Consider the following 40,641-nt stretch of genomic DNA (forward strand, 5'->3'; position numbering starts at 1 on the left):
TAATAAAAACTAATAATTTTTTAAATGCTATAAAGCTAAATATAAAAATTATGAGCGTCTGACATTCGCAGAATGGTAGGAGATAATGCTGATATCTCCACAAGTTTTTTAATTAGTAAATAAATTGTAAGAAATATTTTAAATGATCAGTTAACAAATAAAGTTATCAGTTTTATTAAACGAGTTTATAAATAAAATAGTTTTTTATTATAATAATTATTTAAATCTAAGTATGAAATGCACACCCTTACCATAAATAAACAAAAACAGTTATAAATTATATATAATTTAGCAGAAAGTTAGCTTTTTTAGTTATCTAGTAAAGACATAAACATTATTTATTTTTTATAATATTTAAAAAAAATATATTTTTAATATTGACTTAATTAATATATAAGTATATTATTATATTATAATATACTTATATAAGAGAGACTGAATTATGAAAAAAGATAATATAAAACCTGAAGATGAAGTTTTTAATAAAGAAATTAATTATGATGATGACTGCGAAATAAATACAAAAGATTCAAATATATCATCATTAATACCTAAACTTCCGAATGATGAAGAATTTTCGCTTTTAGCGGATTTCTTTTCAGTATTTTCTGATTCTACAAGATTGAAAATAATATCAGCATTAAGCGAAAAAGAGTTATGCGTACATGAATTATCATCTTTGCTTGATATGAAGCAGCCTTCAGTTTCTCAGCATTTAAAGATGCTTTGGCAGGCTAGGGCAGTAAAAAAGCGGAAGGTGGGGCTTCATGTTTTTTACAGATTAGATGATGAACATATAGAAAAAATTTATACTTGGGGGTATGAACATGTTAAAGAGTAAGGAAAAACTTTTATTTTTATCAGAGATTTTTTTAGGGCTTGCAGCATTAGTATTACTGCATACTTTACATAAAACTATACACGGCATTTTTGAATATATTATTTTCTTTATACCATATCTTATTTTAGGAAGGGAGGTATTTAAAAATGCTGCTTTAGACTTTATTAAGGGAAAGTTTATGCGTGAAAGTTTTCTTATGAGTATTGCTACAATAGGAGCTATTATACTTCATAATCTTCCTGAGGCTTTGGCGGTGCTTATATTTTATAGAGTAGGGGATTATTTTGAAGATATGGCTGTTGATAAATCAAAAAGAACAATAGCGGCTTTAATGGCTATAAGACCTGATTATGCAAATATTATAAGAGAGAATGGAAATGTTGAAAAGGCTGATATATCTGAAGTGCATATCAATGATAATATAATAATAAATCCTTTTGAAAAAGTTCCTCTCGATTCTATAATATACGAAGGGGAAAGCTGTATTGATACTAAGGCTTTAACAGGAGAAAGTATGCCTAAAAATGTTAAAGTTAATGATGAGATTCTTGCAGGTACTATAAACGGAGATAATACAATAAAAGCAAAAGTTATAAGAAATTACGGAGAATCATCAGTATCTAAAATATTAAAATTAGTTCAGGATTCGCAAAACAGAAAAGCAAATATTGAGCAGTTTATAAGCAGATTTGCAGGTATATATACTCCTATAGTGGTATTAGCTGCTATTTTACTTACAGTCATACCTACTATAATGTATGGCAAAGAAGTTTTTAGTAATTGGTTTGAAAGATCTTTAACTTTGCTAGTGGTTTCATGTCCTTGTGCTTTTATGGTTGGTATTCCATTAACATATTTTGCTTCTATAGGAAGAGCTTCAAAATTAGGCATTATGGTAAAGGGAGGGGTATTTTTAGATTTGCTTGCTAAAGCTGATAAAGTTATTTTTGATAAAACAGGCACTCTTACAAAGGGAGAGTTTTCTATAAGAGAGATATATAATATAGGTTTATATGATGATGAAACTTTACTAAAATATGCTGCTTATGCTGAAAAAGGTTCTTCTCATCCGATTGCCGTATCAATAGTCAAATATTATAAAGGTATTATAAATGACAGCTTGATTTCTAGTCATAAGGATATAAGCGGAAAAGGTGCTTCTGCTGTGATAGAAAATAAAAATATACTTATAGGAGGAATTAATTTATTAAAAGATAATAATATTAATATACCAAATTATAAAGAAAATATTAATGTTCATATAGCTGTAGACTCTCAATATGCCGGAGGTTTTCTGATTGATGATACTTTGAAAGATGATGCAAAAGAGGCTGTTTCTTTATTAAATTCTATGAATATAAAAACTGCATTGATAAGCGGAGATAATACTAATAGAGTAGAGGCATTTGCAAAAGAAATGAATATACAATCATTTAAAGGGGGCTGTCTGCCTGAAGACAAAGTAAGCGTATTAGAAGAGATGATGAAAGATTCTAAGGCTTCTATATTTGTTGGAGACGGTATAAATGATGCTCCTTCTTTGGCTCATTCCGATATAGGTATAGCTATGGGCGGACTTGGTTCTGATGCTGCTATAGAAAATGCCGATGTTGTTATAATGGATGATAAGCCTTCAAAAGCTGCTCTTGTCATAAAGCTTGCTAAAAAGAATCATATTGTAGTTTTACAAAATATTCTTTTAGCATTAATAATAAAATTTGCGGCGATTATTTTAGGTGCTTTGGGATTTGCTTCTATGGGGCTTGCTATATTTGCTGATACAGGTGTAACTGTTATAGTAGTATTAAATGCTTTAAGGCTTATTTATCCTTTGGGAGAGAAAGATGATATCATTGATATAGATACTGAAAACTGCAGTATAAAAGTTACTGACTGCGGATGCGGACATTGATTAATTTATTTATAATTATATTTTGAATATTAGAAATTATATAGATGCATTATTATTATGCATCTATATTTCTTTATTTTTCATAATTTTTCATAATTTTTCATAGTCTTTCTTATCATTAATTTATGCATAATAAACATTAGTAATAAAATTAACATTAAATAAAACGGCAGAATTGCTATAGATATATGATTTGCAATATAGCCGAATAATGGAGGCATTATAGATGTTCCTATATAAGCACTAGCCATTTGTACTCCTATTATAGCTTGTGAGTTTTCTGCTCCGAAATTATACGGTGTGGAATGTATTATAGAAGGATATATAGGGGCACATCCCAAACCTATAATTATAAATCCTATTAAAGATACAATATTTACTGCAGGAATAATCATTAATATTATGCCTATAAAAATTAGAGTTTCTCCTAAAATTATCATTTGATTATCATTTAATTTCATAGTAATAAAACCTGATATTGCTCTTCCTATAGTTATGCCCACATAGAATAAACTTCCAAATGAAGCGGCTGTTTTTATGTCTATACCTTTATATAAATTTAAATAACTGCTAGCCCATAATCCTGCAGCAGCTTCAAGTGCACAGTAGCAAAAAAAACATATCATAATTTCTTTTATACCTCTTATTTTTATTATTTCTATCACACTTAAAGTTTTTGTACTTATTTTTTCTTTATTTTCTTCATCATTTTTATTCCATAAAGAAAGACTGAAAAATAAAATAGCCGTAAGTACTATTTGTATTATTGATATATATCTGTATCCTATATTCCAATTATTATTAGTAATAGCATATCCCATTATATATGGTCCTGCTGCAGCACCTACTCCCCACATACAATGAAGCCAGCTCATATGCTTGCTTTGATAATGAAGTGCAACATAATTATTTAAAGAAGCGTCTACACTTCCTGCACCTAATCCATAAGGTATAGCCCAAATACAAAGAAGCCAATATGAATGCGTAATAGAAAATCCAATAAGTGCTATAGCTGTTATTGCTGTGCTAAAAGCTGTAATTTTTCCAGCTCCGAATTTTTTAGTTAATCTGTCGCTTTGCAAACTAGAAATTATAGTTCCTATAGATATAATCATAGAAATGATGCCTGCATAAGAAATCGGCACATTAAATTCTTTATACATACTGGGCCAAGCTGAGCCAAGAAGTGCATCTGGAAGTCCTAAACTGATAAAAGATAAATATATAATAGCAAGAAGCAGATTAGCCATATTGGATATCCTTAAATTAATTATTATATTATAAAATAAATAATTTTTTTTGAATGGAATTGATAAAGTCTGATAAAATAACTTCGCTTCCTTTATCAGTAAAGAGGTATCTGACAAAATAATCATTTAGAGTATTAAAATATTTTTTATTATTAGCTTTCATACATAATATTATACTAAATATATACTAATTTGTCAAAATATTTGAATTATGAACTTATGAACTCTTATTTTTATTGCTTATTATTGTATTGCTAATAAAAAATTACTTGATTATAACTTTTCTACTTCTTCAAATATAGCATTTTTCTTTGATAAAAATATACATATCTTCCCGCTTAAAAAAATTACCAAAGAAATGAATTCTTTATGTATATTATCCAAACTTTCTATTTTTATAAATATTTTTTTAATTGAATTTAGAAAACTGCATTAAGAAATTAAATTTCCTCTCCATTTTCTATTTTTGTAATAAGATCGATTCTTTTAGTATGTCTTCCTCCTTCAAACTCAGTATCAAGCCATTCTTTAACTATCATTTTAGCAAGTTCAGTCCCTACAACTCTGGAGCCGAAAGCTATTATATTAGAATTATTATGCAGTTTAGAAACTTTAGCAGAGTAAGGCTCACTGCAAACTGCTGCTCTTATTCCTTTTACTTTATTTGCTGCCAATGATATTCCAATACCTGTACCGCATATTAAAACGCCTCTTTCATATCTTCCAGATGCAATTTCATCAGCAACTTTTTTTCCGTATATAGGATAATCGACACTTTCTGAAGTATATGTTCCGAAATCTTTTACCTCATGTCCTAATTCTTCTAAATATTTTACTATCTCTTTTTTTAATTCTACAGCAGAATGATCTCCTCCTATAGCTATTTTCATAATTTATACCTCACATAATTTTTGTATATTATAATACATATATATTAAAATACAATGCATTTGAATATTTGATTTAAAAATATAAAAATCTTTGTATGCAGTATTTTTTATAAAGTTAAAAACTTAGTTAATAATATAATAATTAATATATTATCAGCTATTTTTTTAATTTATTTTGTCTTTTTTAATGTTACTAATATATCTTCATTTTCTATATGTTTAAAACTTCCTTCATATCCGTATTTTAAGCATCCTCTGATTACACTTTCGCAGCTTGAATGTCCGCTTACCAAAACTTCTATAATAGTATTTAGCTCTTTGTTATTAATAGCGGCATATTTGGCTTGAAAAGATGCCTGAGAACATGACATTCCTCTAGTATCTACTTTTACAATTTCTTTCATAAAATATTTTCCAAAAACTATATTTTTTTATATATTTATTTTCTGCATATTAATTTTTTATAATACCAGTAAAATTAAATCTTTTAAATTTTATTGAAAACTTTAATTATATTAATAATGGACATTGTATTTTATTATAATCTATGCCTTGTATTATCATAACTTTATTAGTTTTAATAATACAAAGCAATAGGTGTTGCCTATAAAAAATTATGATTGATATTTATTTTTATATAATAATTCAAGTCAGCATAAAAAATATATTATTCGGCAGTATTTTCTTTCATTGTAAAACCAATGATTATACAAAATATCAATCCTAATATAACAGCTCCCATTCCATATATAGTAGGACCTGCAGCTGAACTTGCCAAATTAAAATTATGAGCAAATCCTGCACCCACAAGCATACCTATAACAAAAATAAAACTGTCCATATTGCCTTCTGCCGATTGTATCATTTGTCTTCCCGGACATCCTGCCCCTAATGTAAAGGCTAATCCTGTAAGAATCATCGATACAGTATTCCATAAAATATTTGTATGTGCTATCGGCTGATTTTCCATAGAAAGATTAAATCTTTTATATACTATATTTACTATAAAAGCAGCAATCATAAAAGCTATAACGCCTTTAGTCATATGAAAATCTTTCATAAATATTCCGTCTCTAAGTCCGCCTACAGTACAGAATCTTGATTTCTGAGCTATAAATCCTATAATTATTGATGCTGTTAATCCTACTATTATAGGGGCTTTCATACTTCCAGGACCTGATTGAGAAAAGAATATTGCCCCTCCTTCTGAAAATTTAGTCTGCTTTAATAATAAAATTAAAAGTATTATTGATACAATAAAAGGCAGAAAACCTACAAGTTTATTTTTATAAGCCTTAGGCTGTCCCAAAGAGAAATTTTGCTTCCAAAAGAAAACGCCTATTCCTCCGCCTATAATAATGCCTATTAATCCAAATATTCCGTTTATATCCCCTCCTGAAACTCTAAGCAAAGTTCTCCAAGGACAGCCCAAGAAAACTAAAGCTCCTATCATAGCAAAGAAGCCTAAACAGAATCTTATAATAGGCGAGCTTCCTCCCTTAGGAATGAACTCTTTAGAAAGTACAGCAGAAATTGAAGCCCCTATAATAAGCCCTATTAATTCAGGTCTTATATACTGTACGGCAGCTGCTCTATGCAGTCCTAAAGCTCCTGCTAAATCTCTAGTGAAACATGCGATACATATTCCCATATTAGCTGGATTTCCCATTACAGAAAGCCAAGCAGCTATAGCACCTATAATAATACCTGATATTATTATTCCTATAGAGCTTGTGAAAATGTTTTTCTTCATTTTCAACTCCTTAGTAATATATTTTTGGATAATTTTATAATAAAAGATACTAATTATCAATATTTTATATTTTTTTTTTGACAATTATTGTTATTTGTTTTAGAATATATACTAATTTAAAATAAAGTTATGGATTTTTATTATGTTTTATTTACAAAAAGAAAGTGAATTTTTAGAAGAGTATAAAGATATTATTTTTATAATAGGATCTCCTGATTTTTTCGGAGCTGGAATCCAAGATGATAATAAACTTAATGTTCTTATTATGTGTATTGCTTATAAGGATATTGAAACGGGCTATATAGAAAAAGATAAAAAAATAGTAGTTAGAATGAAAATAAAAAGAAATGAATTAGACTACTATAAGAATATAATTAAAAGAGAATCTATTGTAAAATTAAAAGTAAGATGTGAAAAAGAGCAGGGGGATAAACTTGCTGAGTTTTTGCTTGCTGATATTATAGATAATAATTATAAAAAAGATGAAGATTTAAACTCTATGCTTGAAGAATATTTAAAGCCTGTTTATTATAATGATGCAATTCTTGGAGATTTTTTATATAATAGAACAGTTGCTTCTTTTGATAAAGAGCTTGAATGGGTTAATAATAAAAAAATTCTTGTTGCTTTCGATGATTCCACTGAAAGCGATAAAAATAGGGCAGTTTCATTTTTGCGGGATATATTTTTAAATAAAGAAAAATTTGATAAAAAGGTGAAGGAATATTGTGCAATGAGGATTATAAAAGAGGGTAATAATGTTTCTGCAAAAAACAGCAGAAATACTATTGATGATGAGATTTTTATTAAAGAGTTTATGAGTAAAATTGATTTTTTAGAGATTATAGTTCATGAAATGGATGATTATGTTAATTACAGATTGGGCAATAAACAATTCTCTAAAATGGATATAATTGTCGGGGGTGATTTAAACGGAAATTTACTTGATCCTTATATAACTCCTTTTTAATTTCAGTTATATATAAGTATAATATGTATTATAAGAATATTATTACTAATAGTATATAATAACTATTATTAATAAATATGTATAATTATAATATTGATATTTTCTAACATATAAGTATAATATTTATTAAAAAATAACTTTTTATGGATTTAGTATTATGATGAGAAGTATCATAAAATCTAAAATACATAGACTTACAGTAACGAGAACAGATTTAAATTTTAAAGATTCAATAACAATAGATGAAGCTTTATTAAATAAATCGGATATAATGGATGGCGAAATAGTATCTGTTATTAATTTAAGTAATGATAATCGTTTTGAAACTGTAGTAGTTAAAGGTATGAGAAATACAGGAGTTATAGGCATAAACGGAAATAATGTTTATAAAGCAAAGAAAGATGATACTATAATAGTTCTTTCTTATGGTTATATACCAGAAGAAAGTATAAAGAATCATAAATCTAAAGTTATATTTGTTAATATGAATAATATGATAATAGAGTAGTGTAAAGCTGTATAAATAAAAATATAGGAGGCAATTTATGAAAAAAATTTTTAAAGCCGGCATCGATATTGGTTCAACTACTGCCAAAATGGTTGTTTATGATTATAATGATAATATGATATTTAAAACCTATGTTAGACATAATGCTGATATAAAAGATACATTATTGTCTATACTTGATAATTTGAAGGCTATGCATGGAGATTTAACTCTTTCTTTAGCTATGACAGGTACTGCAGGTATGGGTATTTGCGAGAAAACAGGCATTAGCTTTGTTCAGGAGGTTATAGCTTCTTCTACTGCCATTAGGAAAATATACCCTTATGGAAGAACATTGATTGATATAGGCGGAGAAGATGCTAAAATCATAGTTTTTGATGATAATTTCAAAGCTGATATAAGAATGAATGGAAACTGTGCAGGAGGAACAGGAGCTTTTATAGATCAGATGGCTACTCTTCTTAATGTGCATCCTTCAGAACTTTCTTTACTAGCTGAAAAGTCTTTATCTGTTTACCCAATAGCAAGCAGATGCGGAGTATTTGCTAAAACTGATGTACAGACGCTTATAAGCAGAGATATACCTAAAACTGATATTGCCAAAAGCATATTCCAAGCCGTTGCAGTGCAGACTGTTAATACATTAGCTAAAGGTTTTGAGATAAAGCCTAAAATATTATTTACAGGAGGACCTTTAACATTTCTTCCTGAACTTAGAAGAACATTTTTAACTCTTTTAAATGCTTCTGAAGAGGATATGTATACGGTTGATCACCCTGAATTAACTGCGGCAATAGGAGCTGCTTTTTGTGAGAAAGAGGAGCAGACTTTAATAAAGGTTTCTGATTTTTACAGATTAGCTGAAAATATTTCTGCTGATGTAAAAATAACTAGTTCAAAAACAAGAGAGGCATTATTTTCAAGTCAGAAAGAATATGAAGATTGGCTTGAAGAACATAGCAAAGATAAAGTAAAATCTGCTGATGTATCATCTGTTAATGATAAAAATACATTTTTGGGTATAGATTCAGGTTCTACTACAACAAAGATAGTTATTATTGATGAAGACGGACAGGTTGTTTTAAGACATTATAGGAATAATAATGGAAATCCTGTAGGTGCTGTTACTGAAGGACTTACAGAGATAAAAAAAGAGTTAGATGAAAAAAATATAAATATTAATATAGCAAGAACTGCCGTTACAGGCTACGGCGAAGACTTAATAAAAGCAGCATTCAATATGGACGAAGGCATTGTCGAAACTATGGCGCATTACAGAGGTGCTAAGGCTTTCGATAAGGATGTAAGTTTTATACTTGATATAGGCGGACAGGATATGAAAGCCATATTTATAAAAGACGGTATAATAGAAAATATTGAAATAAATGAGGCTTGTTCTTCAGGCTGCGGTTCATTCATAGAAACATTTGCCAGAGGAATGGGTTATAAAGTTGCTGATTTTGCTAATATTGCATGCGAATCTGCAAGCCCCTGCGATTTAGGAAGCAGATGTACAGTATTTATGAATAGTAAGGTTAAGCAGTCGCTTAGAGAAGGTTCTTCAGTTTCAGATATTTCTGCAGGACTTGCTAAAAGTGTTACTTTAAACTGCTTTACTAAAGTATTAAAGATTACGGATACTTCTATTTTGGGAGAACATATAGTTGTTCAGGGCGGTACTTTCAAAAACTCTGCCGTTCTTCGTTCTGTAGAAAAGTTTTTGAATAAAAAAGTTATTCGTCCTGATATATCCGAACTTATGGGAGCTTACGGCTGTGCATTGCTTGCTTTAGATACATATAATACCAAAGAAGAGGATACAGCATTTATAGGCTTGAATAATTTGCAGGAAGCTAATGATTATGAAAGAAAACAGCTTACCTGCAAAGGCTGCGAAAATCTTTGTACTGTTACAAGATTAAAATTTAAAGATTCAAAATCATTCTATACAGGAAATAAATGCGAAAGAATATTTTCTAATAAAGGTACAGGAAAGCAGAAATATGGTATGGATATCACTCAGAAAAAACTTTCATTACTATTTGACAGACCTTTGGCGCCTGCTTCAGATGAAATAAAAGGAGTTATAGGAATACCTAGAGTACTTAATATGTATCAGAATTTCCCATTTTGGGCTACAATATTTGTGGAATGCGGATACAGAGTGCAGGTTTCATCTCCTTCAAGTATGGCAATAGCAGAAAAAGGTTCTGGTACGGTTATGAGCGATAATATATGCTTCCCTGCTAAAATTGCTAACGGACATATATATGATTTAATAGAGTCTAAAGTAGATAGGATATTTTATCCTTCGGTAGTGCTTGAAAAAAGCGAAGAAGATGGAAGCGTTAATAGTTATAATTGTCCTGTGGTAACAGGATATCCCGATGTAATAGACAGTTCTATAAGTCCATTAACTAAATACGGCATACCTTTTGATGCTCCTGTAATAAGTTTTTTAAATGAAGATTTATTATACAAAGGCTGCAAATCATATTTCGTTAAAGTTTTAGGAATAGATAAAAAAGATTTTAACAGAGCTTTTAAAATGGCTTTGCAGGAACAGGAAAGAATAATAAAGGAATTAAAAGCAGAAGGTAAAAAGATTATAAAATATGCTGAAGAAACTCAGACTCCTACAATACTTATAGTAAGCAGACCTTATCATATAGATCCTTTAATAAATCATAAAATACCTGAAACTATAGCTTCATTCGGTATTAATGTTCTTACAGAAGATGGTATCGATGCAGATAAATCTCTTGATGATGTGCAGGTTTTAACACAATGGTCTTATCCTAATAAAATGTTTAAGGCTGTTTTATGGGCTGCTGTTCAAAAAGATATTAAACTTGAAACTGTACAGATAAATAGTTTCGGATGCGGTCCTGATGCTACTACTTCAGATGAAATAAAATCTATACTTAATTCTTATGGAAAGAGTCCTACTTTGGTAAAAGTTGATGAAATATCAAGTCCCGGAAGTATAAGACTTAGAATACGATCTATGATAGAAAGTATGAAGATGAAAGGCAGCTTTACTCCTAATGATGAGGCAAAACGGGTTATAACAAAGAAATATGAGAAAAATGACAGAAGAGCAATACTAGTGCCTAAATTCGGTTATTTTTATGATCCTATGATTTTAACTTTACTTGAAAGAAGCGGATATGAAACTATTTCTTTGCCTGAACCTGATATTGAATCTGTAGAATTAGGCTTGAGATATGCCAATCAGGATATATGTTATCCTGCTACTATCATAGTAGGCGATATTATAAGAGCCGTACAAAGCGGAAAATATGATACTGAAAAAATAGCTGCAGGAATAACTCAGACAGGAGGACAATGCAGGGCTAGTAATTATGCTTCTCTTATAAAGAGGGGACTTATTAATGCAGGTTATTCAGATGTTCCTGTTATTACTGTGGGATTAACAGTTAATAATGATCAGCCCGGATTCAAAATTTCTAAAATGGATCTTATGAAAGAAGGCGTAGTTGCTATGCCTTATGCTGATGCTGTATCAAGAATGTATTATTATACTGCTGTGAGGGAAGTTAAAAAAGGCGAGGCTTTGGCTCTTGCTAATAAATATATAGCTTTGCATCCTAAAGATTTTTCTCTTAAAGATACTGATAAATTATTAAAACAGGCTGTTGCTGAGTTTAATGCTGTAGAGATTAATGATGCTGAATTGCCTAAAGCAGGATTTGTTGGGGAAATATATGTAAAATATAATAATTTTGCTAATGGAGATGTTTGCGATTGGCTTATGTCTAAAGGAATTGAGGTAATAGTGCCTCCTATATTTGACTTCTTTGTGCAGAAAGTTATAAGCGAACAGGTAAATAAAGAAACTAATGCCAGAGATGTTTCATTTTTGGGATATTACGGATCTAAATTATCAGAAAAAGTTTTAGATGCCAGAGTTAATTCTATAAATCAGATAATGTCTAAATTCAGAGGCTTCAGACCTATACATCATATAAGGCAGATAGCTGAAAATGCTGCTAAAGTTACTGCTATGACTAATCAATTCGGAGAGGCTTGGCTTTTACCCGGAGAGATAGCTACTTTTGCAGAAGAAAATGTAAATAATGTGCTTTGTCTTCAGCCTTTCGGATGTATTGCTAATCATATCATAGCAAGAGGAATAGAGACAAGACTTAAAACCAGATATCCTGATTTGAATCTTCTTTATTTGGATATGGATGCAGGTGCAAGCGAAGTTAATACTATAAATCGTTTAGAGTTCTTCGTCCGTTCTGCTAAAGACAGTATGAACTCTCATTCTGTTAAGGATTATATTAATGAATCTGTAGGAGCTTATGCTAAATAATAATTATTAATAAAATAATAATATATAATAAAAGGTTTGCAATTAGTTTTTTGCAAGCCTTTTATTTTATTCATTTGATTATTCTTATAGATTAACTTATATATTGATATAACAGAGGGAAGTATATTGAAGATGATGAAGATAATTATATATATCAGAATTTGTATAATAAGAATAATGATTTCGACTTTTATTTAAATATCAATAAATTTAAAGATGTATTAAATCAGTTTGAGAAAAATTAAAGATAATACCGTTTGTCTGTAATATTAGTATAAAATGTTTTATATGTTTTTATTTTATATATAATTTTTATTTTAATGTATAAAAATATATTATAATGGCTTGTATTAAATTCAAAACAAATATATAGTATCCTTATACTGTATAAAAATATACTGTATAAGGAGAATATTATGAAATCATTTCAAACTAATATTTATTACAAAAAGCTAATCAAAAATATACTAGATAATATAAAGGAGGATGATTATTTTTACAACAAAAAATATAATTGGGAGGAATGGGTTATAATGAGAGTTGATATTAATAATGCAGTAAGCAAATTAGATGATATCGATATAGAAGATTATGAACCTGAAATTCTTGACAGAATATTATATATTTTAAAGGAGTATTAATATAATGTGCAGTTTATGTCCTAAATATGATACTTGTAAAAAACTTTGTAATGATGTTTTGAAAGAGATTAATAAAAGTTTGGGTACTAGAAAAGCTAATTCTGATAGAACAGACAGCAGAGAGAGCATATTAACTAATGATGATTTGGATAATATACTTTATACTAATGCTTTAACAGAAAGTGAGTATATCAGAGTTTCAAATTTAATTATAGCTATACTTACACCGAAACAAAAAAGAATAATGAAGCTCTTTTCTGAGGGAAGAAGTCAGGAAGAACTAGCCGAAATGCTTAATGTAACACAATCAGCCGTATCGCAGTATTTGAGTGCCATAAAACGGGAGATATCCAAGCAGTTTAATATCGTTATTAATAATTAGTAATTTTTCATTTGATTAAAAAGCAGCAAAAAATAAAAGGGGCATTCAAAAGAATGTCCCTTAATTATGGTTAATATTACAACATTATTAATTATTGTAATAATCTAAGAGCTCCTTGCGGTAACTGATTAGCCTGAGCAAGCATAGACAAGTTAGCTTGATTAAGAATCTGGTCTTTAGCAAGTTTAACTGATGCTTCAGCCATATCTGTATCACGGATTCTGCTTTCAGAAGCCTGCATATTCTCAAATCCAACCATTAAGCCTTGAGCTGTCATTTCTAATCTGTTCTGATAAGCACCTAAATCAGATCTTTGCTTCAATACTTTAAGTAAAGCCTCATCTACCATACCTATAACACCATTAGCTTTAGCAGGGCTTGAAACACTGATGAATGTAGCTGTAGTAGCTGGTCCAACTGGGTTTTTAAGTCCGAGAGCTTGGCTGTTCATAGTACCGATATAAACGCGTTTTCTTTCGTCCATATTAGCACCGATATGAAGCCACATAGAAGCTGTAGGAGTGTTTTCGCCTGTAGATCTAGCAAATCTTCCAGTAAGCATATTTAATTTGTTGAATTGAGCTTGAGAAGCAACTCTGTCGATTTCATCTACTAATTGAGAAACTTCAATTTGTACATAAAGTCTGTCTTCATCAGTATAGATGCCGTTAGCAGCTTGTATAGCTAATTCACGAATTCTTTGAAGAATATTAGTAGTTTCATCTAAGTATCCTTCTGTAGTTTGAATGAAAGATATACCATCTTGAGTATTTCTTTCAGCCATACGCAAACCTCTAATCTGAGTTCTCATTTTCTCAGATACTGCTAATCCAGAAGCATCATCTCCTGCCTGATTGATTCTCATACCGCTGGAAATTTGAGCAGCGTCTTTTTTAAGATCTACTTGGCGGAATTTTAAAGTGCGTTGTGCATTTATAGCACTTATATTATTGTTGATAACCATATGGTTCCTCCATGAATTATTTGTATGTATTCTTCCTTGAACACATAATTATTATCGGTTATCAATTTTGAATTATTAATTTTTTTTTAGAAAAATAAATTTTTTTCTTCAGTTTTATTAAAAAATATACACTAATATTATGTTAATACTATTATGTTAATATTAAATAGCTTATATTTAGTTTAAGCATAATTAAATACATTTTATTTTTTATTTTGTTTATTTATATATAATAAAAATTAGAATTCTAAATTAATATATATTTATAGCTTTACTTTGGATGCATATTTAAGATTTTGAACCTAAATAAAATAGGGCGGGTGGGTGGGTATGCTTTTTCTAAGTTAATATACCAAAAAATAATATGATTATAAAATCAGAAATAAGTTTTAAATTTTATAGGGCGGGGTATGTAAATTAAGTTTTAAATCTTTTATAATTCTTCGTCTATTATAATTTAATTGTATAAAAAATAATATATAATAAAAATTTTAATGGTATAATAATAAAAATATTATCAATATTAAAAAACATAAAATTTCATTTGAAAATGCATATATGTTTTTTTAGATAAAAATGTTATTATTATGAAAGATGAAGAGCATTATGATTACTGAGTACAGATGTATTATTATATAGATGTATTATTATATAATGGTAAATATTAAATCAAAGTTTATTGCTGCTGCTATTTATGCGGAGAGAACAAAAAAAATTAAAATAAAGAAATTATAAGAATTATATATAAAAATATTATAAAATATTTAATTTGTATATTATTTACAAATTAAAAACTTGATTTTTTATACAGTTTATAATATATTGGTTATATATACTTATAATTTTTCTTATTATTGTAGGATATATTTTCGATAATAAATGAAAGTAGTTATTTATGAAAAATAGAGGCAGAGTAAATATAGATACTGCTGATTATTTATATGATAATACACAAATATTTATTAATTGTATTAATAAATGTAATAATGATGATGTCAATCATATTATTATAGGCAGGTGGTATTATGGGGTATTTCTATTAGCTAAGGACTATTTAATTTCTAATGGTTATAGTCAACATTGTAATAAAAATTTTAGAGGAAAACCTTGTAAAATAAAAAATTGTAATCTTGAATGTTTAACACATAAAGGAAAGAATAATTCTATATGGCTAACATTGGTAAATTATGCTAATAAAAATAAATCGTTAGCAACTAATGGCAAGCAGCTAGCTCAATTAAGAGAAAATTATGAATATTCTGGAAGAATATGTGATAAAAATGCTTTAAATAAAGCTAAAAATTATTTTAATAAAATATTGAAAGATTTATAAATTTATAATCAAAAGGAACTAAAAAATGAATAATTTTAATAGAGATAATTTATTATTATCTATACTAAAAAAATATTTTAATAATTTTTTAAAATTAAACAATAATATAAAACTAATAGAGCAAAATGATTATTATATAATTTATTTTATGGATGAATCTTCTTTTAATAAAAATAAAGATAATATAGAAAGTCTGTTTAAATATTTAGATAATAAATATAAAAATATATTATCGTTTTTGGATATATTTATTGGATGTGATTATATTTATAATTTTTATGTAAATGAAAAAGATTTAATTGAACAAGAAGAAGACGGATTATGCAATGATTTAACATTGAAATTATTACATAATTATAATAGTACAATTATGATACCAGAATATTCAAAAATTTTATCAGTATTATTAGATTTATGTATAGAAACTTTTAAAGAATTTCATCATAGTATTATTTATGATAAAAAAAATATAAATACATCTATTAGTGATTGTAATATAAAAGTAGAAAATAAAAAAGAATACAATAATGTAAATAATTATGAGGAAGATGATGAATACTTTGAAGCAGCATGAAAATTCTACTTTTTCTATAACAGAAATTAAACTTGTTAAAGCTAATTTTTGTCAAAAAAATAATATTATTAATAAAGATGAGATTGCTATAAATTTAAATATGGGATCTTTTTATTCTAATAGAAATGATATAGAAAATTCTATACAGTTAAATTTATCTGTTGATATAGAACTATCTCAAGAAAATGAAAATAAAGATAATATTTCTATTGCTACAGTAGAAACAATAGTAGTTGGTATATTTGAATATAAAAATAATATTTCAGAAAAATTGCTTCCAAATTTAGTTTCTATTTTATACTCTTATATTAGACCAATTGTAGCACAATTTTCTGTTATGGCAAAATTACCCCCTATAGATTTACCTATATTAAATTTAAGTAAGATAGATGTGAAACATATAGAAGAAAATTAGATTGTTCTTTAAAAATACCATATTTATGTGCATTAACTATAAATAATCTTGAGTCCATTTTAAAAATTTACTAAAAGTTTAAAGAGTGTGCATAATATACAAAGTCTGTTTTATAATCATCTGTTTAATAAGAAATAAAAAATATTATATAATTAATAAAAAATTATATAATAAGAAAATCCTTATAAATAGGTTTTTTATATGTCTAAATATGATTTTAATATTCTAATAGAGCAAGATGAAGACGGAATGTATATAGCAGCAGTTCCTTCATTAAAAAGCTGTTATACTCAGGCAAAATCAATAGATGAACTTTATATAAGAACAAAAGAAGTTATATAACTTTGTCTTGAAGTTGAAGAAGAACATAACTATTTGAAAGATAATTATAAATATAATAAACTCATAAAAGCTGGCAAGGTAGAAGTTAGTATATGAGTAAATTATCTATATGCTATTCAAAAACTATGATTAAAATTCTTAAATATTGCTAGGATTCAAAGAATTAAGACAAAAAGGAAGTCATAAATTTTTTATTAATGATAAAAGACTTACTGTTATCATATCAGCATACCAGTTCATAATGAAGATTTAACAAGAGGTTTAATCAGAAAAATTTTAAAAGACATAAATATCACTATAGATGAATATGAGAAGCTAAAAAAAGAAATTTGATAATAAAGCATTTGCTAAAAAAAATTAATATAAACCTTTTAGATTTTTTCTATCAAATTATTATATTCAAATTATTATATTCTTTATACATGCAAATATATTTACTCTACATTATCATTTACAAACTCTAAAATAGTATTCTTTTGATTATAGTTAATATTTTTATAATCATTTTAATTAAATTGATGAATCATCTTAATAAATGAAATATATTTTTTATAATAATATAAGGAATAATACATATTTTTAATTAGTAATAATTATTAATTTTTTTAAAAAAATATTTGATTTTTTATTTTATTATAGTATATTAATAAATAGTTCTTAATTTTTTAATGGGTTTATTTTATGAAAAAATATATTTCTATCTTTATGATATTTCTTGTTTTATTTAATTTTTATTCTTGTGCTAAAAATGCTTTAAGTCTTATACAGTACGAATAAATTTTCAAGGTGTTTTTAAGGTGTTTTTCATGAATAAAATTTATATATTTATAACTTTTATTATCATATTTTTTATTTTTTCCTGTAAAAATGTAAAAATTTTAAACCCTAATGAAAACGATGTAGAGGTTTTCTATGCGGATTCAATTGCAGAAGATTTAACAATGATAGTAGAATATAAAAGTAAAACAAATAATGGAAAAATAGATTTGGTAGGCTGTACACAATTTAAGATAAAATGTTATGAAAATGATTTTAAGAATATTTATTCTATGAGGCATATTCATAATAATTATTTAGCATATGAACAAATATTAATAGACAATAAAGATACATTATTTGCTCTTGAATTTGTTGTTCCTTTTGATATTAGTGAACCTTATATTGATTATATATGTGTTTTTGGCAATGGACAGCATGCACAATCTTGGAGTAATTCTATAAAAGTAGCAATAGAAACTAATGGAAAATTAATTTTTGACTGGGATCGCCCTCCTTTTTATGGATTGCCTACTAATGTTGCAACTCCTTTTTATTTTAGAGAAGATGAATTTAGAGATTATGATTATTTAACAGATGAAGAAAATATTATTTTGAATTTCATCATTTATACAGTTAAATTGTATGAAAGTTTATGTACTAATGGTTATTTAAAAAATAATAATGGATATAAATAATGAGTAAATTTATATATAAAATATTGATTATAGTTTTAAGTATTAGTATAAATTTATTTGCTAATTTTGAAATAAATTTTTATATGCCTTTAGGATTTAATTTTAGTTTTAGTTCTATTACATTAGAGAGACCCAACAGACTATATGAATCTATTAAAGGAGATTTAGGTTTTGATTTTTCGCTTATGCTTCAGCTTGGATATAATTTGAAATTAAATAATAATAATTCTAAAATAAGAAGTATAGGTTTTCTTTTAGATGCTGGTTTTTATATGCAGGATATTAATATTAATTACAAATATCCTAAATTTGCTAATTATAATGATTACTATAAAGTAGATGATGAGTTTTTATTTTACGGCATTCATTTAGGTGTCATTCCTAAAATAAATTTTGAAAATTTTTCTATAGGTTTGGGTCTTGGAGTTAGAATTCCAATTGAAGCTGAAATATCTCATCAAAAACTAGAAGATGATAACGGTATTTATTATAAAGGTTCTTTAATGTATAAGGATAAATCAGAGTGGAATTTTAATGATATTAAAAAAGTATTTAAATATCCTGTGTTTCCGTATATAAAATTAAGTTTTGACGGTTTTTGGTATCCTTTTGATAAAACAGCTTTTATGTATGGAGCATATTTGCTTTATGATTTTTCTAGTCCTTATAATGTTAACAATATAGAGACTTTACAAAAAGGGTTAATAAAAAAAATATAATTTATCTTCTTTATCTATTTGTTTTTATGTTGGTGTTTCTTTTGGAAGGAAATAGATAATATAATAAGGTTTATGGCAGGATAAAAAGTTTCTTAATTAAAAAGAAAATTATTCTTTGATTTTTATAAGTAAACAAAGATTTTTCTGCCTGTATGAAATAATTTTATTTATATTATGAAATTTATCTGTAAAAATTTAAAAAAAATTACTTAAAAAAATATAATTTTTTATTTGTGAATTTTTTATTATATAGTATAATATATTTAGGACAAAGCTATATTTAAAAAGGAGTTTACAAATATGGTTACAACTATAACAGCAACAGAAACAACTAATGTCTATGTTACATCAATAGGCGGGGTAAATATCACCGTCAGAAATAATTTTTCTGATAAAACAGCTACTGTCGAGGTAGAGCCGAAAATCACAGGCGGTGCTTTAAATGTGCAAGGGTGATTTTTCCCCATATCGCATTTTATTATCGGTTCTTTAATTGAATACTTTAGTAAAGTAGTCTTTTGTTCACTTATTAAAAGTAATGGGGTTGTTCGTGGGAAGCAGCCCCATTTTTATTATTTAAATCAGCTTAAAATTCAATAATAAATAATGTTTAACAAAAAATAATAAGGCTGAAACTTATTTTAGTATAAAACATTAATAAAATATACAATATTGACATATTATTATAAAATGTTTATACTATTTTATAATAAGCAGGTATTAATATATTTGAAATATTAAAGCTATTTTTATTTACTGAAGATTTTATTTAACAGATTATTTTTTCTTTTCTATAATTTTAATATTGGATAATATTTTATATTAATTGTTATAATAGAGCATATTTTTGTTTTAATTGTTTAAGGAATAAAGAATGGAACTGAATAGCAAAACTTTAATAGAAAACAGCAGCATAAATTTATTTTCAAAGTTTGCAATACCAAGTATATTAGGAATGATAATGGGAAGTGCTGCTGTATTTGTAGACGGATTTTTTGTAGCACATTTTATATCATCAGAGGCTTTTACTGCCATTAATATAGTCTGGCCCATAACTGCATTATCTTTCGGTATTTATGTAATGCTTACTATAGGTGCTGCTGCTCTTGCTGGAAAATGCATAGGTGAAAACAATATAAGAAGGGCAAATTTAATATTTACTCAAACTTTAATTGTAGTTTTTATTATAGCAAGCATTCCGCTTATTATAGCATATATATTCAGAGAGAATTTACTGCCTATTTTTGGTGCACATGGCAGGATTTATAAATTATCATTGGATTATATAGAAGGTGTTTTAGCAGCAACATTTTTTTGGGGTATGGCTTATGTACTTAGTCAATTCGTAAGGCTTAACGGTTCTCCTAAATTTGCTTCTTCAATGTTTATAATAGCATCTATAGTTAATATGATATTGGATCCCATTTTTATTATAGTTTTTCATTTTGGAATCGCTGGAGCTGCTTGGGCTACTGCAATATCTCAGATAATAGCTTTTATTATGGGGGCTTTATATTTTTTTAAGCCTAACTGCAGATTAAAAGTTATTAGAATATACGGAGGCTGGGTATATATACTTAAAGCTGCATTTAATGGATTTTCTGAATTTTTGAGTAATATTTCTTCAGGTCTTATACCTTGGCTTTTTAATATAACTGCTTATAATATTTCTGGAAACAACGGCATACTTGTTTACTCTGCTGCAAATTATGCGATTATGTTTTTTATAATGCTTGCATATTCTGTAGGGGAGGCATTAGAACCTTTGGTTAGTGTTTCTTACGGAGCTAAAAATACAAATGGAATGAAAGATTTTTTGAAAATATCTATATTTTTAATTTCTTTTGTATCAGTATTAGCTTCTATTATACTTTTGATTGATCCTAGTGTTCTTGTTAATATGCTTTTGAAAGATGTTGACAATCAAACCTTTGATGATGCTTTATTTTTTGTAAGGGCTTCAATTCCTACATTTATAGGGGCTGGAATCAATATTATAATGAGTGCATATTATACTTCTATTCAAAAATCAGGGGCTTCTGCAATTATTGCTGCTTTGAGGAGTATGATTCTTCCTGTTTTATTGGTAATGACGCTTCCTAATATATTTGGTTTTATTGGTTTAGTATTGGTTCTGCCTATAAGTGAAATTGCTACATTAATAGTTTCCTTTGCATTATATAAAAATAGAAGTGCTGAAGTTTTGATTAATGATTACAACTATTAATTTATATAATATTTCTTAAGCTAAAAATTGTATAATCTTAAGCTATAATTATTAATAAATACTTGGACTAATATTTTATTTTCTTATTAAAACTGTAAAATAAATAATTATTAGATTTTAAAATTAATTAATGAATTTAATAGGCAGCTTTGTTAAAAAGTTTTAAAATTTATTTTAATTCTAAGTCTATTATTCTCTCATTATTCTTTTATAACTTTAATTTTTCTTTTTTTATTTGTTTAAACTGTATTATAACATTCACCTTAGTTTTTACTAGATTTAAAATACTTATTTCGCACGGTGAACATATTTTTAAACATAATAAAAATTGTATTATTAATTGATTTATATATTTAGTTTAATTTAGTGTGCGTTGTATAAATTATAAATTTAAAAAAATCTTGGGCGGGCAGTTATAATTACACTATAAATAAAAAAGAAAAATAATATAGAAATGAGAGAAAAAAATTTAAAGCATAGAGGGCGGGCAAATGTAATTAGATTTTAAAACTTTTATTACAATACTGCCAATTATTATTTTATAATTTTAACTTTTCTTTTTTATTTGTTTAAATTATAGTACCTGCCTAAGTTTTATTTAAATTTAGAATTTATTTTACGAACGATAGATAAAAAAATAGTTAATAATTGAGCTTTAAATTATTAACTATTTTTTTATTTTTTATCTGTTTATCGTATGTTAAATAAAAAATTAGTCAGGAAAAACGCTCTTTACTATGCTGTAAATTGAAGAAGCAAATCTTTTATTTACTTTCAAAGGATTAATCAAAGTTTCAATGCCGTCACTAATTTCATAAAACTCAATATCCCAAAACTCAACATCTTCATTAACATCTATTCCGAAATACATATACTCAAATGTTATGTGAACGGAAATATTAAGATAAGTATCTTTTAATATGTACTCAGAGAAACTTCCTCCGTCTAAAGTCTCGCCTCTAGCCATATCATATTTATTTGCTAATGACATTAAAACTCCAGCCTTTAATGTTTTTGAGTTTAGAGAATTAATTTTATCTTCGCTTATGTCTCCTTCTGTAATTTCTTCATATTTGAAATCAAGCTGTTCTATAGGCTGCACTATCTCATAATCTGATAACTGAGTTTTCCATTTTTCTATAGTGTCAGCATCTAATTCTGAAGAATGAACTAAAGTTATTAAACTGTTTTCTTTTAAAATATATTCTTCTTCATTAGCTGTATTGAAAGTACCGTCTTCCATATATCTGAAACTTTCTATCAAATTGTTATTCTCATCATAAACACCCCAAATAAGTTTTAAAGCAAATATATTCATAATAGGGTTTTCAACAAATATATTTTTAAAATTATTATAAGTCCATTTCCTGCCGTTTAGTAAAACTTTCTGAAGCCTTATTTTCTGACTTTGAATTAAAGTTTTTATTTCTTTTTTAAGAGTAGTGCATTCTTTTTTAGCGTTGTCAGCTTCTGTCTTATCATCTTTGCTGTTTGGTGCAGGAAGCGATTTTATTATTTTTTGTTTATCATTATCTGTAATAATAAGCTCAAGATTATTATTTATTGATAATGTAAATGTCCTTTTTGCTTCTCCTCCATAGCTTAATACTTTCTCACCTTTTTTATTAAATCCGAAATTAGGTATTATTCTGTCTGAAAGCTCATCTGCTGTCATATCAAGCATATATGCAGCATTCTCCATAGTTTCTATTGCTGCTTGTTTTATTTTTGCTGTAGGCGATTTTCTTGTAAGAGAGTCTACTAATATCAATGCATAACTCTTTCCATTTAATGCCATACATTTTACAATAAAAGATGCCATAACAGTACGCGATCCCTTAGCAAATTCTTTTATTAAAGGATAAACTTTATCTATTTTCAAATCATCAGAATATATCAAATAAGGTATTAAAATATTTTTCTTTGACGCTTCATAATTAGAATCTTTTAAGTAAGTATAAAGCATTTCCAAAGCATTAGCAAATGAAGAAGCATCAAGAATTTCTGCAAGCATATCGCAGTCTTTTAATCTGGCAGGCTCTAATAGATTCATATACTCCATAATGATATATTTAAAAACCCGCTCATCGGCTAATTTTCCATTATTATATAAAACTTTTGTCAAATGAATATCGTCTAAAAACTTTATATTTTTTTCATAGTTTGTATTGTAGTAAGCGTCAATAAACTCCAAAGCCTCATCAATACTTTTGAAATTATCACCGTATTTTTTAAGATTCCAATTCTTAATAATATTTTTTAATGCACCTTTTAATTCTGATGATCTTGATTTTTCTGACATTTTCTCAGCATAAACTCTTGTAATATCTTCATTATCAGAAATAACTTTAAGGCAGTATCTTTTTACTTCAGCTATTTTCATATTTTCAAGAACTTTATAAAGTAAATTATAGTCATTATAATTAAATTCATTATAAATAGTCTTTAATATATCTAATGCTGTGTTTTTACTGCCTGCTATATCATTTTTTATAAAGCTTTCATCATTTAAAATATTTTTTATTTCATCAAAATAGCTTTTAAATAATTCATCTTTTACACTATTTATAACTATATTATTATTTTCATCTAAGCATCTAAGTTCATGGTATAATGTGGCGGGATTTCGTCCGTTGTAATAATAACCTGAAACATCGCCTGCATAATATGAAAGCAAAATTTCTTTTAATGTAATATTTAACTCTTTATTGTTTAATAAACTGTCAATAACCTGTTTTAAAGTTTTACTTCCTATAGCCGACTGTATTTCTATATATTTTCTTATTCCCAGCTGAATAGGAAAATATTTCAAAACATCATAAGCAATTTTTTTGAAGTTTTTTATTTGTGCATTATCATAATTAAGTAAACAATAAAAATAACTAATATGCGAAGCAAAATTAGCTTCAGGATAAGTATCATTTCTATTTAAAAAAATGAATGAGTTTTTCTTGTCTGTATAATATTTTATAAGCTCATCAAATTTTGTATTTTTATCTTTATCAAATATTTCTTCAATTTTTTCTGTGCTGGTGAGAGCAGGAGTTGTAATATACCTGCTTTTATTTTCCATAAAATGATTAACTATATCTTTTAATATATATACTGATTTTATGAATTTTTTTAAATCTGCTTTTTCTATATCATTATGTTCAATTAAAATAGAAGTAAGCACTATGAATATTCTTTTATTGCTTTTATCATCTATATTTTTTCCAACCAAATTATAAATTTTATAAAAATCTTCTTTGCTTTTTAAATATAAATCTCTTGCCTCATATATGAATTGATAACGGAAATAATTATAAAAGTGTTTAGCTATAAATCTGAAATGATTCGGATAATTTATTGCATTGAAAAATTTTTCTTTAGCTTTATAAATATTGTCATCATAATCTGAGTATCTTATATCTGCTCCAAGTTCAATATTAATATCAATAATATATTCTTCATTACTATTCAATACATCTATAAATTTATTTTTTATGATTTCATTTTTATCTAAAATAGCAGCAATTACATTTAAAGTGTCAAAAAGATTAGGAAGAACATCAAATGATTTTACAGCTGCATTTATATATTTTTCTTTGCACTCTTTATTACTTTTTATAACAGAACATATTGCAATTAATGGTATCACCGCATCTCTGCCCATTTTATGAAGTATTTTTTTATTATCATTTTTATTAATAATATCAATATATTTATCTGTATAATCATTAAACTCTTTATTAAAGTATTTATTTATGTCTTCAAACAATTTATATAAATTGTTTTCATATACTATCGTCCTTGTATAATCCTTATAATGTTTTTCATAATTATAAGAAATATATCTCAAAGACTTTTCAAAATCTTTATTTATTATATAATCGAAAATAACAAACTGATATCCTTCCTCTCCATTTTTTTCTGAACCGTAAAGAAGTATTTTCATAAAATGTTCATATCTTTTTTTCAAGTTATCATCTTCTATAGTAAAATAATCTTTTAAAAATTTATCTCTCTGATGAAAACGAATATAACTATACTTCGCTATTTTACTAAAATCGTTTGTAGATTCGCATTTCTTTATATCATCTTTTATACAAGAACATTGATAGTACATTTCAAGTTTTTTTTCTAAGTCCATAACTTAAATCTCACTGATAATATTAATTTATGTACTCTTTATATATTATTTTTATGTTTTTTTCAATATATAAAAGATTGTTGTTTTATTTATCGCTAATAAAAATTGTACGCTAAAAATGTATGCTATTATTGTTTTATCTGTAATATAATAAACTTTAATTTAGGATCTATAAATTATGCATTTCCTGAAATCCTAAATATCTAAGCATACTAGTATATTTTTATTACTAATATACCCTAAAAAATAATGCACAAAGTAATCATTCATTCTCTTGATATTTATCATATATGGATTATGACAAAATAATATAAAAGTAAATGTTTGAAATATTATATTTTTATTAATAATTAAATTTATATTATAAAATGCAGTACAAATATATAATTCATTTTGAGCTATTTCTTGTAAAAAACTGCTTTATTATTTATAGCTTTAATTATTTTTTTCTCCAAGTTTCTTTTTCAAACTCTCCTGCAATTCCTACTAATGATTCATCTAAATCTATATCAAGCACAGAATTAAAAGTATTGTAAGCTATCATCCAAGAAATAAAGCCTACTATAACAACTATTTCAGAGTCATTAAAATGCTTTTTAAGATTATTCATTAACTCATCAGTTACACCATTAGGATCTTTTACCATCTGCATGCCTAATTGTGATAATAATTCTTCTTTTTCATCAAGTTTAAGGTTTTTAGGATCATCTCCTATAGCTTTTAAATCTCTTATGAAGAATAAAGAACATAATATGCATCCGTTTGTAGTTGAAACAGAATGTGCCAGTATCATAGCAGCTCTTTCTCCCACAACTTCAACTAATCTGCTGTATGAAGTATACCAGCCCATCATAGTGTCGTAAGTTATATAATCATTAAGAAGTGCTTTTTTCATATTTGTAACATTTCCGCTTTTTTTTAAGTGATAATCAAAAGCTTCTTTTACTTTTCCTTGAGCCTCTTCATATTCTACAAATTTAACTCTAGCCATAATAAATACTCCTTTTTTATTTAATAATTAGTATTTAAGTATAACATATATAATGATAATATAAATACTTTTTTATAAAAAAATATTGAAATTTATATTTTATATGTTATACTAAAGCTATATTGGTTTAATGGAATATTTATGACATCAGACATCAGACATCAGACATCAGACATCAGACATCAGACATCAGACATCAGGAATAATATATTAATAAATATTATTTCTATATTTTCATTGCATAAAAATATTAAAATTTATTCAGTTTCAGCAGGTATTTTATGAAAGTCAGTATAATAATACCTTGCTATAATGAAGAAGATGTTTTAAATACTTTTTATGAAAGAATAAATAATGTTTCAAAAGAATTAATCGATTATGAATTAGAATTTCTTTTTATAAATGACGGCAGTAAAGATAAAACCGAAAAAATAATAGAAGAATTAAATAAAAAAGACAGCAGAGTAAAACTTTTTTCATTTTCTAGAAATTTCGGACATCAGGCTGCGGTAAGCTGCGGCATTCATAATTGCTGCTCAGATATTGCTGTGATAATAGATGCAGATTTGCAAGACCCTCCTGAAATTATACCAGATATGATAAAAATGTATGAAGATATTAAATGTCCTATTATATATGGTAAAAGAGTTTCAAGAAAAGGAGAAACTTTTTTTAAAAAATTAACAGCTTCTATATTTTACCGCTTAATTAATTTATTATCAGAAGTAAAATTTCCCGTTGATACAGGAGATTTCAGATTAATTGATAGAAATGTTATAGAAACATATAAATCTTTCGGTGAAAATCCTAAATATATAAGAGGGCTGATAAGCTGGACGGGTTTTGAACAAAAGGCTTTTGAATATGAAAGAGAAGCAAGAGCTGCAGGACATACTAAATATACATTCAAAAAAATGTTAAAATTAGCCCTTACAGGAATTTTATCATTTTCTGTCAAGCCTTTAAAAATATCTTTATTTTTAGGGACTCTAGCTATATTTACTGCCTTATCTTTTTCTGTCAGAGTATTTTATTTATATTTATTTAATCCTGATAAATTAGTAAAAGGCTATGCTTCAGCTATAATTATTATTCTTTTTATGGGAGGCTTTCAGCTTTTATCCTTATCTGTTATCAGTGAATATTTAGCCAATATTTTTAATGAAATCAAAAAAAGACCTGAATATATATTAAAAAAAACAATTAAATAATTAATTATTTTGGAGCAAATTTATTATGAAAAAATATATTTATTATAGTGCCTTTATAATCCCTATTATTTTAACAGTAATAATACATATTTATGGTATACCTAGAGCTAAAGCTGATTTTGATCAATATAAACAATATGATGATATGCTTACATTTTATAATAATAATGCATTTCCTACAGCAGGCACAAAAATGTGGAGTGCATATGATGATTATACTCCTAGAATGCCCGGAGGTTTTTACTATATTGTTTATACTATATTATATAAAATTACTAATGAAAATTTTATGTTATCTCGTATACTATTTATGATATTATGTTTATTATCTTTGGCTTTATTTTTATTTTGGCTTTATAAAAGATTTGGTAAATATATTACATCAGTCTTTTCAGCTTTAATATTATGTAATGCTTATTTATTTTTTGCAAGTATAGATATTTATAATCCTAATATTATGATATATTTATCATTTATATTATTAATATTATTTTGCGAATATGTTACTGACGGAAAGTATTCATATATTTCAGCATTATTTATATATCCTGTGACCGCATTAATGGCTCAATGTCATTTTGCTGTATTTTTCTCTATAGTTCCTTCGCTATTGATTTATCATATAATAAGATTCAAAAAACTCACAAAGAAATATATAGTTCCTCTTTTAATTAGTGTTTTTATATCATTTTTATTATATTTGCCTTATTTGATTAGCGAGATTAATAATGGATTTTCAAATACGCTATCAATGCTTTCATTTAGAAGCGGAGGAAAAATTATGGCTTTTCCTCAGATTTACTGCATGCTTATATATCCTACAACTGAGATGTCAATATTTTATGGAAGAACTAATGCTATACTTTATTTTTGGTTTAAAAACAATCCTTTTTTATTTTTTGAAGCTTTAATTCTTTTACTTACAGCAGCATTTTCTTTAACTGCTTTAGTATTCTCTATAAAAAGAATATTTTTAAATAATAATCAGTCTAATGATATTAAAGATATAATGCTTAGAGAAAGTATGATATTATATTTAATATATATACCTACAACATTATTTGTCTTTTTTACAGCAAATTCAAAACCCGGTACTTTTCATTATATTTATAATGCATTTGCATTATCTTTTGTGCCGATATTAATTTTTATAAGAAATATAGAGCAATGTAAATTAATAAAATTAAAAACTATTTTGCCTTTATTTACAATTTTGGTAAGCATATCTTTTTCTCTTCAAATTATAAGAACTATTAATTTATATACAAATCCTTATAGTTATGATAATAATAGAGCTTTAATGGAAGTTATATTAAATGATGCTGATGGAGAGGAGTTTAATATAGAATCTATAAGGACTGTTTCAATGATTAGATATATGTATGAATTAGCATCAGATATGTATGGTATAAAAAATAAGTGGAATATGAATGAAAATGCAAAATTAACATATTTTATTTATAATAGAGATATGTATTTTTTTGAAGGTAAATGGAAAGATGTAAAAGATGATAAGAATAAGCCTATTCCTGAAAATTCTGTAAAAATATATGGAAATGATGCATTATCAGTATATAAATATATAAAAGATTAATAATCAATCTATGGTATTTATATAATATCATAGATTAAATTTGTTAAGTTAATATTTAAGAAAAATCTTTCAAATGCCCTTTTGATACTTTCTTAAATGCCCTTAAATAATATTTTATATCGTCTAAATCTCTGATTGACAATACTTTATGCATTAAAAACTGCGGAGTAAAACTAAGATTATAAAGTTTTTGTATCCAGCATTTTATTTTTTCTTCTCCTACATCTGTTTTCATTACAGCACTACGCATATCATAATCTTCCCAATTTTCTGTGGTAAGCCAATTTTCTCTTTTGCATTGATTGAATAATTCTGTTCCAGGATACGGAATTATTATTGTAGCCTGCATAGTTTTGGCATATCCTTTTAAAAGAAGTTTTTTAGTAAGTTCATAAGTCTTTTCAATATCTTCTTCAGTTTCCCAAGGATAGCCAAGCATTACTGTTATATGAGGAGAAAGCCCTGCATCTGAAGCTGCTTTACAGGAAGGAAGTATTTCTTCAGCTTTATTTCCTTTTATGAGTCTGTCTAATGTAGTCTGACTTGCAGATTCCAAACCGAATAATAAAAATCTAAATCCCGCTTTTTTCATAAGTCTGTATTCATCTTCATTACAAGCACCGAAACGCATATTGCAGTCTATATTAACTTTTTTATTTAACTTTTTATCTATCATAAAATTGCAGAAATCATTAAGCCATTTTTTTACAGGAAAACAGCCTGTATCGTCCATTATTTCTCTTATACCATATTTATTATAAAGAAACTCTACTTCATCAGCAACATTCTCAGCAGTTCTAACACGGAAATTTGTATATATGCCAGTCCAAGAACAGAAAGTACATCTATGATGCCAGCAGTCTCTTCCAGCCATTATATAAGTTCCGGGAATTCGTTTGAAATTGCCGTTATCATAAGCATATCTTTGCCACTGTGTTAAATCTCTGTCTATAAAAGGAAGGCTTTTTAAATCATGCCTTAATTCAAAGAATCCTGTATTTTTTATATTATTATTTTCTCTGTAATATATTCCTTTTTCTAATTGGGCTTTTCCATTTAAATATTCTATTAAATTCAAAAGAAGAAAATCATAATCACCGCCTGTAAGCAAATAATCAGCTTTGCAATTATTCATGGTTTCTTCAGGCATAGCAGTAATATGATCTCCCGCAATAACGACAATCATATTTGGGTATTTAGCTTTTAAGTCATCGGCTATTTTCCAAGCTTTATATATAACAGGAGTTTTAACTTCAAAAAATAGTAAATCAGGAGTTCTTTCATCTAAATATTCATACCATTGTTTTGTACTCATATTTCTTGCAATAGCATCTGTAAAATCTACATCATATCCTGCATTTTTTATCATTGTAGCGGCAGTTGCAGGAACAACAGGATAAATATATGTAGGACTTTTGAACCATTGAAATTGTCTGTTCTGCGATAATAATGCTACTCCTCTGTCGCTTTCAAATGGGGGATAGCCTATATATATTTTATTTATTTTATTCATAAATTAATTTGCCTTTATAATTAAAAAATATTATGTTTATTTAATTTAAATAATTATACTTTAATTAATAAAAATGTAAATGATTGATTGAATTATATAATTAAAAATTAATAGTGAAAATTTCTGTATAATTATGAAAATCGCTTGAATATAAAGTTATAGAGTCAGCTAAAAAAATTAATGGAGTAAAATATATTCTTTCAATATTTTCTTTTAATTTTTCATTATCATAAACTTTTTTAACTCTTGCTAATGTGATATGAGATTTGAAATCTTTTTTATCATATTTTAGATTTTCTATATCGTTTAAACTTTCTCTTAAAGTTATAACATAATTTTTTAATTCTTCGCTTACAGCATTAATGAATATTATATTTATATCTTTGAATTTATTTGTAAAGTAAGAAATATTTTTTAAGTTTATATTAAATGGGGCAGGGGAGGAGTTTATTACTTTTTCTTTTATTTGTTCTATTTGCTTATCTTTTATATAATCAAAAAATACTAATGTTATATGTATTTTATCTTTTGAAACTTTTTTTAATTCTGCTGTATTTTTATTTATATTAAGAATATTAGAATATTTATTTTTTATTTCTTCATTTAAGTTTAATGCTAAGAATGCTCTCATAATTAATAATTTTATATGTCAAGATTCAATAATTTAGATATTTTGTCCATTGTAACATCTTTATATAAAATTGTATTAGGCATTACATTGCCATTAACCTGTTTAGCAGTTGTTTCGCTATTATCAATGATTTCTAGGATTTCTATAATCATACTAGCTTTATCTAAATATATTTTTTTATCATCATTATATTTGAATGTTATATACATTTTTAGATTTGACATAACAGTATGCTCTACAGTGAAAAAATTATCCTTATAAACTATATTGCCTATAAGCCCTTCGCTTTGATTAAAACTTTTAAAAGCAATAGTTCCAATATACTGATATTTATTATTTGATTCTATTTGAAATAGGGCATAATAATACCAATTATTATTTTTTAATATTATCATTTCATAAGCACTATTATCTTTAAATCTTATTTTTCTAATAGCATAAATTGATAATTCTTTATTATTTTTTAAATTGCCGTTATCAGTGAAATAATTTTTATTTATTTTTATAGGCTTATCATCAATATTTTGCGGGTAAATATTAAAAGAAAATAAAATAATAAATATCAATGCAAATCTCAGCATATATAAAAACTCCGAATTATAATAAATGAAATTATACTCTATAACCCTTTATTTATCAATATTGATTTATTTTAATTAAATTGTTTGGGCTGTCATAGATAACTAAAATTATTTTATTATTACTCCATTTTGCAAATGTTAGGAATTCAAAATTTTTATAATTAGATTTCTAGTATGTAAAACTATATTATTATTAATAAAAAAATAGTCTTTACTTTTTATTTTTTCACTATAAAATATACTTATGGGTAAGAAATATTTTAATACTCTAAATGATTATTTTGTCAGATACCTATTCACTGATAAAGGAAGCGAAGTTATTTTATTAGACTTTATCAATTCTATAATGATTAATGCTAAAATGAAAACTTTTCGTTCAGTTGAAATTTTAACTCCTTCGCCAAAGGCGGGCAGTCGCCTTAACTTAAAGAAAAATAAAAATCTAAAAGAAACGATAGTCGATGTTAAATGCATAACACAAAATGGAACTGTAGTTATAATAGAAATTCAGCTTCAAGGAAATTCAAGATTTCCAGAAAGAATACTTTATTACTGGGCTGTTAATTATAGTAAATTACTAAAAGACGGCGAGAGATATGATGAATTAACTCCTGTTATAAGTATCAATCTTCTTAATTTTAATTTAGATAAAAAAACAAAGAATATTCATTCCTGTTATATGCTTTATGAAATTAATAATAAAAAGTTATTAACAGATCACCTGCAAATACATATAATAGAATTAAAAAAGTTTAATAGTAAAAATCTGTTATCTAAAGATTTAAATTGCTGGCTTAATTTTTTTACATCAAAAAAGCAATAATAACGGAACAATTATAATTTTTATGTTTGAGCCTAAACTTATTAATAGTTTAAATTCTATGGTTCAGAGTATGCCTGATAGGCTTATTATAAGATATATTGATAAAGTAAGTATTGCATATTTATTTGCTTCTCCAGATTCAAGAATAAAAATAATTACAACTCAAATAGTTTCAGCTTTTATAAATATATTTATACTTAATTTATATATTACTATTTTATACATTGCTGTAAGCGAATCTATGTTTAAAATGGAACTTGATATATATAGTTAATATAATAATTGTTAATATTGGGTTTATGGTTTTATTTTTTATCATATGTTTTTTAAGTTCTGTAAACTTTTCTTCTTCAGCTGTTTCTTTATGGTCTGGTTTAGGACTTTGTATATTATTTGTGCTTTTGCAGATGATTTCAAGGGTGGGGGAGAAAGCAGAAATTTTTAAATATTTTAGTATTATAACTTTATTTAATCATTCTAAATACAGCGATAACTTAAATATGTTTTTATTAAAAAGCATTATATTATTTATAATTAAAATAGCAGCTAGTATATTATATATTATTATATTTAATAGATAATATATATAAGTTTGAATTTTATAAATCTGCTGAATATTTTATATTTTACAGCAGATTTTTATAATTTTATAATTTATCCTATACATTCGCAGAGTATTGATACAGCCTTTTCTAATTCTTTGTCTGTTATTGTAAGCGGAGGAAGAAGTCTTATTTTATTTTTAGCAGTCAGAGGAATAACGCCTTTTGATATGCATTTCTCAGCTATTTCTCTTGCATTTAATCCTTCTTTAAGACCTATCCCAAGCATTAAACCTATACCATCAACGCTTTCTACATTACTGAGTTTTATTAATTTATTTTTTATATATTTAGATTTTTTATTTATTTCTTTTAATAAATCTTTATTTATTATATTTAATACTTCTAAAGCAGCAGCTGCAGCAATAGGATTAGCACCGAATGTAGAGCCATGATCTCCATTAACAAATACACAAGAGCATTTTTTATTCATAAGCATTGCCCCTATAGGAATACCGCCGCCTAAACCTTTAGCCAATGTAGTAATATCAGCCTTAATTTCAAAATGTTCAGAACATAAGAATTTTCCTGTTCTTCCTGCACCTGTCTGTACTTCATCAGCTATAAAAAGTATATCATTTTCTTCGCAGTATTTTTTTATTTTTTGTACATATTCTTTATCAAGCGGTATAACTCCTCCCTCTCCCTGAATAAATTCAATCATCAAAGCACATGCATTATCTTTTAATTTTTCTACAGTATCATTATAATTATTAGCCTCTGCAAATGAAAATCCTTCTAAGAATGGAAAAAAGAAATTATGAAAAATTTCCTGTCCTGTAGCAGAAAGTGCAGCTAAAGTTCTGCCGTGAAATGAGTTTTTTAATGTTACTATTTTGTATCTTTTATAGTCTTTGTTATTATCAGCATATTTATTGAAAGAGTATTTTCTTGCACATTTTATTGCAGCTTCATTTGCTTCAGTGCCTGAATTACAGAAAAATACTTTATCATATTTTGTTATAGTGCATAGCTTTTTAGCTAAATCTATATAAGGCTTAGTGTAGTAAAGATTTGAAGTATGCTGCAAAGTTTTTAATTGATTAGCTGCAGCATTGATATAATTTTTGTTTCCGTATCCTATGCTATTAACTCCGATTCCGCTGCCTAAATCAATATACTCTTTTCCTTCAATATCTTTTAACTTTGCTCCTTTTCCAGATTCTAATAATAAATCAAATCTTGCATAAGTATCAGCAGTGTATTTTTTACTATTATTAATATAATATTTTTTTAATTTTGATTTTTCATTGCTTTTATTATTTATCGTTTTTTTGCCAGCCATTTTTTACTCCAAATTTTAATCTTTATAAAACATAGTTCCTATACCTTCATCGGTAAACATTTCTATTAATAATGAATGGCATAATCTTCCGTCTATTATGAATACTTTTGATACGCCATTTTCAACTGCATCTATACAATGCTTAACTTTAGGTATCATTCCTCCTGATACAGTGCCGTCTTTTATAAGATTATTTATATCTTTAATATTAATTTGACTTATTAATGTATTTTCATCATCTTTGTCTTTTAAAAGTCCGGGAGTGTCAGTCATATATATTAATGTTTCAGCTTTTAAACTCTCTGCTATTTTTGCAGCGGCAGTATCAGCATTGATATTATAAACATTTCCTTCACTGTCGCATCCTACAGTTGCAACTATTGGAATATATTTATTTTGTATAATTGTATCAAGCAAATCTGTGTCTACATAATCAACATCTCCTACGAATCCCAAATCAGCATCATCTTTATATTTACTTACTTTAAACATATTTCCGTCAATACCGCATATACCAAGACATTTAGCTTTGCAGCTTTCAAGCGATGCAACTAATTCTTTATTAACTTTACCAGCAAGAACCATCTTTACTATTTCAGCAGTTTCTTTATCAGTGTATCTAAGTCCGTTTATAAACTTTGATTCTTTTCCTATTTTTTTAAGCATTGCAGTGATATCTTTTCCTCCGCCGTGAACAACTATAACTTTTATTCCTACAGTAGAAAGTAAAGCAACATCGCTCATAACTTTCTTTTTTAATTCAGGATTTTCCATAGCACTTCCGCCGTATTTGATTACAACAGTTTTTCCTGTATATTTTTGTATATAGGGCAATGCATGATTAAGTATAAATGCTTTATCTCTATTTGAAATATTATCCATTTTATATTTTCCTTTTTGTTATAAATAATTTTAACTTCTGTATGAACCGTTAATTTTTACATAATCATAAGTTAAATCACAGCCCCAAGCTGAAGCATTGCTTTTGCCTGAGTTCATATTTATTGTAATTTTTATTTCATCTTCTTTTAATATTTTTAAAGCTTCATCTTCATCAAACTCTATTCCGTATCCGTCTTTATAAACATTCATATCTCCGTATTTCGAGCCTACATTTATAGAAATTTTATTTATATCAAAATCCGCATCAGTATAGCCTATAGCACATGATATGCGTCCCCAATTCATATCGCATCCGAATATAGCAGCTTTTACTAAATTTGAAGTTATTACAGATTTTGCTGTCTTTCTTGCTAATTCTAAATTTTCGGCATTAATCACATCGCATTCTATTAATTTTGTAGCACCCTCTCCGTCTTTTGCCATTTGCTTTGATAAATAAGTATTAATAGTATTTAATGCTTTACAAAATATTTTATAATTATCATCTTCTTTATCTATTAAAATATTTTCTGCCTCTCCGTTTGCAAGCACAACACACATATCATTTGTAGATGTATCTCCATCAACGCTTACCATATTATAAGTTGATTTTACATCTTCGCTTAAAGCCTTTTGAAGCATTTCGCTTGTGATATTGCAGTCTGTAGTTATAAATGCAAGCATTGTAGCCATATTAGGGTGAATCATACCGCTTCCTTTTGCTATTGCCCCAATATGAACTTTTTTTCCGTCTATTTCAAATTCATAAGCTGCTTCTTTCATAAATGTATCAGTTGTCATTATTGCCTCTGCAGCATTTTGGGCATTCTCGAAAGAATTATTTGCATTATCTATTAACTTTTTTATATTTTTTTGTATAGGCTCTATAGGAAGAGGTATTCCTATAACACCTGTAGAAGCAACTGCAACATCTTTTTCATCAATTGCTAATATATCAGCGGTAAGTCTGCACATTTCTTTTGCTTTATCAATACCGTCTTTATTGCATGTATTGGCATTTCCTGAATTACATATAACAGCTTTTGCCTTTCCGTTTTTTAAATGTTCTTTGCTTACTATAATATTTGCTCCGCATACTTTATTTTGAGTATATACTGCCCCTACAGAGCATAAGCTTTTACTGTAAATTACTGCTAAGTCTTTTTTATCTGTATTTGTTTTTATTCCTGAATGCATTCCATTAGCTAAGAAGCCTTTAGCTGCACATATTCCGCCTTCAATTTGCTTTAAATTACTCATCTGTATAAATCTCCTATTATTGTTATGCATATTATTATAATATAAAATTGATTTAATTAAAAAGCGGGAGGTATCATATTTAATCCCTCATCTTTTATTATTGCTAATAAAAATTGTTCGCATTAAGTGTCTGCTAAGTGAACTTAGCCGACGCTCACAATTTTTATTGCTTAAAAAGCAGGAGGTATCATATTTAATCCCTCATCTTCTTTTAAACCTAATGCTATATTCATATTTTGTATTGCCTGTCCTGCAGCTCCTTTTACCATATTATCAATTACTGATACTATTATTAATTTATTATTTCTGCTGTCTATATGCAAAGATATATCGCAGTAATTTGAGTATTTGACATATTTTAAATTTGCTGTTTCTCCTATATTTAATACTCTTATAAATTTTGAATCTTTATAAAACTTTTTATATGAATTATGTATATCTTCTAATTTGATATTTTTATTTTCTAATTTAGAATATATTGTTGAAACTATTCCTCTGTTTAATGGAAGCAAATGCGGTACAAAAGTAACTTTTATATCATCGCCGTATATATTTGATAATGTCTGTTCTATTTCGGGTGTATGTCTATGCTCAGCAATTTTATACGGAGAGAAAGCTTCATTACATTCTGTATAATGGGTATTTAATTTTAATTCTCTGCCTGCTCCTGTTGCTCCTGATTTTGAATCAATTATAATATCATCTTTCATTATTAATTTATTTACTAATGCAGGTGCAAGTCCCAAGCATATAGAAGTAGGGTAGCAGCCCGGATTTCCTATAATCTTTGCATTTTTTAATTCTTTTTTATTATATATATTATCATATTTAATTATTTCAGGTATTGAATATACTGCTTCCTTATGAAGATTTTTATATTTATATTCTTTATCATAATAATTTTTATAATCTTCTTCATTATTAAGTCTGAAATCAGCACCTAAATCTATGAATAAAATATTTTTTTCAAAACATTTATTTGCAATATCATCGCTTAATCCTGCAGGCAATGATGCAAATACAACATCAGTATCTTCAAATATTTCATTTTCATCTATTAATAATTTATCTAAATTTTTGTTTAAATTAGGATATACTTCATTTATATTTTTTCCTGCAAAACTTTTTGAGGAAAGATTTTTTAATTCTACTTTACTATGAGACAGCAGCAGTCTGATTAATTCTAATCCTGCATATCCTGTTGCACCTATAACAGATACTCTTATCATATAAAACACTCCTATAATAATTTAAAATGATACCATAAAAAGAATAATATTTAATTTGCTTAAGAAATATAAAGAATAAAATAGAGGCTTAACGCCTTGAAAGATTATTTTTGATATAAAAACTGATATTATACATTTTTATTTTTCCTAAAAACTGTTTAATATTTGCATACTATTGTACTATGAATAATAAAAAAGTCAAGGATTTTTTTAATAACTTTTTGGAGTTTTTGGGCATTTTCTATTTTTTAGTTAGATAATATATTTTTATGCCGTATAATAGTTCACCGCAGTAATTAAAATTGTAGCTTTTAAAAAAATTATTGCTGTATATTGAATTATAGTTTGTATTAATAAAAAAATAAAAATCGTTATCAGATATATAATTTGAAAAATCTGATTCATTTGTTATTACAGTGCAGTATGAATTCGTATTTATATAGTTTATATATTGTACAGGAAGCATTTTATTATAAAAATATATATTGCTATTATTGTCAAATGCTAGATTTTTATCAGATTTTTCAAAATAATTGTCATAACTATTAAATCTATTTTCAGTAAGTATATTTGATAGAAATGTAATAGATAAATATATTAAGACTAAAGTTCTTATTATTTTATTACTTTGTATTAATGCTATTATAATTGGAATTATAAATAATATAAGAATATAGCTGCTTCCTGAATATCTAGCTGCATTATACGGAGATATTATACTAGATATAACAGAATAAATTAATGCAGATATAAAAATAAAAATCATTATCTTATATTTATCATTAGAAATTATAGTTTTTGTTATTTTAAACTTTTGTAATATTATTGCTGCTATTAATAATACTATTACTATATGTAATATGTCGCAAAATATAAGTTTATTAAAAAAGTCTGGTAAATTAATTGGTAATTTTATGCTGTTAGAAGCTCTATTTCCTGCATTTAATAAAGTATCAAAGAATTTCATATATAATAATTGCGATAAAAATAATGCTGATATAAATGATGCAGCATAATATAATATTATTTTATAGCTGTTTATTTCAAGTAATGGTTTAATAAAAGTTATATTTTTTTTATTAATATAGCTAATACAATAATTAATAAATAACATTGCAGATAATATAAGAATAAATAACATAGAAGAATATAATGTTAAATATGATATTGATGCTATAATTGTAGTCAATATGAAATTTTTTACAGAATAGTTATTGTTATAAATAGTATTCAATACAATAAAAGTTATAACTACAAAAAAAGTTTCCTGCATTTGATATGGTCTTAAAAACATAGAAAAACTTACAGACATCTCTGATATAGAGAAGATTAGAATTAAAGGTAATATTATTTCTCTATTATTTCCGAATATAAGTTTCAAAATCTTGTATATAAATATAAATGATATTATATAAAATATACAATTTAATATAGTTCCTGTGATTATCATATTTTTTATTGTATATGCTTCTCTGCCTATAAATGCTGTTCTTAATAATATATAATAAATATTTGATATAAATGAATCTTTAGAATCTTTATATAGTTCCTTTATATCTAAAAGTGCATCTTTTAAAGTTTTATCATTAAATCCAATATCTTTTATAATGTCAAAACCTACAATTTTATTATATTTATTAGCATTACTAAAATATTGTGAGCGGTTAGAACTTATTATGCTATAATATTCATCACCATGCATCATATCTTGTCTGCTAGCCCAGTATATTCTTATAAAAATGGAAAATACCGCTATGATAATAAGTAATAAAAAATATATTTTATCATTAATTATTTTATAATATTTCAGCATTATAAATAACGAAATAATAATTAAAAATGAAATTAAATAAATTATTAATGAATATTTAATTTTTAATGTATAATTAACATTATCAATTTTTTCAAAATCTATTATTTTATCAGAAATTAAATTACCAAAAGGACTGCCGTTTTTATCCATATTAATTTCTTTAATGAAAGAATTATCTTGTAAGACTTTATTAGTATCAATATAAACTCCGTAAATATCGCTATGTCTGAATATTTTACTGTAATATTTTAATTTAAAACCATAATTATAATTTGTAATTGCCTCATTTGTAAATATATAATTAATTAAAGCATTATTATCTAACTGATTATCTATAGTGAATAATTTTTTAGTTTCTTCGATATCTAAATTATTTAATTCTAAAGTTTGATTAATATGAATTTCATCAAATTTAAATTCGCTTAAATATCCTTTTCTAGTTTTATTTCCTAATATAGAGAGTATTATTAAAGCTAAAGTATAAATTATAATAAAAGATATACATATTTTACTCTTCATATATAAACTCCATAGTATTCTACTATTAAAATACAAATAAAAAAATTAATATTATTCT

Annotated in this window: 34 protein-coding genes and 1 pseudogene; 20 read left to right on the forward strand and 15 right to left on the reverse strand. The window is 26.0% G+C overall.

The window, feature by feature from the left end; genetic code table 11:
* The first annotated feature begins 442 nt into the window (after positions 1-442).
* Together QZ288_RS06715 and QZ288_RS06720 are read left to right on the forward strand one after the other, a co-directional pair.
* Positions 443-841: a metalloregulator ArsR/SmtB family transcription factor gene (locus QZ288_RS06715; RefSeq protein ID WP_295156756.1), complete on the forward strand. Its 399-nt coding sequence runs from the start codon at positions 443-445 to the stop codon at positions 839-841.
* Positions 828-2,753 carry a heavy metal translocating P-type ATPase gene (locus QZ288_RS06720; protein ID WP_295156758.1) on the forward strand — a complete coding sequence of 642 codons (1,926 nt, stop codon included), beginning with the start codon at positions 828-830 and terminating at the stop codon, positions 2,751-2,753. Before QZ288_RS06715 ends, QZ288_RS06720 begins: the two co-directional genes overlap by 14 nt.
* Before the next feature lie 80 nt (positions 2,754-2,833).
* Here QZ288_RS06720 and QZ288_RS06725 read toward each other — a convergent pair whose 3' ends face one another.
* The 4 genes from QZ288_RS06725 to yedE all read right to left on the reverse strand — a co-directional run bounded on the left by QZ288_RS06725 (position 2,834) and on the right by yedE (position 6,646).
* A complete protein-coding gene (locus QZ288_RS06725; protein WP_295156760.1) occupies positions 2,834-4,003 on the reverse strand; it encodes an MFS transporter in 1,170 nt (389 codons plus the stop codon).
* Positions 4,004-4,443: 440 nt separating this feature from the next.
* Positions 4,444-4,893, reverse strand: coding sequence for a ribose 5-phosphate isomerase B (gene rpiB / locus QZ288_RS06730; protein WP_295156763.1), 450 nt, complete (start codon positions 4,891-4,893; stop codon positions 4,444-4,446).
* Between the two features lie 170 nt (positions 4,894-5,063).
* Positions 5,064-5,297 (reverse strand): sulfurtransferase TusA family protein, encoded by a 234-nt coding sequence (locus tag QZ288_RS06735; RefSeq protein ID WP_295156766.1) that lies wholly within the window; start codon positions 5,295-5,297, stop codon positions 5,064-5,066.
* A gap of 263 nt (positions 5,298-5,560) precedes the next feature.
* Positions 5,561-6,646, reverse strand: coding sequence for a YedE family putative selenium transporter (yedE, locus tag QZ288_RS06740; protein WP_295156769.1), 1,086 nt, complete (start codon positions 6,644-6,646; stop codon positions 5,561-5,563).
* Between the two features lie 142 nt (positions 6,647-6,788).
* Between yedE and QZ288_RS06745 the strand changes: the two genes are divergently transcribed.
* The 5 genes from QZ288_RS06745 (at position 6,789) to QZ288_RS06765 (ending at position 13,489) form a co-directional block, all read left to right on the forward strand.
* Complete coding sequence (locus QZ288_RS06745; protein ID WP_295156772.1) at positions 6,789-7,616, forward strand: DUF2262 domain-containing protein; 828 nt, start codon at positions 6,789-6,791, stop codon at positions 7,614-7,616.
* A gap of 157 nt (positions 7,617-7,773) precedes the next feature.
* A complete protein-coding gene (locus QZ288_RS06750; protein ID WP_295156775.1) occupies positions 7,774-8,124 on the forward strand; it encodes an aspartate 1-decarboxylase in 351 nt (116 codons plus the stop codon).
* 37 nt (positions 8,125-8,161) lie between these two features.
* Complete coding sequence (locus tag QZ288_RS06755; protein ID WP_295156778.1) at positions 8,162-12,466, forward strand: acyl-CoA dehydratase activase-related protein; 4,305 nt, start codon at positions 8,162-8,164, stop codon at positions 12,464-12,466.
* A gap of 416 nt (positions 12,467-12,882) precedes the next feature.
* Positions 12,883-13,107 (forward strand): hypothetical protein, encoded by a 225-nt coding sequence (locus tag QZ288_RS06760; protein ID WP_295156781.1) that lies wholly within the window; start codon positions 12,883-12,885, stop codon positions 13,105-13,107.
* Between the two features lie 4 nt (positions 13,108-13,111).
* Entirely contained in the window at positions 13,112-13,489 is a 378-nt protein-coding gene (locus QZ288_RS06765) for a helix-turn-helix domain-containing protein (RefSeq protein ID WP_295156784.1), read from the forward strand.
* 91 nt (positions 13,490-13,580) lie between these two features.
* Here QZ288_RS06765 and QZ288_RS06770 read toward each other — a convergent pair whose 3' ends face one another.
* Positions 13,581-14,453, reverse strand: a complete 873-nt coding sequence (locus QZ288_RS06770) for a flagellin (RefSeq protein ID WP_295156786.1) — start codon at positions 14,451-14,453, stop codon at positions 13,581-13,583.
* 895 nt (positions 14,454-15,348) lie between these two features.
* Here QZ288_RS06770 and QZ288_RS06775 point away from each other — a divergent pair.
* The 8 genes from QZ288_RS06775 to QZ288_RS06810 all read left to right on the forward strand — a co-directional run bounded on the left by QZ288_RS06775 (position 15,349) and on the right by QZ288_RS06810 (position 21,517).
* Positions 15,349-15,786 (forward strand): hypothetical protein, encoded by a 438-nt coding sequence (locus QZ288_RS06775; RefSeq protein ID WP_295156789.1) that lies wholly within the window; start codon positions 15,349-15,351, stop codon positions 15,784-15,786.
* A gap of 25 nt (positions 15,787-15,811) precedes the next feature.
* Positions 15,812-16,360, forward strand: a complete 549-nt coding sequence (locus QZ288_RS06780; RefSeq protein ID WP_295156791.1) for a hypothetical protein — start codon at positions 15,812-15,814, stop codon at positions 16,358-16,360.
* Positions 16,338-16,775 carry a hypothetical protein gene (locus QZ288_RS06785; RefSeq protein WP_295156794.1) on the forward strand — a complete coding sequence of 146 codons (438 nt, stop codon included), beginning with the start codon at positions 16,338-16,340 and terminating at the stop codon, positions 16,773-16,775. Before QZ288_RS06780 ends, QZ288_RS06785 begins: the two co-directional genes overlap by 23 nt.
* 201 nt (positions 16,776-16,976) lie before the next feature.
* Positions 16,977-17,117 (forward strand): type II toxin-antitoxin system HicB family antitoxin, encoded by a 141-nt coding sequence (locus QZ288_RS06790; protein ID WP_295156797.1) that lies wholly within the window; start codon positions 16,977-16,979, stop codon positions 17,115-17,117.
* 806 nt (positions 17,118-17,923) lie between these two features.
* Positions 17,924-18,571 (forward strand): hypothetical protein, encoded by a 648-nt coding sequence (locus QZ288_RS06795; RefSeq protein WP_295156799.1) that lies wholly within the window; start codon positions 17,924-17,926, stop codon positions 18,569-18,571.
* Positions 18,571-19,290: a hypothetical protein gene (locus QZ288_RS06800; protein WP_295156802.1), complete on the forward strand. Its 720-nt coding sequence runs from the start codon at positions 18,571-18,573 to the stop codon at positions 19,288-19,290. The genes QZ288_RS06795 and QZ288_RS06800 overlap by 1 nt, the downstream gene beginning before the upstream one ends.
* 300 nt (positions 19,291-19,590) lie before the next feature.
* Entirely contained in the window at positions 19,591-19,746 is a 156-nt protein-coding gene (locus QZ288_RS06805; RefSeq protein WP_295156805.1) for a hypothetical protein, read from the forward strand.
* Positions 19,747-20,164: 418 nt separating this feature from the next.
* Entirely contained in the window at positions 20,165-21,517 is a 1,353-nt protein-coding gene (locus QZ288_RS06810) for an MATE family efflux transporter (protein WP_295156808.1), read from the forward strand.
* Between the two features lie 712 nt (positions 21,518-22,229).
* Here the strand turns inward: QZ288_RS06810 and QZ288_RS06815 are convergent.
* Both QZ288_RS06815 and QZ288_RS06820 read right to left on the reverse strand, forming a co-directional pair.
* Positions 22,230-25,649 carry a DUF4132 domain-containing protein gene (locus tag QZ288_RS06815; RefSeq protein ID WP_295156811.1) on the reverse strand — a complete coding sequence of 1,140 codons (3,420 nt, stop codon included), beginning with the start codon at positions 25,647-25,649 and terminating at the stop codon, positions 22,230-22,232.
* Positions 25,650-26,088: 439 nt separating this feature from the next.
* Complete coding sequence (locus QZ288_RS06820; protein ID WP_295156814.1) at positions 26,089-26,640, reverse strand: hypothetical protein; 552 nt, start codon at positions 26,638-26,640, stop codon at positions 26,089-26,091.
* A gap of 281 nt (positions 26,641-26,921) precedes the next feature.
* On the opposite strand from QZ288_RS06820, the gene QZ288_RS06825 reads away from it, so the two are divergent.
* Both QZ288_RS06825 and QZ288_RS06830 read left to right on the forward strand, forming a co-directional pair.
* Positions 26,922-27,851: a glycosyltransferase family 2 protein gene (locus QZ288_RS06825; protein ID WP_295156817.1), complete on the forward strand. Its 930-nt coding sequence runs from the start codon at positions 26,922-26,924 to the stop codon at positions 27,849-27,851.
* A 25-nt stretch (positions 27,852-27,876) separates the two neighbouring features.
* Entirely contained in the window at positions 27,877-29,445 is a 1,569-nt protein-coding gene (locus QZ288_RS06830; protein ID WP_295156820.1) for a hypothetical protein, read from the forward strand.
* Between the two features lie 55 nt (positions 29,446-29,500).
* Here QZ288_RS06830 and QZ288_RS06835 read toward each other — a convergent pair whose 3' ends face one another.
* The 3 genes from QZ288_RS06835 to QZ288_RS06845 form a co-directional block, all read right to left on the reverse strand.
* Positions 29,501-30,958: a radical SAM protein gene (locus QZ288_RS06835; protein ID WP_295156823.1), complete on the reverse strand. Its 1,458-nt coding sequence runs from the start codon at positions 30,956-30,958 to the stop codon at positions 29,501-29,503.
* A gap of 100 nt (positions 30,959-31,058) precedes the next feature.
* The gene (gene thpR, locus QZ288_RS06840) at positions 31,059-31,589 is read right to left on the reverse strand and encodes an RNA 2',3'-cyclic phosphodiesterase (RefSeq protein ID WP_295156826.1); all 531 of its coding nucleotides are present in this window, start codon (positions 31,587-31,589) and stop codon (positions 31,059-31,061) included.
* 11 nt (positions 31,590-31,600) lie between these two features.
* Positions 31,601-32,170, reverse strand: a complete 570-nt coding sequence (locus QZ288_RS06845) for a hypothetical protein (RefSeq protein ID WP_295156828.1) — start codon at positions 32,168-32,170, stop codon at positions 31,601-31,603.
* Positions 32,171-32,414: 244 nt separating this feature from the next.
* Here QZ288_RS06845 and QZ288_RS06850 point away from each other — a divergent pair.
* The 3 genes and pseudogenes from QZ288_RS06850 to QZ288_RS06860 form a co-directional block, all read left to right on the forward strand.
* Positions 32,415-32,984 (forward strand): annotated as a pseudogene (locus QZ288_RS06850) (Rpn family recombination-promoting nuclease/putative transposase); the annotation flags it as partial.
* Between the two features lie 31 nt (positions 32,985-33,015).
* Complete coding sequence (locus tag QZ288_RS06855) at positions 33,016-33,267, forward strand: hypothetical protein (RefSeq protein WP_295156830.1); 252 nt, start codon at positions 33,016-33,018, stop codon at positions 33,265-33,267.
* Positions 33,268-33,292: 25 nt separating this feature from the next.
* Positions 33,293-33,574 (forward strand): hypothetical protein, encoded by a 282-nt coding sequence (locus tag QZ288_RS06860; protein WP_295156834.1) that lies wholly within the window; start codon positions 33,293-33,295, stop codon positions 33,572-33,574.
* Between the two features lie 73 nt (positions 33,575-33,647).
* Here the strand turns inward: QZ288_RS06860 and QZ288_RS06865 are convergent, their stop codons facing one another.
* The 5 genes from QZ288_RS06865 to QZ288_RS06885 all read right to left on the reverse strand — a co-directional run bounded on the left by QZ288_RS06865 (position 33,648) and on the right by QZ288_RS06885 (position 40,583).
* A complete protein-coding gene (locus QZ288_RS06865; RefSeq protein WP_295156837.1) occupies positions 33,648-34,880 on the reverse strand; it encodes an acetylornithine/succinylornithine family transaminase in 1,233 nt (410 codons plus the stop codon).
* Between the two features lie 15 nt (positions 34,881-34,895).
* A complete protein-coding gene (argB, locus tag QZ288_RS06870) occupies positions 34,896-35,762 on the reverse strand; it encodes an acetylglutamate kinase (RefSeq protein ID WP_295156840.1) in 867 nt (288 codons plus the stop codon).
* A gap of 30 nt (positions 35,763-35,792) precedes the next feature.
* Positions 35,793-37,022: a bifunctional glutamate N-acetyltransferase/amino-acid acetyltransferase ArgJ gene (argJ, locus tag QZ288_RS06875; RefSeq protein WP_295156843.1), complete on the reverse strand. Its 1,230-nt coding sequence runs from the start codon at positions 37,020-37,022 to the stop codon at positions 35,793-35,795.
* Positions 37,023-37,192: 170 nt separating this feature from the next.
* A complete protein-coding gene (gene argC / locus QZ288_RS06880) occupies positions 37,193-38,251 on the reverse strand; it encodes an N-acetyl-gamma-glutamyl-phosphate reductase (RefSeq protein ID WP_295156846.1) in 1,059 nt (352 codons plus the stop codon).
* Between the two features lie 241 nt (positions 38,252-38,492).
* On the reverse strand, positions 38,493-40,583 hold the full coding sequence (locus tag QZ288_RS06885; protein WP_295156848.1) for a hypothetical protein: 2,091 nt from the start codon (positions 40,581-40,583) through the stop codon (positions 38,493-38,495).
* Between the last annotated feature and the right edge of the window lie 58 nt (positions 40,584-40,641).

It is taken from the genome of uncultured Brachyspira sp. (genome assembly GCF_910578695.1).
Taxonomy (GTDB): domain Bacteria; phylum Spirochaetota; class Brachyspiria; order Brachyspirales; family Brachyspiraceae; genus Brachyspira.

What these genes read in the sequence shown, in the direction of transcription:
- QZ288_RS06715 (WP_295156756.1), top strand. Translation starts at nt 443, where the DNA reads ATGAAAAAAGATAATATAAAACCTGAAGATGAAGTTTTTAATAAAGAA.
- QZ288_RS06720 (WP_295156758.1), top strand. Translation starts at nt 828, where the DNA reads ATGTTAAAGAGTAAGGAAAAACTTTTATTTTTATCAGAGATTTTTTTA.
- QZ288_RS06725 (WP_295156760.1), bottom strand. Translation starts at nt 4,003, where the DNA reads ATGGCTAATCTGCTTCTTGCTATTATATATTTATCTTTTATCAGTTTA.
- rpiB (WP_295156763.1), bottom strand. Translation starts at nt 4,893, where the DNA reads ATGAAAATAGCTATAGGAGGAGATCATTCTGCTGTAGAATTAAAAAAA.
- QZ288_RS06735 (WP_295156766.1), bottom strand. Translation starts at nt 5,297, where the DNA reads ATGAAAGAAATTGTAAAAGTAGATACTAGAGGAATGTCATGTTCTCAG.
- yedE (WP_295156769.1), bottom strand. Translation starts at nt 6,646, where the DNA reads ATGAAGAAAAACATTTTCACAAGCTCTATAGGAATAATAATATCAGGT.
- QZ288_RS06745 (WP_295156772.1), top strand. Translation starts at nt 6,789, where the DNA reads ATGTTTTATTTACAAAAAGAAAGTGAATTTTTAGAAGAGTATAAAGAT.
- QZ288_RS06750 (WP_295156775.1), top strand. Translation starts at nt 7,774, where the DNA reads ATGATGAGAAGTATCATAAAATCTAAAATACATAGACTTACAGTAACG.
- QZ288_RS06755 (WP_295156778.1), top strand. Translation starts at nt 8,162, where the DNA reads ATGAAAAAAATTTTTAAAGCCGGCATCGATATTGGTTCAACTACTGCC.
- QZ288_RS06760 (WP_295156781.1), top strand. Translation starts at nt 12,883, where the DNA reads ATGAAATCATTTCAAACTAATATTTATTACAAAAAGCTAATCAAAAAT.
- QZ288_RS06765 (WP_295156784.1), top strand. Translation starts at nt 13,112, where the DNA reads ATGTGCAGTTTATGTCCTAAATATGATACTTGTAAAAAACTTTGTAAT.
- QZ288_RS06770 (WP_295156786.1), bottom strand. Translation starts at nt 14,453, where the DNA reads ATGGTTATCAACAATAATATAAGTGCTATAAATGCACAACGCACTTTA.
- QZ288_RS06775 (WP_295156789.1), top strand. Translation starts at nt 15,349, where the DNA reads ATGAAAAATAGAGGCAGAGTAAATATAGATACTGCTGATTATTTATAT.
- QZ288_RS06780 (WP_295156791.1), top strand. Translation starts at nt 15,812, where the DNA reads ATGAATAATTTTAATAGAGATAATTTATTATTATCTATACTAAAAAAA.
- QZ288_RS06785 (WP_295156794.1), top strand. Translation starts at nt 16,338, where the DNA reads ATGAATACTTTGAAGCAGCATGAAAATTCTACTTTTTCTATAACAGAA.
- QZ288_RS06790 (WP_295156797.1), top strand. Translation starts at nt 16,977, where the DNA reads ATGTCTAAATATGATTTTAATATTCTAATAGAGCAAGATGAAGACGGA.
- QZ288_RS06795 (WP_295156799.1), top strand. Translation starts at nt 17,924, where the DNA reads ATGAATAAAATTTATATATTTATAACTTTTATTATCATATTTTTTATT.
- QZ288_RS06800 (WP_295156802.1), top strand. Translation starts at nt 18,571, where the DNA reads ATGAGTAAATTTATATATAAAATATTGATTATAGTTTTAAGTATTAGT.
- QZ288_RS06805 (WP_295156805.1), top strand. Translation starts at nt 19,591, where the DNA reads ATGGTTACAACTATAACAGCAACAGAAACAACTAATGTCTATGTTACA.
- QZ288_RS06810 (WP_295156808.1), top strand. Translation starts at nt 20,165, where the DNA reads ATGGAACTGAATAGCAAAACTTTAATAGAAAACAGCAGCATAAATTTA.
- QZ288_RS06815 (WP_295156811.1), bottom strand. Translation starts at nt 25,649, where the DNA reads ATGGACTTAGAAAAAAAACTTGAAATGTACTATCAATGTTCTTGTATA.
- QZ288_RS06820 (WP_295156814.1), bottom strand. Translation starts at nt 26,640, where the DNA reads ATGGCTAGAGTTAAATTTGTAGAATATGAAGAGGCTCAAGGAAAAGTA.
- QZ288_RS06825 (WP_295156817.1), top strand. Translation starts at nt 26,922, where the DNA reads ATGAAAGTCAGTATAATAATACCTTGCTATAATGAAGAAGATGTTTTA.
- QZ288_RS06830 (WP_295156820.1), top strand. Translation starts at nt 27,877, where the DNA reads ATGAAAAAATATATTTATTATAGTGCCTTTATAATCCCTATTATTTTA.
- QZ288_RS06835 (WP_295156823.1), bottom strand. Translation starts at nt 30,958, where the DNA reads ATGAATAAAATAAATAAAATATATATAGGCTATCCCCCATTTGAAAGC.
- thpR (WP_295156826.1), bottom strand. Translation starts at nt 31,589, where the DNA reads ATGAGAGCATTCTTAGCATTAAACTTAAATGAAGAAATAAAAAATAAA.
- QZ288_RS06845 (WP_295156828.1), bottom strand. Translation starts at nt 32,170, where the DNA reads ATGCTGAGATTTGCATTGATATTTATTATTTTATTTTCTTTTAATATT.
- QZ288_RS06855 (WP_295156830.1), top strand. Translation starts at nt 33,016, where the DNA reads ATGTTTGAGCCTAAACTTATTAATAGTTTAAATTCTATGGTTCAGAGT.
- QZ288_RS06860 (WP_295156834.1), top strand. Translation starts at nt 33,293, where the DNA reads ATGGTTTTATTTTTTATCATATGTTTTTTAAGTTCTGTAAACTTTTCT.
- QZ288_RS06865 (WP_295156837.1), bottom strand. Translation starts at nt 34,880, where the DNA reads ATGGCTGGCAAAAAAACGATAAATAATAAAAGCAATGAAAAATCAAAA.
- argB (WP_295156840.1), bottom strand. Translation starts at nt 35,762, where the DNA reads ATGGATAATATTTCAAATAGAGATAAAGCATTTATACTTAATCATGCA.
- argJ (WP_295156843.1), bottom strand. Translation starts at nt 37,022, where the DNA reads ATGAGTAATTTAAAGCAAATTGAAGGCGGAATATGTGCAGCTAAAGGC.
- argC (WP_295156846.1), bottom strand. Translation starts at nt 38,251, where the DNA reads ATGATAAGAGTATCTGTTATAGGTGCAACAGGATATGCAGGATTAGAA.
- QZ288_RS06885 (WP_295156848.1), bottom strand. Translation starts at nt 40,583, where the DNA reads ATGAAGAGTAAAATATGTATATCTTTTATTATAATTTATACTTTAGCT.